Consider the following 55,327-nt stretch of genomic DNA (forward strand, 5'->3'; position numbering starts at 1 on the left):
TCATTCCCTCGCAAAAGGCGTTCACCGAGGCCTTGGCAGATCCGTAAAGGTAGTTTGAAGACCTGCCTCGGTCGCCCGCTACCGATGAAATCACGGCGATTGTCCCGGAACCTTGGGATTCCAGGCGATTGGCCAAAAGAGTCAGCAGGGCGATCACGCTGAGGCCGTTGGTTGAGAATTCCCGCAGCATAAGGCCCACGTCCCGTTGACAAGCCTGTTGATCCGGCAAAGTGCCGTGCGCCACGAGCACGACATCCACCTTGCCCATTATCGAAAAGCAGGCCTTAATCATGGCTTCATGATCGTCAAATGCATTTACATCCAAGACATGGTGATGAGTGGCGCTTGCACCTCTGACCAGAAGGTCGTCACCAATTTGCTGTAAATGGTCTTTGTTTCGTCCGACCAGAAAAAAACTCGCCTGACTTGCGGCCCAGCGGCGGGCGCTGGCCGTGGCTATGGCCGATGTGGCGCCAATGATCAAAATATTCATGTATGCATTACCTTTGCTTTGAGCTACCTGTCACACGTTGCCAGAACCGGGAGCACAGGGCGGGGTCTCGTAGCGTCTCGAGCTGTTCCCAGGCCGGGTAAGAGTTTTTGAAGTCAGCACTGCTCATGGCTGCGTCCTTGGCCGGGTAGAGGCGTCCGCCGGCTTGTCGGACAATGGCGTCCAGCCTCGGGAACAATGTGTCGTTGCGGTTGCCCGAGCGGGGGAAGTCCAGTGCAAGGGTAATCCCGGGCATGGGGAAGGAAAGTAGCCCAGGGGAGGGCACATCACCGCAACGCTTCAGAACCGCCAAAAAGGAACCGCTACCTGAGGCAGAGATGGCTTGAAGTATTTCGAGCAGCGCGTCTCGGGCCGAGGCATCGGGGATCACGCATTGATACTGCTGAAAGCCTTTGGGCCCATAGAGCCTGTTCCAGTTCAGGAGGCGGTCCAGGGGGTAGAAAAACGGTGCGTAGGGCACGACAAAAGTACGTCGGCCTGGTTTGCAGGCCCGATAGTAGACGGTGTTGAACAGGCGCAGGGAAATCGTGTTCACCGCGGAAAACGGCATTGTGCAGGGAACGCCAAGCTTGCGACCGGCATCCACATCCAAAACACCGTCCTGGGCATGGTTGCCGACCATGTAGATGCCCCGTCCGGCGCTCTGCCCTTGGGCCAAGCAGTCAATCCAGGCCACTGTGTATTCGTGCCTGCTGTCCAACTCCTGAGAGATAGCCAAAAATTCATCCAAAGCGCCGAAGCGTGTGTGGGTGGTCACGATTTTGCTGGACAGGATGGGCATGAGTTTCAACTCGATCCACGTCATGACTCCTGTCAAACCGAGGCCGCCAATTGTGGCGGAAAAAAGATCTGTGTTCTGTTCACGGGAGCAGACCACGGGAGACGCATCCGAGCGTACCAACTCAAAACAGCGCACATGGCAACCAAATGTTCCCCGGACATGGTGGTTTTTGCCGTGCACATCGTTGGCCACGGCTCCACCCAAGGTTACATAGCGGGTTCCGGGCGTGACCGGCAGGAACCAGCCGCGAGGAATAGCCAAAGAAAGCAATTCCTCAAGGGTCACACCCGCCTCGGCTCTGATTACGCCTTGCTCCCAGTCCGCTGCAATGAAGCGATCCAAGGGGCGCATGTACGCGACGTGATCACTGACGGCCAGGCAGCTGTCACCGTAGCTCAAGCCATTACCAAAGGCCAAAGTTTGCCCGTGGGCACGGGAAATATTGGTCAGGACCCTTGAAAGCGTATTTCGCTGATGAACACGATGAGGAATTTGTGGAAAACAGGGGAAAAGCCCCCAGGACTTAAGAGTGGTGGTGCTCATATGGCAAACCAGAATGTTGCGGCGATAAGCAGCCCAACAGCCCAACTGAGTGGGTCTTTGATCGTAAAAACAACAGGATCGTCATGCATTCGGCCCCGGTGGGCCACGAACCATATCCGGCTTATCCAGTAGAGGAGCAGCGGGCAGGCGGGCCAGATCATCGCTGGTTGAGTGTATAGCGCCAGAGTGGCGTCGTCTTGAATATACAAGGCAAGAACAAGCACGGCCAGGTATCCGCTAGCGGCTCCTAGGGAGGAAACCATTTCCAAGTCGTCAGGATAGTACCCGCGTCCTCTTGTCTTGCAAGTCAGCCCCTGGTCTCTGGCCAAGCGCAGCTCGGCATGGCGTTTGACCAGGGCAAGGCTGAGGAAGAGGAACATGGAAAAGGCCAACATCCAAAAGGTCAACGGTACGTTAAACACAAAGGAACCGGCAAAGAGACGCAGGGTGTACAACATGGCCAGAACAATCACGTCCACGGCCATGATCCGTTTAAGGCCAAGAGAATATCCCAAGGTCAGAACATAATAGGCACCCATGACCAAGGTGAATTCCAACGGCAGAAGCCGGAAGGAAAGAAAAAAAGCCAGAAGAAGCAAAACGGGGAAAGCAAACAGGGCGGACTGCAAGGAAAGCGTCCCGGATGCCAACGGGCGAAGGCGTTTTGTGGGATGGCGACGATCGTCTTGCAGATCCAGAAGATCGTTGAGAAGGTAGACACTGGACGCACACAGCCCGAAACAGAGAAATGCCAGTAAACCGAAGGCAAGCAGGCTCGGGTGGTCGATCTGGTGACTGGCCAGCAATGGAATGAAAATCAGCAGGTTTTTCACCCATTGGTGGAAGCGCAAAGCCTTTGGCCAAGTTTTTAAAGTAAAAGGTTTTGTACGCATGACGCGTTCGACATTGCCCAGGGCCCTGACCCGGGACTCGACACCAAGGCCTGGATTCACAAGCAATGCCTGCCTGGCAACCGCCCAAACCGGGATGTCGTCATGGGAGTTGCCCATGTAGTCGAAGCCGTTTTCTCCAAATATCCGGACCAACACGTCACGCTTGGTCCGGGCGGACAGGTTCAAAGCACCATCCGAAGCGAGGACACGCTCAAACAGACCCAGATGCGCGGCCACGGCATCGGCGTATGTTTTGTGGCCGGCCGTGGCTAAAATGATGTTTCGGCCTCTGGCCTGTTCTGCCTTCAAGAATTCGACGACGTCGGGGGCAAAGGGGAGAGACGCGATATCCAGAGGGGTTTCAAAGGCCAACTGTGCCTTCAGGTTGGCCTTGCCCCGCATAAGCCAGGCAATTGGGGCTAAAGCCCGTAAAGGGTGGGCACGGACGAAGGCGAAACCTGACTCCAGCAGAAGGTCAGTGCGCAGTAACGTACCGTCAAGGTCAACGACCAGAGGAATGTCTGTCGGGCTTTGGTTGGTGAATTCCATTGGGGGGGCTTAACAGGGGAAGAGTTGACCAATGAGTCGCGATATAACTATAGATTTTTTCCCGTGAACACAACAAACAGAAGAGAGGTTGGGTTGCTTGAGAACATTGACTCACAAGGGGCCCGAGGAAGGGATCATCAATCAGGAGGGGCAGGAAGGGGCGGTGAGAAGAAGAGGAGCGCAAGGGACGCGGGGAATGATTTTTGTCCTGCCGGAAAAGAGCGGCATGGCAAAAGGGTTCCGGTCTTGCCGCCGGTTTTCCCCCTTGTGGTTGCCTTGTGTTTTAGGTGGCCTTGAAATGAATCTGGAACGAGTTTGAGGAAAAGATTAGCATGCCTGCATTGAAATGGCTGGCCCAACACGGATGGTTATTTTTACTCATCGCCTGCTTTGCGGCACTTTCCCTGTTCCGGGAGTCCATTATTCCCCGGCAAGCGGACGAACTGGCCGGTCGGTCCTGGCTTCTGACCGGAGACGAGCCCACATATTTGTTGATGGCCTCGGCCATTGCCGCCGGGGAAGGCATGAACGTTCGCCCGGCCCATGACCGGGAAGACTATCTGAAATTCCAGACGCGCCCGGTGCTTGCCAGTGATCAATATACCTGGCCCCATTACTACAAGTCGTGGCTGACGCCGGTCAATGACGCTTCCCTGCGCTGGGGGGACGCCCAGAAACCGCCTTTTACCGCCTTGCTGCCGACGTTTGTCGCCCCGCTTGTCCGGTGGACCGATTATCCTCGCTGGTGGTGGAGCGTACTCCAGGGACTTTGGCTGTGCACTCTCGGGTGGCTGGTCGTTTCTTTGAGGCCTGCTCGCGAGTCTCCAGCGCTTATGCCCCTGGCCGGATGGTGCCTGCTGGTCACGGCCCTGCCCATCGGGTACTATTCCACGCAACTGTTTCCGGAGATTCTCGCCGGCTCGCTTCTGCTTCTTTTCCTGATGTCCTTGGAACGCAACAAGGGGGTCGGTCTGGCCCTGTTCGCGGCAACGCTCTCCCTATGGGCCACGCCAAGGACCGCGCCCGCGGTGCTCATTGTAACCTTGGGCGCGTTTTTCCTGAGTAAGGGGCCTGGGCATTGGCGTTATCCCGCCATTGCCGTGATCGGATGGACGGCGTTTCTTGCTTTCAATCTGTGGAACTGGAGTTCATGGTTCCCGCCCATGGGATCCAGCTTTCTCAGCCATTTTCTCGGGCCGATTGACACGGAATGGTTCGGGAGGTTGATGACCGGGACGGCGCGTGTCCTGATGGGGGCGGATGTGGGGTTGTTCATCCTGGGGCCTGTCTTTCTGGTGGGCCTCGTGGCTCTTTTTCATAACGTTGCTTACGGGCGTCGTTTGGTCGATTTCCTGGCAGCAACCATGTTTTTTTCATTAATTGGCGGAATCGCCATGTATGCCGATTTTCGCGCCGGCACATGTCCCGCGGGAAGATATCAGGTGATCCCGGCTATGATTCTGGCCTGGGCAGCCGTGCGCATGTGGTTCATTGCCGACGTGTCGTGGCGTGGGCGATGGATGACCGCGATGATTCTGACGGGAATTTTGAGCGTGGGCGTCGCCCTTTTTGTGGCGTTACATCCCAATTGGTGGTACCGGGCGTACCACCCGTTGTTCGGGTACATCCCGATTCAGAAATTTTACGGGTATCTGCCCATCTTCACCCCGGACGCCCCGTGGCTCAAGATTTTTGCCTGGAGCGTTCTGCTTCTGATCCCCTGGGGCGTTTATGATGCCTCAAGGTGGCTGCTGGAAAAGATAAAATCAAAACGGGTTGTTGCATGCTGAGTCTCCCTATCATGACCACGGCCCTGAGCCTGGCCGTTTGGCTTATGCTGGTCCTTGTACTCGGGGTCCTCGCACGCTCTGTTTTTTTGGCTAGCCGCCAAAGAATCGGCTGGGGCCGGACAAGCCAATACCTGCTGGGTGCGAGTGTCGTCGTCCTGGCCGTTCTGCTCCTCCGCCCCCATGAGCACACCTGGCAAGGTCTGGATTCCTCGGCCTATAGGCTGATGGCCAAGGCTCTCTCCGAGGGCCGGCCCCTGCACAGCGTGGATCATGCTTTGATGGAGCTACCCGAGGAGCTTCGCCGCTGGACACTGCTTTCGCCTCAAATGCTCGAGCGCATCACCAGGGATCGTTCCTTTGAGATCCCTGACGTTGGAACAGGCAACACGATGCCCTTTTTTCAGCCGTTATTGCCCCTGGCCATGGCAGGCCTTGACGCATGTTTTCCCGGAAAGCAAGGGGATTATTTCCTTCCGATTCTTGGTCTCTTGTTCATGATTTCTTGCCTGGTGGCCGCGTCTGGGGGGGGCGGAGTGCCGGGTATTTTGACCGGATGGGCCTTCCTTATGGGCTCGCCGTTGTTGATTTGGATGTTCCGCGGCGGGTTTGCCGAAGCCGCTGGCGGAGCTTTACTGGCCTTGGCTTGGCTTTCCCAAATCATGCGTCCCGGAGTGGGTGGAACCCCCTGGGCTGCCTATTTTGCTTTGGGTATGTCGGTTTCCTTTCATCCTGTGTTTCTTGTGCTGGCAATGCCGTCCGCCGGGATATTCTTTCTCATGGATGACTCGGATTCCGGGCTGAAAAGGTTTGCGGGGCTTTTGGCGTTTATTGCCGGAATGTTTCCCTTTTACTTTCTTACGCAATTTGTTGCCCAGCCTTACGGCCCGCTTTTTCAATGGAGCTCACTGGTTTTTAATTTTCAAGCCAGTGCTTCCCATCGGGTTGCGATGGTTTTCGCCGCGTTTGGCGGGGTATTTTTTCTTGTGCTCGGGGGTATGCGACACACTTTTGCAGACTTGTTGAAGCGACCAGCCTTTGACTGGCTGGAAAGAGTTTTTCCTCTGCTACTGGTTATATTGTGGTGCGTGCCAACGCTCATTACCATTACTCTTTGGTCTGAGAAAGCCCATGTGCTTCAGGGGTTGCGCGAACTCTGGCAAGGGCTGCAATGGCCCTTTGGCCTGTTTTTAGGCCTGGGTGTCTTTCTCACTCTTATAATCCGCAAAGCCACGATTTCCCGTTGGGCCTTGAGCGTTGCCTTTGTATGTCTGCCGGTATTTTTGTACCTCAAAGGCGCCGAGCAGATGGGGTTTTGGAGCCAGCGCCGTCTATTGCCTCCTCTTTTGTTGATAATCGTCGCGGTGTTCCCGGTGGTTGCCACCTGGGTACATGACCTTCTAAGCCGGAAAGGCTGGGGTAAACTGCCGGCATTGATTTTTCTTGCGTTGCTGCTTGCCGCGGGGTTGGCAAATCCCGTGCGCTGGCCGGCCCCCTACTTCGTACGATTTGAACAGGGGGCCAACCAATGGGTGGCCCAGGCCAGGGAAAGAATTGGGTCTCACCTTTTGTTTGTGGATTATCACCCCTGGAGCGTCCCCCTGGCTGTTGATAACAAAACCAGAGCCATCGGCCTGAGCGAATTCGGGGAGAGAGGTTTCCCTGCCCTGGTTATGTGGCTGGGGGAGAGGTCGAAACTGGAAGAAGTCTGGTGGATGACGGCCTATGACAATCCCGGTCTGGAACACGGGATCATCCTCGAGAGCATGGGGCGGGACGCGCAGACGTTTTCACGATTGCGCAGCAAACATGCGTTACCGGCGGTGCGTACGGAATATACCGTGGATGTGGATTGGGTCAGGGTTCGCCCTTTGTCGGCAGAGGGTGCTCTCCCCGCCATGCGCAAGGTTTTTGACAGAGGGCCAACCGGGATGAGGGGGCCCTGGGGTAGGAAAGACATACGCCTGACTGACGATCAGGGTCGCTCTCTTCCTGCTGTCTGGAGCAGGGAAGGCAGTGGAATCATTGGACCTGTGCCGGAGCCTGGTCACAGTGTACGCTTCGTGATTCAGGCGGCATCTCACCAGGGAGAGCAAGCGCCAGAACAATGCATCCTCGTCACCCCTCCCTGGACGGATGAAGCGATAGGTTGTCTTTCTGTAGGTCATGGATTTACCGAAGCGGAGGTACTGTTAACGAGACCTGCTGATGCAACAGAGAGCATGGAGAGGACCGGAGTATACCGCCTCAACTCCAAAAAACCATATGATCCTGCTATTCTTGGTGTTTACGGTTTTCACTCGGATTTGGGGGTGCTTATGCACTTCATTGGCATTGAGATAGTGGCTGACTGACGATGACTGCACTCGAGCTGTTTTGCCTTGTCACTTATATGGACATCAGGTAGCAACCATTTCGTGAGCACGACATCTATAAAGAACCACAACCCTAGTTCGGCAGATACTGCCCTGATCATTCCGGCCTACAACGAAGAGGAGGCCTTGGGCTTTCTTCTCGAAGAGGTCTGCCTCCATGTGCCGTACCTGGACGTGATCGTGGTCAGCGACGGCTCCATGGACAACACGGCCGGGGTGGCTCGACGCCATGGGGCCATTGTCCTTGACCTGCCTTGCAACCTGGGTGTGGGCGGGGCCGTGCAGGCCGGATTCCGGTATGCCTTTGAGAATGGGTATGCATACGTGGTGCGCATCGATGGGGACGGCCAGCACCCACCGGCTGAAATCCCCAGGTTGATCGCCGCCATGGAGCAAAGAGGAGCGGATTTGGTCATTGGTTCGCGTTTCCTCGGAGACCAGTTCTACACCAGCACTTGGTTCCGCTGTCTGGGCATCCGCATGCTGGCCCTGTTTCTCTCTCTGATCTGCCGCAACAAGGTCACGGACCCCACGTCCGGCTTCTGGATGGTCAATCGCAAACTGCTCTATTATTTCGCCCATCACTATCCAACAGAGTACCCTGAGCCCGAGGCCATCGCCCTGCTCAGTCGCCATGGTTTCAGCTTCCAGGAGGCGGGGGTGCTGTTTCGGCCCCGCCTGACCGGTTCTTCCTCCATCCGGACCTGGGGAACCATCTACTACATGATCAAGGTCGGCCTGGCCCTGGTTATCGACCGCATCAAACCCATCGAGTCCAGGTTCGTTAAAAGCAGGGTTCCGGACATCCCATGAGTCTCTCACATTTGGTGGATCAGGTCCTTTTTTTCATCTCCCAGTGGGCCGGTACAACCACGCCCAGGGTGGCGGCCGCGTTCATCGGCCTGTTGGGCTTGATGCTGCTGGTGACGGCGCTCTGGGATCGGAGAATTCGACCTGTTCTGGGTGTTTTCGCGCTCCTGGCCTGCATCGTGCTGATCGGCATGGCCCTGGACACCAGGGTGTTGCACGCCCTGGCAGCCACGGACTTTCTTGTCCGCGTCCGCATCCTGATGGGGCTGGTCAGCCTGGCGGTCCTGGTGGTCACGGTGGAATCCATCCGGCGCTCCCATCTTCAGGAGCGCTACGCCCTGCTCTGGGTGGCCACGGGGCTGCTGATCCTGGTCACGGCGTTTTTCCCCCAGATTCTTGATCTGCTGGGCTTCCTCTTCGGTACGCGGTACGCCACGTCGGTGGTGGGCATCCTGTTCGTCTTCCTGCTGCTTATCGCCTTTCACTTTTCCATCGCCCTCTCGACATACCAGCGGAAACAGACCCGAATCGCGCAGCGCTGCGCAATGCTCGAGGCTCGTGTGGCCGCGCTGGCCGGACAGGTGGCGCGGCTTGAGACAGGCGAGGCAAAACCACAGGCCCTGAAACAGCCGATCTTTGGGCCTGAACCGAAAAGCTGTGGGCCCCGGGAGACCGAGCCGGTACCGAGGCCTACCCGCCATTTCCGGGGAACCCAGGTGGCCGCGCCATTGATTATTTCATGCTCTGTTCTGGCTGTCCTTCTGGTGGGTTTGTTCACCTCCCAGGTTATGATAGGTGATGAAGTCACCCATTTTTTCATGCTGGTTACCCAGAGCAAGCTCCTTCCTGAGCCAAACTTTCATGCCTATATTTCAACAGGTTGGGGGGAGTATTCCCGCGTGTATCCGCACGCCTTTTGGTGGCATTATTTTGGAGCCGTTATTTATAAACTTTTCGGCGGCTCATTTGCCGCTGTGCAATGGTATCAGGCGGCATTCTGGGCGCAATTTCTGACGGCCGGTTACTTGCTGGCCAGGTCACGTGGCGGGGTGAAATCCCGTTCAGCAATTCTCTATCTACTTGTCCTTGCTTCCCTGCCTATGGGGCTGATTTTTTCCGTAGCCTTCTACCAGGACGTGCCCATGGCGGCCCAGGTGCTCACGGCATTCTTCCTGCTTTCGCGGGGCAGGTGGGTGTGGGCGTCGGCTTTCATGGCTCTGGCCGTTGGGCTCAAGGTGACCGCAGTGCTGTTCATCCCACCGTTTTTATTCCTGCTGTGGTATTGGCAGAAAGATAGCGGTTCGATCTTAAAAACGTTCGGGAAAATACTTTTATGTTCTTTGATGATCAGCTTGGCAGTATGGAATACATCTTGGGCTCTTGGGAAATACGCCAAGGCCGACTACTATCCAGTGACCCAGGTGCAACGCCTGGTAAAAAATGTTGGTAATTGGCTGAAGCCTCAAGAAATCAAGCAAACGCCTGCTCAGTCCATTGAATCACATCGGAAAGATGGCTCTTCACGACAAACCGTTCAAGATCCAGGTTTCACCAAAAAGAACAAGGAGGTTATTGCAAATCATCCTGGTGATTTACGCATTCCAAAGAACTTTGTGGTTTATGGAGGCGGGTTGATTTGGTTGACATTGGCCTTGGGTGCCGTTGGCTATGCCAGGCAACGCAAGGACTTTTCATCAGGTGGAAAGAATTCTCAATCCCCTTGGTGGCTGCTCGGGGTTGGGGTCTGGTATCTGGCACTCACTGCAGTGCTTCTGCGTACAGCCCCGGATGCCCGGTTTTTTTTACCAGGCATTCCTTTTGTATTATTGCCCTTTTGCGAGGGAGGGGTTCGTCTTCCCAGACCCAGGCTTCTCCTTTCCTTTCTTGCAGCCCTGGCCGTATTGCAGGGTGGGCTTGTGCTTTCCAAAACCTATGATTTGCGACGGCTTGCCCCTGAAATACAACAGGCTATTCAATACCTAGAGACACATCCTCCGGAACCTCGCCGAATTTTCATGTATCCGGAGGGCAACTATCGACTCTTTCCCGTTCAGCATGAATGGTATATGAATTATTGGCTGAGGGATTTCTGGCGGGGCGACAACGACGCCAGAATTGCCATGTTGCATCACTTTGGGGTCGGTGCGGTGGTGATCAAGAAGCACCTCATAGCGGACGTGGATGCAGCCATCACCGATCTTGGAGTTTATCCCACAGGATTTGTCCGTGATTTGAGAAAGGATGCTCGATTTGTGAAGGTTTTTGAAAATGATGGCGTTGTTGTCTTCAGTGTGCCTAAGCCGGAGACGGAATCGTCCGTGTCTCAATATCCTCCTTGAAAGTAGTTGTTATCTGGTATCTATTCAACACAGCCTGGGGGAGATCCTCATCCCGTGGCTGGGTTTTCACCTTCACGGGAATGACGCGTTTTTCAGCGGCGTCCCTGAGTCAGTCATGCCCGCGAAGGCGGGCGTGTTTCAGCTATCCCGGCCGCATCTACTCTGATGAGCTGAGTATTTACCACCAAACAAACCTCTCAATTAATCCCTCACGTTTTCTCCCGGCCTGCTCGCTTTTTATGCCAAGGCCATTGATTGCGAGGCTGTGGCAAGCGCTCGCTCGTATACCGAAACAGTCTGCCTTGCGCATTGCGACCACGTGAATTTCTCTACTCTTGCGTACCCTAATCTGGCATATCTGGACCAACTCTGCTGGTCTGCAAGCAACTGCAGACAAGCCTGGGCAAAGGCTTTGGGTTGTGATGGGTCGGCAAAAAGCGCTGCTGAGCCAAGGATTTCACGAAAAATCGGGATATCCGAGCAAACGACAGGGGTTCCGCTGCACATGGCCTCTAGGGGAGGAAAACCGAAGCTTTCGTATTTTGATGGGAACACCAAGACTTGTGCTCGTTGGAAATATTCGGGCAAGGTTGCATGGGGGACGGGCGGCTCGATGCTCACGAAGGAGGAAATCCCCAGCTTCTCGGCCAGTTCGGCAAAGTTTTTTTTCCTCTCGTCTTCGATGCCCAAAAGGCGCAAGTGCGGTGTAGTTGTGCCCAAGGATTGGAACAGATCGGCCATCATATGTAGAAGCAGGGGAACATTTTTATGGTAATACGGGCGCCCCACCCAAAGCAATTCGCCCTGTGGTCTCGGAATACCGATTCGTTCAGGTTCGATTAAATAACCTGGAGGATATCCATGATGGATTGCCGAGCAGCGTTCATGGGCAAGTCCCAGGAGCCGAGTCAGGATGTCTTTGTCGGTCTGTGACACAGTAATGACATGAGCATTCCTGAGCTTGAGCAATCGTTTTTGCAGAATAAATCTGTAAAGCCGTTCCGCCAGGCTAACAGATCGAGGCATGACGAAGTTGGTGGTGTCATGAAGGGTAACAACAAACGGCTTGCCGTACGCCCAGGAATAGCCTGAATAGGGAAAGTGAACCAAGTCCAGATTGATTTTTTTGAGGAGGCGAGGAAAGGCGTACTGCTCCCAAAGCAAGCGATGGTTGCGCTTGATGGGTTCGACGGGACAGCGGACGAGCTGGAAATTATCTTGCTTCAGGACCGGATCACATGGATGGCCAGCGAAGACGAACACATCGTGAGCGCTTAAGGCATTATGGAAATCCGGACATCCCAGAAGCTGGCGGATATAGGTTTCAGCTCCACCGGTCCGGTTTGGAGCAAGTGCTATAGCGTTGATGCCGATTCGTGCCATGATGTTGCGCGCCTAAGATCTCTTTGCTGGATGTTCTGAGGAGTCTTTGCTTCTTCCCATTGCCATCAGACCGTAGATGCCCACTATGCCCCATCTGACGCCTTGGTGGATTAAGGTTTGGGGAGCCAGAGGGCCAGCGTCCTGGGCCGCGGCCTGGAGTTCTTCCCGGAACTGGGTTTGGAAGTGAGACCCGCTGATGGAGCTTTGATGCCAGCGAAAGTCGGCCAAGGGTGCGCCGGGCACCCGGACCGCGCCGCCGTGCCGCCAGAGGCGCAGAGTCAGGTCGTAGTCAAAGGCGGCTTTCAGATCCTCCCTCAAGGGACCGGCTTGCTCCAGGGCTGAGCGGCGGAAAAACATTGCGGGCTGGGAGATGTAGTTGATGCACTGAATGGTGAAGCGACTGGAGAGAGGAAAGAACAATTCCTTGAACCGGGTGATGGGGCGGCGGATTTCCTGGTCTCGTTCGCCGATGATCCGGCAGGAGCCAAAGCACAAGGCCGCTTTTGGGTTTGTGTCCATGACCTCCAGGACGCGGGCGAGCGCGTTGGGGTGGTAGACGTCGTCGGCGTTGAGCCAGGCAATGATTTCGCCTCGGGCCATGCGCAGTCCCTTGTTGATGGCCGCGGCCGGACCGGTGTCGGGCTCGGAAATCACGACGTCGATTTGATCCTTGTAGCGATCGATGATCTCAAGGGATCGGTCCGTGCTGGCCCCGTCCAGAACGATGTATTCCAGGTTAATGCCCTGGAATCGTTGGTTCAAGACGCTCCGAACGGTCTGCTCCAGGAAGCGTTCCCCGTTTTTGTTCGGGGTGATGATGGTGATGGGGGGCATGGGCTAGGGGCTAGGGGCTAGGGGCTAGGGGCTAGGGGCGATAGGTAGATGGTGTTGGGTGATAGTTTTTCTAACCCCTCGCCCATAGCCTATCGCCTTCTTACGGTACCACCAACCCCGGATTGCGTTTCCCCGTGGCGGCGAAGAGGCGGGCCAGGGTGAGTTGGTAGTCGGCCATGGCGTCGGTCAGGTCGGCTTCGCCGCGGGTCAGGCGGGCCTGGGCATCCAGGACGTCCGTGTTGGTGCCCACCTGGGCCTGGAACCGGGCCTGGGCGATGCGGAAGCCTTCCCGGGCTTCTTCGAGGGCTTTCTGGGCCACGGCAATGCGGGCCGCGGCCTCTTCCAATTTGAGGTGCAGGGATTTGACGGCGAAGGAGACTTCCAGGCGCAGGTTGGCCGTTTCCTCGCGCAACCGGAGGACGTTTTGGCGGGCCTGCTCCGTGGCGTAGCGGGTTCGGCCCCACTCGAAGGCATTCCAGCGCATATTGACGCCCGCGGTCCACCAGGGATCGGGCCGTGCGTCGGTTCCGGAAACCGTGGGGTCGGTTCCCCGGCTGTAAAAGTCCAGGTCCGCCGAGACCTGAGGATAGAAATCGCTGGCCGTGATTTCGACGTCCTTGCTTGCGATTTCCTCGGCCTTGAGAGCCAGGATGATGTCCGGACGAAGCCGGAGCGCCGTCTCCAGGGATTCCTCGAGTCGAGGGGCGTAGGGCAGGTAGGTCAGTTCGCCGACGTAGTCCGTCTCGGAGGACAGGTTCAGATTGAGCAGGGTGTTCAGGCGGGCGATCTGGGTGGCCACTGTGTTTTGGGCGATGAGCAAAACCTGTTCGGCCTGAGCCAGGTCCACCTCGGCCTGGAGCACGTCGAGCTTGGGCCGCAAGCCGACGTCGAAAAAGGCCCGGGCGTTTTGCAACTGCGATTGCAGGCGGATGACCGAATCCTGAGCGCTGCGGACATTCTCCCGCGCCTTGAGCAGTTCCAGGAACTGCTCTTGAATGAACAGGATCAGGTTCAGCTCGATGTTTTCCAGTTCCGCCCGGACCTGGTCCGTGACCAACCGGGACCGTTGGTGCGTGTTCAGAAGGCGCCAGCCGGTGAACAGGGGTTGACTGAGGTTGACGTTCAGGGTCCAGGCCTCCCGGTCTCCTCCAGCCATTGGTTTGTCGTCGTAGGCAAAGCCGTAGTTGGCCGAAAGGGCGGGGTAAAAAGCGGACTTGGCCGACATTTCGCCGAACTCCGCTCCACGCAGGGCGGCGCGAATCGCGGCCATCCGCGGATTGGCCCGCAAGCCTTGCAGGACGGCCTGTTCCAGGGTGAACGCGGCGGGATCAAGGAAGTCCGAAGAAACGGCGTCCGGAGCGCTGGTTGGTTCCCTGGCCGGTTCCATGGCTTGGCCCGTGGTCGGGAAAGCGACGAAAAACACGGCGGACAAAAAAAACAAGAAAAAAGACGGAAAAAGCGATTGAATTTTCATGGACATGCTGTTTTGATTTTTTACCGGCTTGGGGTTACACATTCGCGTCCTTCGCGACTCCCATCCGACTATCCTAGTCCAGAGGCATCGGTCAATAATCGCCATCGACCAGCGACAGCGTCGTCAACCCGCAACCATACGAGCAACCAAGCGTCATGTTCCGAGCCTGGATACGGTCAAAACGGTCCGAATTCGTCCGAGACATTCTGCGTGACTTTTGTCTGAGTCAGCAGGTTCTGGAGAACCAATTCAGGATGTTTGACGCCGAGGAGCGTCTGGACTTCGAGGTTCTGCGGGAAGTGCTGGGCGTGGAGATGAACAAGGGGCTGCTCTGGCGACTGAAAGACACCGCGCATCATCTGTTCCGCACGGATCGGGACGCGGATGTCCACGGTCAGTTGCTGGGGTGGTGTCTGGGGTATATTTTTCATGAAACCATGAAGCTGAAGGAAGACGCCTACCAACGAGAGATCTACGGAGGACGGTTTCTGGAATTTCGCCAGATCGGGCTGCGTCCGGAAGAGCGAGGCATTGTCGGGGAGCTTTCCAAGGTGGTCGATCAAACCCGGGAAAGCATGCGCCGCGAAGTGGCCAGGATTCGGTTCATCATCGCGTCCAGCCGACAACTGTTCCTTCGCTACTTGCCGGAGCACCGGGACAACGCCTTGCTGGCCCGCTTGCTCTACGACCAAAACAGTTTGGTACGTATGGCTTTTGCCCAGGATTACCAAGCCCTGATCTCCGCCCTGTATGGCGATCGCCCTGGAAAAATGTACCACCTCGCCGCGCAAAGTCTGCTGCTGGGGGGCTGGGAGCGGGAAGCGGCCCGGGCCGAAGAAGAGGGGAAGATGGTGATGGGTGAGGTGTGAAAGCGGAAAGGTGAAGGCGGAAGGTTAGGGGAAGAGGAGCGTTTCGATTTTTTGGGAAGAATTCTCATCCTGTTAGTCCGCCCCTTCAGGCTCTGATGAATATTTTTGAATCCCAGGGCGTTGCCCTGGGGTGAAGATGGGACTTCTTCTCCCTGAAAGGGAGAGATCGTAGGGGTGGGGCATATAATTGGCTTGAGTCCTGAAAGGACGACATTTCATGCCGAAAAAGTCGAAAAAAATGTCGTCCTTTCAGGACTCATACCATGTAATATACTTCGACCGGTGGTTGAAACCACCGGCTCTACGATTGAATCCCTTCAGGATTGCAGAAACCCATCCTCGGAGCCCCCAACGGGGCGGGATACAATACCAGGGCAACGCCCTGGGACCTAATGTGAATAATTTTGGGGAGAGTTCGAGTAGGGGGAGCGATATATGCGTGAAGAGATTTTAGATGCCGGGCAGGGAAGCTCCTTGCGGCGGATCGGGGTGTGCTTAGCGGAGTACGTCGCCGAGGGCGGTGCGTTGCGAGAAGCCTTTTTCTCCGCGCATGGGGAAGAGGTGGCACGGTTGGCGCATGTCCTGGCCGGGGCCTTGACCCATGGTGGCAAGATTCTGCTTTGCGGCAACGGCGGCAGCGCCGCGGACGCTCAGCACCTGGCCGCGGAATTCGTGAACCGCTTTCTGATCGACCGTCGTCCGCTGCCGGCCCTGGCCCTGACCACGGACACGTCCATCCTGACCGCGGTGGGCAATGATTTCGGGTTTGACCTGGTCTTCGCCAAGCAGGTTCAGGCCCTGGGCCGGGAAGGCGACGTGCTGCTGGGGCTGTCCACCTCCGGCAACAGCCCGAACGTGGTCGCGGCCCTGGAAGCCGGTCGGGCCCTGGGGATGATCACCATTGGACTGACCGGCGAAGGCGGGGGCAAGATGCAAGCATTGTGCGATCACCTGCTGGCCGTGCCCTCGCGCCAAACCCCGCTTATTCAGGAGATTCATATCACGGTGGGGCATTTGCTGTGTTTGTTGGTGGATGAAATATTGTTTGGGGGGAACTACTCAGCAAAGCCAGAAGAAAGACCTGGATACCGGCTTCCGCCGGTATGACTTATGTGAAGAAGGCTTACTTCGATTCGTCATTCCGGCGAAAGCCGGAATCCAGTGCTGGTGAATGACCAAGTACCGAATGGGCTGAATAGTTACGTTTGGAGATCAATAAGCCGAACGAGACGAGGATGCCGAGGGAGAACACGGCGTCCATCAAGGAGAAAATATGCCGATTTATGAATATCTGTGCGATGATTGCGAGAAGGAGTTCGAGGAACTGGTCTTCGGGGATCCCAAGGTGATCTGCCCGTATTGCGGATCAGCCAGGACCGGCAAGTTGATGTCCCGGTGTCGGCATAAATCCGGCGGCGGGGGCGATACCGTCGGTACGGCGGCTCCGGTGAGTTCCGGAACCGGCTCATCCTGTTCCGGCTGCTCGGCGTCCAGTTGCGCCGGGTGCCATTGAGATGGAGATGACCATGTTGGAACGCATCACCATCGCGACCCGGGGCAGCAAGCTGGCTTTATGGCAAGCGGAGCACGTCAAAAGCAGGCTGCTGGAGCGCTATCCCGGGCTGGAAGTGGAACTGTTGCTGGTCAAGACCATGGGCGACAAGATTCAGGACGTGCCCTTGGCCAAGGTCGGCGGCAAGGGGCTGTTCGTGAAGGAAATCGAGGAGGCCCTGCTTGACGGACGGGCCGACCTGGCCGTGCACAGCATGAAGGACGTACCGGCCGAACTGCCGGAAGGCCTGGTCCTGGGGGTCATCCCGGAACGGGAAAACATGACCGACGCCTTGTTGTCAGTGAATTACGACGGGTTGGACGGGCTGCCCGAGGGCGCTCGGGTGGGCACCAGCAGCCTGCGCCGACGCTGTCAGCTCCTGGCTCTGCGTCCGGACCTGAGTATCCTTAACCTGCGCGGGAACCTGGATACCCGGGTCAACAAGCTGCTGGCCGGAGACTACGACGCGATCATCGTGGCCCAGGCCGGGATGAACCGCCTCGGGCTCAGCGTCCCCAAGTCCACGCCGTTGGGACCGCCGCTGTTCCTGCCCGCCGTGGGCCAGGGGGCGTTGGGGCTGGAATACGCCCAGGACCGCGAGGACCTGGTGGAACTGCTCGGCTTTCTGAATCATCCGGACACGCATTGCTGCGTCCGCGCGGAACGGGCCTTTCTGGCCACCCTGGAGGGCGGATGCCAAGTGCCCATTGCCGGTTACGCCCATGTCAGCGCTCCGAACAGGATCACCCTGCGCGGGCTCGTGGCCGACGTGGACGGCAGGACCCTGATCGTCGAGGAGGCCACGGACAAGCCCCGGGACGCCGAAGAATTGGGCCGCCGGGTGGCTCAGGCGATTCTGGATCGCGGGGGGCGGGAGATATTGGCCGAGGTGTATGGGGCGTGAAGGGCAGAATTCAGGATTCAGAATTCAGGAGGCTTAAGGCACTCTCGTTTCCGAATTCATTGGTTGCTGTTTTCATTGCTGAACGAGTTGATGGCTTGGTCGGTTTCCCCCTTGGGTGTCAGCAGAATCGGATGCAGGTGGTTGACCGGTCCGATGCCGCGGCCCAGGGGGTATGCGGTGCGGATGGCTTCGTGGATGTAGTCCACGGCTTGGCTCACCGTGGTTTCCAGGTCCAGGCCGCGGCCCAGGCCCGCGGCGATGGCCGCGGACAGGGTGCAGCCCGTGCCGTGGGTGTTCTGGTTGGACAGCCGGGAGTGTCGGAAGGCACGCGGTTGTTGGCCGGGCATGGCCAACCAGTCCGTGAGAATGTCGCCGGAGAAATGGCCGCCCTTGAGCAGCACGGCCTTGGGGCCCAGGGCCAGCAGCCGCTCCAGGGCCTCGGGGACGTCGGCCTCGTCGGCAATGGTCATCCGGGTCAGCAGTTCCGCTTCCGGGCGATTGGGGGTGATCAGGTCGGCCAGGGGCAGGAAGACCGTCTTCAGGGTTTCCACGGCCTCGGGCAGGAGCAGATTGTGCCCGCTTTTGCTCACGCAGACCGGGTCCACCACCAGAGGAAAGTTCTTGTTCTTCAGTTCACGGGCCAGGGCGCGGATCAGGTCCGCGGAAAAGAGCATCCCGGTCTTGGCCGCGGCAACGGGCAGGTCGTCCAGGACCGAGCGCAGCTGTTGGACCACGAAGGTTTCCGGCAAGGCGAGGATGTCCTGAACGCCCTGGGTGTTCTGGGCCGTGAGCGCGGTGAGCACCGAGGCCCCGTAGCCGCCCAGCACGGTGAAGGTTTTCAGGTCGGCCTGGATGCCGGCGCCGCCGCTGGAATCGGAACCGGCGATGGTCAGGAGGCAGGGCGGGGTGGGCATGGAATGAACTCCTTGCGTGGACGTGGTTGGGGCGACTGATGGGATTCGCGGTGCCGCGAGACGGCGTCGGGTATCTCGCGCCCGAGGGGTTTCTGCCGGAGCTGCTGCGGGAACTGGGGCCGGTTGAGCGTGTTTTGGGACGCTTGGCGCTCTGCTCCGCGCCGCCCGCTCAGCATATGGATGATCATCCGGCAACTGCTTTTCCGGCAACCGTATTTCCGGCCTGGGCGCAAAACATCTGGCACGATCTCCGGGTGATCCCCTTCACGTCCATAGCCCAGGCCGCCACGGCGCTCAAGGGGTTGGGCCCGCGCTGGGCCTTGTACGACGAACACCTGCCGCGCCGGGGGCGGGCTCGCTTGATCCAGCAACGGTTGCGCGGCCCCTCTTCCCGGCCCCTGGTCTTCGGCGACCCGTTGCCGAAACTCCCTCTTGGTTCCTGGACCCTGCTCGACGACTCCACCCTGCTGGCCTCACCCCGTTGCTCCAGCCCGTTCGTCCACGGGGAGGCGCTGTTCGCGGAGGACAAGACCGGCCCGCCCAGCCGGGCCTATCTGAAGCTGTGGGAAGTGTTCACCTTGCTGGACCAGCGTCCCGATCCGGGCCAACTCTGTCTGGATCTGGGCTCCAGCCCCGGCGGATGGACCTGGGTGCTGCACAAGCTCGGAGCGCTGGTGATCAGCGTGGACAAGGCCCCATTGGACCCACGGCTGGCCGGGCTGCCGGGGATCATCTTTCGGCCTGAAAGCGCCTTTGCCCAGGCCCCACAAGCTTTTGGCCCGGTGGACTGGCTGTTCTCGGACGTGGTCTGCTATCCCGAGCGCCTGCTGGCCCTGGTCCGCCGCTGGCTGGAGGCCGGGACGGTCCGAAACATGGTCTGCACCATCAAGTTCCAAGGGGAGACGGACTTCCAGGTCGTGGACCAGTTCCGCTCCATCCCCCACTCCCGCCTCCTGCACCTCGCGCACAACAAGCACGAATTGACGTGGATTTGGAGGAAGAATTCAGGAGACAGAATTCAGGATCTGTTCTCCTGACTCCTGACTCCTGACTCCTGACTTCTGGATACTATCATTCCCTGTTCATCACTTCCATGATCCGGTGCGCCAGGTTCGTGTAGCGTGTCCGGGCCGTGGCGTTCTTCAGGCCGATGGCCAGGGCTTTTTTGCCGCCCAGGATCACGGCCAGGCGACGGGCCCGGGTCAGGCCGGTGTAGATCAGGTTGCGCTGTAGGAGCAGGAAGTGCTGGGTAAGCAGGGGCATGACCACGGCCGGGTACTCGCTGCCCTGGGATTTGTGCACGCTTACGGCGTAGGCCAGGTTGAGCTCGTCCATTTCGGTCAGCTCATAGGTCACGTTCCGGCCGTCGAACTCCACCACGGCCTGGCCTTCTTCCAGGTCCACCGAAGCGATCCAGCCCAGGTCGCCGTTGAACACGTCCTTGTCGTAGTTGTTGCGTGTCTGGAGCACCCGATCCCCCACGCGCAGCTTGCGAAAGCCCACGGCGAACTCCCGGCCGCCAGGGTTGAGGCGTTGCTGGAGCAGGGCGTTCAGCTGCTGGGTGCCCACTTCGCCCTTGTGCATGGGCGTGAGCACCTGGATGTCCTGGCGCGGGTCCAGTCCGTAGCCCGCCGGGATGCGCTCGCAGACCATTCGCAGGATCATCTCCTGGACCCGGGTCGAGTCGTCCTGTTCAATCCAGAAAAAATCAGCCTCCGGCGCGGCCTTGGGCGAATGCAGGGGAAATTGGCCCTGGTTGATGCGGTGGGCGTTGACCACGATCATGCTTTCCTGGGCCTGGCGGTAGATGTGGGTCAGCTCGGTACTGGGCAGGGCGCCGCTTTGGAGCAGGTCGCCCAGGACGTTGCCCGGCCCCACTGACGGGAGCTGGTTCACGTCCCCCACCAGAACCAGGCGCGCGGTCATGGGCAGGGCCCGGAGCACGGCCAGGAAGAGGTGGCAGTCCAGCATGGACGCCTCGTCCACCACCAGCATGCCGGTCTTGAGCATTTTGGTGTCGTTGATGGCGAAGCCGCCGTCCGGCGCGTACTGCAGGAGGCGGTGCAGGGTGGAGGCCGGGGCGCGGGTGGCCTCGGAAAGGCGCTTGGCGGCCCGGCCCGTGGGCGCGGCCAGTTTGACCGTAATGCCCAGCTCGGCAATGGCCTCGACCACGAACCGGGTGATGGTGGTCTTGCCCGTGCCCGGGCCGCCGGTGAGGATGAAGACCTTGTTCAGGCAGGCGTCCTCCACGGCTTGGCGCTGTTGCGGCGAAAGGGTGATCCTGTGCCGGGTTTCCAACTGCTTGAGCACGACGCGTAGTTTTTTGGGGTCCAGACCCGTGGGGTGCTCGATCAGGGCCTGGAGGCGTTGGGCGGTTTCCTTTTCCCAGCGGTGAAAATGGCCCAGGTAGACCACCGTACCCAGTCCCTGGGCCGGGAGTTCCTCCAGAATGACCCGTTTGCGCTCCTTGAGAATCTCCAGGGCCCCGTGGAGGTTTTCCACCGGTGTACCGCCGAGCAGGGCCGAGGTTTTTTCCAGCAGCTCGTCCAGGGGCGCGAAAAGGTGCCCGGATTCGCTGAACTGGAACAGTACGAAGACCAGAGCCGCTTCCAGCCGCTCCCGGCAGTCCGGAGCGAATCCCAGTTTCAGGGCGATGGCGTCCGCGGTCTTGAAGCCGATGCCGTGGACTTCGTAGGCCAGGTCGTACGGGTTCTCGCGCACCTTGTGCAGGGCCTGGGGACCGTAGTGGCGATGGATGCGGGCGGCCAGGGCCGGGGAGACGTCGTGTTCCTGGAGGAAGAGGATCAGGGCCCGGACATGGTGCTGCTCTTCCCAGGACTGGACGATTTTTTTCAGCTTGGACGGACCGATGCCCTCCACCCGCAGAAGTAGGTCCGGATCCGTGTCGATGACGTCCAGGGTCTTGTCCTTGAACTGCTTGACCAGTCGCTCGGCCAGGGTCGGCCCCACGCCCTTGAGCTGCCCGGAGGCCAGGTAGCGACGGATGGCGTTGACCCCGGCCGGCAGCAGTGGTTCAAGGGTCTCGATCAGGAACTGCCGTCCGTATTTGGGGTGCTCCTTCCATTGTCCGGTCAGGTTGAGCATCTCCCCGGGCTTGACCTGGACCACATTGCCCACAGCGGTGACGATCCCCGGCTCGTCCCGGACCTTGATCCGAAGCACGGCGTAGCCGTTCTCCGGGTTGAAGAACGTCACGCCGTTGACTTCGGCGTTCAGAGTGACGGAAGAGGGTGGGACCGCGGATCGCGGACTATGGGTCGCGGAATCAGTCATGATCGGCTGCTTTGGACGCTGGGTTGACTTCGGATAGGTTCCCCATACACTCGGAGTAAGGGGGGGTGCTTATGCTGGAAGTTCATATCGAGGATCGGGATACACAGATTTTTCAATTGATGCAGGCCGCGTTGGCGGGGGAACATGTTCTGCTTTTCAGCTCCGGCAAACCCCTTGTCCGGCTGACCCCGCTTTCGGAATCCGCTCAGCGCACCACGGGCTACCATTCTCTGGACATTTCAGTCGATGAACTTGACGCGGCTTTCTCTCCGGAGGTGGATGCAGAGGTCGCGGCTCTGTTCAGTCTTCACGCTGGAAACGCTTCATGACGGCGAAGCTTTTGCTGGATACGCACATCGTCCTCTGGTGGCTTGCCGGACATCCTCGGTTGAGCGCTTCCGGGTGCGAGCAGATCAGGGAAGCGACATGCCTGGTCAGTGTTGCCTCCATTTGGGAGGTCGCGATTAAATTCAAGCTGGGTAAGCTCCATGTAGCGCCTCGTCTGTTGCTGGCATCTGTTCAAGAGGCTCGGATGATCGTATTACCCGTCTTGGCCGACCATGCAGCTTCAACCGTCGATTTGCCTCTTCTTCACAATGATCCGTTTGACCGCCTCTTGATCGCTCAAGCCCGTTACGAGGAGATCACCCTTTTGACGGCGGACGAGCATGTCGGCGCGTATGGCGATCCCGTCTTCATGCTCAGCTGACCATTCGTCCCTTCGATTCGTTCAATTCCCCGTCAACTTGTACTTTTTCAGCTTGTACTGCAGCAGGCTCTTGGAGATGCCGAGCATGTCCGCGGTTTTGACCTGCACGAAGTTGGTGTGGACCAGGGCGCGGCGGATCAGGGCGGCTTCGATTTTTTCCAGGGTGTCGGCCAGGTTCAGGCGGGCCGGGAGCAGGTCCACGGCGCTTTTGAACTGGGCCTCCTCGTCCTTGATTTCGGGGGGCAGGTCGTCCACCCGGATCATCTCGTCCCCGGCCATGACCACGCAGCGTTCCACCACGTTCTCTAGTTGCCGGACGTTGCCCGGCCATTCGTAGGCCGTGAGATAGTCGATGGCGTCCGCGGTGAATCCTTTGACGTGACCGGCGTTCTCCTCGGAGAATTTTTTCATGAAATGGGCCGCCAGCAGCGGGATGTCCTCCCGGCGTTCCCTTAGGGGCGGCAGGGGGACCTGGACCACGTTCAGACGGTAGAAGAGGTCCTCGCGAAACTGGCCGGACTGGATCGCGGCTTGTAAGTCTTTATTGGTGGCCGTGACGATCCGGATGTCCACGCTGATGAGTTCGGCTCCGCCCACCCGTTCGAAGCTGCGCTCCTGGAGCACGCGCAGGAGCTTGACTTGCAAATCCTGAGACAATTCGCCGATTTCGTCCAGAAACAGCGTGCCCCCATGGGCCAGTTCGAAGCGGCCGCGCTTGCGGGCCACGGCTCCGGTGAAGGAACCCTTCTCATGGCCGAACAGCTCGCTTTCCAGGACCCCGGGGTTCAGGGCCATGCAGTTCACGGAAATGAACGGCCCTTTTTTGCGGGGGGAGGCGAAGTGGATGGCCTTGGCGATGAGTTCCTTGCCGGTCCCGGATTCACCGGTGATCAGGACCGTGCTCTTGCTGGGCGCGGCCCGGTCGACCATGTCCAGAACCCGACGCATGGCCTTGCTCCGGCCGATGATCTGGTGCACGCCGTAGCGTTGCTCCAGGTTTTCGGAAAGCAGGCTGTAGCGGCGCTGGGCCAGGGCCAGTTGCGCGGCCTTGCGCACGGAGAGGGTTATTTCGTCGTTGGCAAAGGGCTTGGTGATGTAGTCGAAGGCTCCGTGGCGCATGGCCACTACCGCGGTGTCGATGGAGCCGTAGGCGGTCATGATCAGCACCGGGATGTGCGGGTAGTTTTTCTGAACGTGGGCCAGCACGTCCTGGCCGGACATCTTGGGCATCTTCATGTCCGTGATGATCACGTCCACTTCGGATTCCTCCAAAAAGGCCAGGGCCAGCTCCGGATCCTGGAGCGCGGTGACGGTGTAGCCCTCGTCGCCGAGCAGGGTTTCCAGCAGCAGCAGATAGTTTTGTTCGTCGTCGAGCACGAGGACGTGGTTGGACATGTCAGCTCTCCCCTTCTGGAAAAATCATCCTGACTTCCGCGCCGCCCTGGGGGTGGTTGGCCAGTTCGAGCAGGGCGCCGTGGCTGCGCAAAATGCTGTTAACGATGGACAGGCCGAGGCCCGTGCCTTTCTCCTTGGTCGTGAAGAAGGGATCCAGGATTTTGTCCGTGAGCTGCCCCGGGATGCCGGGGCCGGTGTCTCGGATAGTCAGCGTGACGCCCGTGGAGTCTTTTTGCGTGGAAATATGGATGGTTCCTGGTCCGTTCATGGCTTGCAGCGCATTGGCCAGGATGTTGTAGACGGCTCTGTAGAGCAGGTCCTTGTCGCCCATGACCGTCAGGTCGGCGGTGTCGGCACGGTGGACCTTCACGCCTTTTTCGGCCATCTCGTGTTCCCAGAAAGCCAAAACCTGGTCCAAGACTTGGGAAAGGTCGACGCTGGCCTTGTTCGGGGCCTTGGGCCGGGCATAGTCCAGGAAATCGTTTACCGTTTGGGAGAGCCGCAGCGACTCGTCGAAAATCGCCTTGAGCAGGCGGGTCTGCTGAAGGTCCGCGCCGTCGCCCTTGTTCTGGGACCGTTTCATGAGCAGTTCCGCCGTGCTGCGGATAATACCCAGGGGGTTGCGGATCTCGTGGGCGATGCTGGCCACGGTCCGGCCCATGCTGGCCAGCTTTTCATTCTGGTGCAGTTCCCGCTCCAATCGCTCCTTTTCATCGGCCCGTTTGGCAATGGTTCCGGCGGCCCGGCGGATGATCAGGTAAAGCACGGAAAAAAGCACCAGAGACGAGGCGAAGGAGGCGGCCAGGATCATGAGCTGAAACAGCAGCACGGCTTCGTAGTCGTCGGTGATGTCCTGGGTGAACTCCAGCGCGCCCATGATCGGTCCCGGTCCGGTCACCGGGTCGAATCCGCGCTCGGCCCGCAAAGGGTAGATGGTCCGCAGAACGAAGCTTTCCGGGGCCAGTTCCAGAGAGAAGATGGCCCACCAGGAAGAGACGCGGCTGACCAGCTCGAAACTGGAAACGCCCGGATCCAGGGCTTGCCGCACGGCCTTGCCCGCGGCCTCGGTTTTGCCCACCAATTCCTGGTTGGTGGAGTAGGCGACCTCGTGTTCAAAGTCGTAGATGCGGACTTCCAGGACGTGGAAACTGTGGATCGTGGACAGCACGATCTGGTCCAGCCGCTCGTACTGGGCCGGATTGCGCAGCTCGATCCGACCGAAACCGATCACCGTGGGCAGGGTGAAGCGCTGAAAAATCTGATGGTTCAGGTTTTCAGCCAAGAGAATGGCGAACTCCTGGTTCTTTTCCAGCATGGTCTGGCGGGCGGAGTTGGCGATGAACACGGACAACAGCAGGTTCACCGCCAGAATCAGGACCAGCGAACTCCATGACAGGAATTTGACGGGCTGAAACGGCCTGGGGCCGAAGGTGATCTTGGTTTTCAAGGGGGATTACGCGTCCAGCAGAGCGTTCTGGACCAAGTCCAGGGCCGTGATCAGGGTTTCATCATCCAGGGCGTAGGAAAAGCGCACGCAGCGGTCGTCACCAAAGGCGACGCCGGGAACCAGGGCCACGCCGGCCCGCTCCAGGATGTACGTACACAGAGCCGCGGAATCGTTTCGGTCCTTGGTGAACAGGGCGTCCAGCCGAGGGAACAGGTAAAAGGCCCCGTCCGGCTTGGGGCAGACCACACCGGGCCAGGAGGTTATCTTTTTCAGGGCCAGATCCCGGCGCCGCTGGAACGCGACGCGCATCTCCCGGAGGCTGTCCATGGGGCCGGTCAGGGCGGCCAGGGCGGCCTTCTGGGTGATGGAGCAGACGTTGGACGTGCTCTGGCCCTGGATGCGGACCATGGCCTTGATCAGGTCCGGATGGGCCAGGACGTACCCGATCCGCCAGCCGGTCATGGCCATGGACTTGGACAGGCCGTTGACCACGGCGATCTTGTCCGGAAATTTGACCCACCAGGAGACCGCGCTGCTGGGACGGGCCGGGGGGTAGACCAGTTGGTCGTAGATTTCATCGGAGATCACGAAAATGTCCCGCTCCAGGGCCCAGCCGATCAGGGCGTCCAGTTCATCCTGGGAATAGTGACACCCGGTGGGGTTGGAGGGGGAATTGAGCAGGAGCACCCTGGCGCCTTGGGCTCCTGGGGGTGCGTGGCGCTCCAGATCCTCCGGAGTGATCAGAAAGCGTCGCTCCGGGGTGGAGGGGATGACGGTCGGCTTTCCTTCGGCCAGCAGCACCATGGGTGGGTAACTGACCCAGTAGGGCGCGGGAATCAGCACCGGGTCGCCGGGCTCCAACAGGGCCTGGAACAGGTTGTACAGGGCATGCTTGCCGCCGTTGCAGATCATGGTTGCCTCGGCGGGCACCTCGCCCTGGCCGGCGATTCCGGCGAAGTAGTCGGCCACGGTCTTGCGCAGGGCCGGAATGCCGGGTACCGGGGTATAGCGGGTGAACCCCTGGTCCAGGGCATCCTTGGCTGCTTGGCGAACATGCTCGGGGGTGGGAAAGTCCGGTTCGCCGACGGCCAAGCTGATGATTTTTTTTCCTTGGGCCGTCAGTTCCTGAGCCTTGGCGTTCACGGCCAGGGTGGCCGACGGGGGAATGGAGCGAATTTTTTGGGCGATATGCATGGGTTCTCCTGAAAATGAAAATGACGGACGGCGATGGTCCGGTAGCGAGCCGTCAATCACGGTTTTCTAACTCCAAAGGTCGGCTCAGCACAAGGCCCGCCGAGCTGATTTTCAGCCTATGTATTGACCCGCGCGGGTGAACGCTTCAAGGTGGGCGTTTTGAGAGGAGTCAGGAGTCAGGAAGGCGGAAGGGGGATGAATGTGACGACGGGAGTGGATGCCCATGAGGGCGAGGGGCGTACGGCGGATTTGCCTGAACGGTATGCGCGAACCCGGCGGGAAGTCGCCGAACTCGCCGTCCGTCATGGCCGAAAGCCGGAGGAGGTCCGGATTGTCGCCGTGTCCAAGTATCAGCCCGCGGCGTCCGTGGCGACCTTGGCGGAAGCGGGGCAGCGCGATTTCGGCGAAAACTACGTCCAGGAGGCGCTGGCCAAGCAGCGGGAAATCCGTCGCCCGGACCTGCGATGGCATTTTTTGGGCAGATTGCAACGCAATAAGGCCAAGTACCTGCCCGGAAACTTTATCCTGTTTCATGGTCTCGACAACGCGGCGTTGGCTTTGGATTTGCATGGGAAATTCCAAGCCAAAAGCCAAGTGCTGGATGTCCTCATTCAGGTGAACCTTGGAGACGAGCCGCAAAAGGGCGGGGTAACTCCGGAAGAGCTTCCGGCTTTGGCGGAGCATGTCGGCGGATTGTCAGGGTTGGCCTTGCGCGGGTTGATGGCGCTGCCGCCCTTTGAATTGGATTTGGCTCGCAAGCAGCGTCTTTTCGGTGAGCTTCGGAGGTTGCGCGACGCCGTTCAGAGGCAAACCGGGTTGTGGTTGCCGGAGCTTTCCATGGGCACGACGGGTGATTTTCCCCAGGCCATTGCCGAAGGGGCGACCATGGTGCGGATCGGGACGCGGATTTTCGGCGAGCGTCCGGCGCGGGTTTCTCCGTGATCCGGCACGTGATAAGAAATGGAGTATCTACTCAGTACATCAGAGAAAAATCGGACTGGATACCCGCCTTCGCGGGTATGACGGACTCGGAGACGGCATTGAAAAACACGTCATTCCCGCGAAGGCGGGAATCCAGCGCCAGAATGAGGTTCCGACCTCGGTGTTCTGAATAGTTACGAACTGGAAACCAAAAAACGTGGACGCGGCCGGACCGTATAGCGCCGCGTGGGATACAAGGAATTGAGGGTCCCTTATGGATCTGGCGACGATCATCGGGGTAGTGCTTTCTTTTGGGCTGGTCATTTCCGCGATCATGATGGGCAGCAGCCTGTTTGTGTTCGTGTCCATACCTTCGGCCTTGATCGTACTCGGCGGGACCGTCGGGGCGACCCTGGTCCACTACCCGCTGGGACATATTCTCGGCGTGGCCGGTGTGGTCAGGAACTGTTTCTTCAACCAACTGCCCAAGCCCGGCGATACCATCGGCCAGTTTTTGGACTACGCCAACCGGGCGCGCAAGGAGGGGATTCTTTCCCTGGAGCCCTTGCTCAAGGAGATCGACGACGCGTATCTGCGCAAGGCCATGCAGCTCACGGTGGACGGTGTGGAACCCCAAATGATCCAGGATATTATGGAAACGGAAATCGCTTACCTGCAGGAGCGCCATGAGACCGGGGCGGATATTTTCGCGGCCATGGGCATGTACGCGCCGGCCCTGGGGATGATCGGCACGGTCATCGGGCTGGTTCAGATGCTGCAAAGCATGGACGATCCCTCAGCCATCGGGCCGGCCATGGCCGTGGCCTTGATCACCACGTTCTACGGCGCGGTTTTAGCCAACCTGGTCTTCAACCCTCTTTCCGGAAAATTAAAGACCCGCAGCAAAGAGGAAGTGCTGCTCCGGGAATTGGCCCTGGAGGGTATTTTGTCCATTTCTCGGGGAGAAAACCCCAGGATCATTGAAGAAAAGTTGAATGGCTTTCTGCCTCCCAAAATGCGCAGCCAGTCGGACTGATGCCGAGCTGGATCGGATACTCCCATGGGCAAGAAGCGGGAAAAAAAGCAGGCTGCTCCGCAAACTCCCGGTTGGCTGCTGACCTTCACGGGCTTGATGATTCTGATCATGGCGTTTTTCGTCTACCTGGTGACCAACGCCTCCTTGATGGATGAGCGCAGGATTCGGCTGGCTCTCGGTTCATTGTTGGGCACGTTCGGGATGACTCAGGCCAAGCCGGACGTTCTGGGCGTTCAGGAAAGCTTGGAGTCCGCCCATCCCGGGCCGATTCCACCGGATCGGGATCTGGCCGCGCTTAAGGAATTGCTCTGGGACGACATCGAGGAGGACTTGCAGTTCGTCAGCAACCGGTTTGTTCAGATTTTCAGCGTGAACACGGCGGTCTTGTTTCCCCCCGGAGAAACGGACCTGTCGCCCGAGGGCAGGGCATTTTTGCACCAGGTGGTGCCTGTGTTGCGCGTGGTTGAAGCTCCCGTGCAAGTGGCCGGGCATACCTCGGTGTTGCGGGATGAGTTCGAGGCGGCCTATCATACCTCGATGTGGGACGAGACCCCGGATTCATCCTGGGCCTTGTCCTTGTTCCGGGCGATGAGCGTATACCGCTTTCTTTTGGAGCAAGGCGTTCCCGTTGAGAACCTGCGTATGGAAGGCCTGGGGCGGTTCCAGCCACGGGAAAGTCCGCAAACTCCGCAAGGGCGCCGCGCCAACAGAAGAGTGGACTTTATTCTGGATCGACGCAACGAGACCTGGACGCCGCGTTTGGCCCGACCGGAGGCGAGCACCACGCCGGAGGAATATATTTACAGAGACTTTATTTTCCAGTTTCCCGAGGCGCCGGGCAATGATTCGTTTCGACCCTAGCTGAACGTACCTCGGACGGAGCGAACGTGGCCAAGAAAAAGAAAAAGGGAGGTGGGCTCAGCGTTGATCCCATGGGTTGGCTGATTACGTTTTCTGATCTGATCACCCTGCTTTTGACCTTTTTTGTCCTGCTGCTCAGCATGTCCTCCATGGATAGACAGGTGGTCATCGATGCCGCGACCTTTTTCAGAGGGGATATGGGCGTTGTTTCCAAACAGACGGCCGGGCGGATTCCCACCAGGGTGGAGGAGGTGATCAAGCTTTTGGAGCGTCCCTGGGAGTTCCGGGACAACGAACAGCGCATCCGCGACCTGCTTTTTCCGGATGATGTCCTGCCCCGGGAAATCCCAAGGTCCACGTTGGATGAAAATTTGAAACTTCTGGAACGACCCGAGGGAGTGGCCATTCTGTTAACGGACGAATTGCTTTTCCCCTTGGGTGGGCATGAATTGAACGATCCGGCCAGAAGACTTCTGGAAGTACTGGCCCCGTTGGTCCTGTACGTGCATAACGTCGTCAATGTTTCCGGGCACACGGACAGTTTACCGGGGAGAACCATGGACAACGATACCCTGTCCGCCCTGCGGGCCATGGCCGTGCTGGAAGTCCTGCTGCTCTCCGGAGTTCCGGACGCCAAACTCTCGGTTTCCGCTTACGCCGAGCGTATGCCGGTGGGCGATAACCGGGCCCCGGAAGGAAGGGCTTTGAATCGCCGGGTGGAAATTCTTTTCAAGAACGCATTGTAACAGCTCCGATGAGCGTGAAGACGGCTCCGCGGTCCACCATGTTCCGCGTAGCGTCTCGACGAGGTGACGCATGGCGAAAAAAGATGCTCTTCCGGTGGACGAGGAAAAGAAAAAGGGAGGGAAGGTGAAGTGGGTGGTTTTGCTGCTGGTCTTTCTGCTGCTGGCCGGTGGCGGGGGGGCCGCCTACTGGTTCTTGATGGGCCCCGGGGCCGTTTCCGAGGACGCCGTCCTGGAGCAGGAAGGGGATCAAGCCGGCCGTCAGGGTGCTCGGACGGATTTCGTTCCGGAAATCGTGACCCTGGACCCGTTCGTCGTCAACCTGGCTGATCCCCTGGGAAGGCGGTTTCTGCGCATGACCCTGGATGTGGAGGTGCTGAACAGAGCCGCCATCGCCGACGTGCAGCGCAATAACTCCCGGATTCGTGACGCGGTGATTCTCCTGTTGGCGGGCAAGTCCTTCGCCGACCTGGCCAGCATGGAGGGAAAGATCACCTTGAAAAATCAGATCGTGGAGCGATTGAATCAGATCGTCGGGGGCGGCAGGGTGACCAACGTGTATTTCACGGAGTTCGTGGTCCAGTGAACCGGGGCGAGGCCCAGGGATCTGAGAAACGTTTTCCGCACGGGTGATCGACATATGAACAAAATACTGTCCCAGGACGAAGTCGACTCTCTTTTGCGAGGGTTGACCGGCGGAGAGATCGAAACCGAATCCGTGGGGGCCGGCGATGATTCGGGGGTTATCTCCTTTGATCTGGCCAATCAGGACCGAATCATCCGCGGACGAATGCCGGTATTGGAGATCGTCAATGACCGCTTCGCCCGCTTGTCCTCCAATGCCCTGGCCAACACCATGCGCAAAAAGGTCGACGTCAACCCGGTATCCATCGACATGTCCAAGTTCGGGGACTTCATGCGCTCCCTGCCCGTTCCCACGAGCATCAACATTTTCAAGATCGAGCCCTTGCGCGGCAATGCCATTCTGGTCGTGGACACCAGACTGGTTTTCGCCCTGGTGGAGAATTTTTTCGGGGGCCAGGGCACCCAGCCCAAGATCGAAGGCCGAGACTTCACTCCCATCGAACAGTCGGTGATCGAGCGGGTCGTCAAGCTGTTTCTTAACGCCATGGAGCAGGCCTGGACCCCGGTACATGATGTCCGCGTCGAGCTTCAGCGTATGGAGATCAACCCTCAGTTCGCCAGCATCGTGCCACCCAGCGACGTGGTCGTCGTGATTTCCATGGAGGTGGAACTGGAGAACGCCATCGGTTCCCTGGTGTTTTGCCTGCCGTACTCGACCATCGAGCCGATCCGCTCCAAGCTCTATGCTTCTTTTCAGTCCGAACGACTGGAGGTGGATCATGCCTGGCTTTCCCGGTTTAAGGAACGAATGATGGAAATCCCGGTGGAACTGGTGGTTCCTCTGGGCCGAACCTCCATCACCGGGCGGCAGTTGCTGAATCTGGACATTGGCGACATTTTGCTGCTGGATACGGATACGGATCAGCATTTGGAAGTGAAAATTCACGGGGTGGACAAGTTCTATTGCCAGCCCGGCTTCGTCAAGGCGAACAGGGCGATCCAGGTGGTCAAGGAAGCGGAAGTTCGATACTGACGGTGCTTAACAGTCCGCTGAAAAACTCCCAATTGCCGCGTCGCCGCAAAAAGTTCAAACTCTCACGTATGGATAAATACGCTTCGAGCTTGATTCGATTGCCAGGAAGGCAAATCGAAAATGTGGCGAAGCCGCAGCCCGCAGGGACCGGACACAGGACGTGTCCTGGTAGCTTTTTTTGCTCCTTGCACTTGGGGTTTTTGAACGGACTGCCGGATATGGACTTTTTCAACACTCAGTTAAGTCGATAATCATCAACCATCGGCGAGCCGGAAGCGGTCGCTGAGACTGAAGCGAGGTCCCGCATGAGCGACGAGTCAATGGACCAGGATAAACTGGCTGAAGAGTGGGCCAAGGCCCTGGAAGAGATGGACGAGGGCGGAGAGCCGGAGGATCCGTTCGAGGCGGCCACCAAAGCCGCCGCCCAGACCGGCAATAAGAGCGAAAGCCAGGAGGATATGGCGGACGAATGGGCCAAGGCCCTGGCCATGGAAGAGGAGACGCAGCTCAAGAAGGAGAAACAGCAGAAGTCCTTCGCCGCCAAGACCGAGGATCCCAAGTTCAAGGATTTGACGTCGGACGCCAAGACCCCCAAGGAGAAGACCAAACGGGACCTGGATTTCATCCTGGACATCCCGCTGGATGTTTCCGCCGAGCTAGGGCGGACCAAGCTGTTGATCAACGAGCTGCTCCAGCTTGGGCAGGGTTCCGTGGTGGAGTTGAACAAGCTGGCCGGCGAACCTTTGGAAATTTTCGTCAACGGCAAGCTGGTGGCTCGGGGCGAAGCCGTGGTGATCAACGAAAAATTCGGGGTGCGGCTGACGGACATCATCAGCCCCATTGAAAGGGTGAAACAACTTGCCTGATCCAGTCGAACCCTCCATGGCGGCCCCGACCTGGGACTTCGGTTTCGCGGCGCTGAAAATGATCGGCGGCCTTTTCCTGGTTTTGGCCTTGCTGTTCGTGGTTCTCCATCTGCTTAAGCGGTACGGACACAAGGCCGGGTTGACCCGCCAGCTTCCCGCGGACCTCAAGCTGGTGGGCCAGATGGCCCTGGGGCCGCGCAAGAGCGTGGTGGTGGTCCGGTATTTGAATAAGGACATGGTGCTGGGAGTGACGGATTCCTCCATAACGCTGCTCACGGAGACGCACCATGACCATGAACACGCCGATTTTTCCAAACATTTGGAGCAATCCAGGGCCAAAGGCGGTTAGACTCGGCCTTGCCGCCCTGATCCTCCTGCCCCTGCTGTCCGGTCTCGCCGCCGCTCAGACCGGGGCTCCGGCCCTGAACCTGACCTTGAGCGGCGGAGCCAGCGAGCCGGACAACGTTTCCATCGCCCTGGAAATCCTTTTCCTGCTCACCGTCCTTTCCGTGGCCCCGGCCATCCTGCTCACGGCCACCTGCTTCACCCGCATCGTCATTGTTTTCTCCTTCATTCGTCAGGCCATGGGCACGCAGCAAATGCCGCCCAATCAGGTCCTGGCCAGTCTGGCCATTTTTTTGACGTTCGTGATCATGATGCCCGTGGGCAAGGAGATCAACGACACGGCGCTCCAGCCATATCTAGCCGAGGATATCGGCTTTCAAGAAGCCTTGACCCGGGCCGAGCAACCCATGCGAGCCTTTTTGTTCAAGCACACCCGGGAAAAAGACCTTTCACTGTTCTATTCCATTACCCAAATGGAACGCCCGACCAGCCGGGACGAGGTGCCGACCATCATCCTGGTTCCCGCCTTCGTGATCAGCGAATTGAAAACCGCCTTCCAGATGGGCTTTTTGATCTACATTCCGTTCCTGATCCTGGACATGGTCGTGGCCAGCATCCTGCTGTCCATGGGCATGATGATGCTGCCCCCGGTGATGATCTCCCTGCCGTTCAAGTTGCTGTTGTTCGTGATGGTGGATGGTTGGAATCTTTTGATATTTTCGCTGGTGAACGGCTTTGCGTGATTCAGGCAGGAGACAGGAGTCAGTATCCAGAAGTCGGAAGTCGGAAGTCAGGTGATAGTCGAAGAAAATTTGACTTTCAAATCGCTGTGTTCCCCTCTCAGCCCATAGCCCATAGCCCATAGCCCATAGCCCATAGCCCATAGCCCATAGCCCATAGCCTCAACCTTTTTTATCAACCTGATCCTCTTGCCTGGAGACCAGTATGACCCCTGAATTCGTGATCGGCTTTGCCCGTCAATCCATTGAACTGACCTTGATGATCGCCCTGCCCATGTTGGGCATTGGTTTGATTGTGGGCGTCCTGGTCAGCATTATCCAAGCCGCGACGCAGATCCAGGAAATGACCTTGACCTTCGTGCCCAAGATCATTTCCATCTTCCTGGCGTTGCTGTTTTCCTTTCCCTGGATCATGGACAAGCTGGTCACCTTTACCCGAGAGTTGTTCCTGAACTTGCCGAATTACGTGGGATAGCAGTCCGTTGAAAAACTCCCAATTGCTGCGTCGCCGCAAAAAGTTCAAACTCTCACGTATGAATAACTACGCTTCGACATTGATTTTTTCTCCTTGCTTTTAGGTTTTTTGAACGAACTGCAGGGTAAGGACTATTTCAACAGTTAATATAGGCGCAAAATTAAAACGCGTCGCCGATCCCCGGATCGTTCTTCGTGATTCTTCTTGCCCGGAACGGATGAATGTTTTAGTTTTCCCCGTGCCCCACATCCTGAACCCTTTCTCCTCCTCTTCGTGAATTCTTCCTGGCTGTTCTCCCTCCGGTCCTTCCGGCTGCTTCTGCCGTTGGCCTTTGGCCTGGCGGCGGCTTTCGTGCTTACGGGCCTGTGGAACAGACATGTTGAGACCACTCCGACGTTTTCCTCGCCAAGTCCGATGGCAACGACCAACGCCGCCACCGAGTCCTGGACGGCTGTGATCCTGGAAGCAAATATTCTGGGATTGGAATCTCCCGAACAAGAACACATCTCTCCGGAACCCGTCACCGGGGCTTCGTCCTTTGACTGGCGCCTGCTGGGCACGATCACCGGAGCCAGGCCCAAGGCCCTGGTGCGTCGCGACGAGGAGTTCGTGATCGCGGACCAGGGCGACATGCTTGACGGATGGGAACTGGTGGAAGTGCGGGCCCGGTCAGCGGTGTTTGCGTCCGGAGATCGGCGAGAAGAGGTTCTTTTTTGGGACGGTCAAGGCGAAGCCATGGAAACAGGCGCGGGATTTCGTCCACCCGAGATGCAGACTTGGGCGGCCCCCGGGGTCGGAACCCGGGTCAGTCTCTCCCGAAAAGATGTCCAACCGCTGCTTTCCGACCCGAACGCGCTGCTGCAAATGGCCAGCTTCAAGCCGTTCACGATTGATGGCCGGGTCAGCGGCTTCCAGGTACTCAGTATTCGTCCGGATTCCCTGCTGCACAAGGTAGGGTTGCGTAACGGGGACGTGCTGGCCAGAATAAACGGTCAAGCACTGACCGGGCCAACCCAGCTCCTTCAGGCCTATTCCGGGATGGACCGATCTTCCCTGGTCACCCTGGACGTCCAACGAGCCTCCCAGATGCAGACTTTTATCCTTGAACTGAATTAGCCCCTTGTATTTCCATGACCGTCGCCCGACGAAGCTGAGAGGAACGGTGTCCATGAAAAGATTAACGGCATGTTGCGGCGTGCAGTGTTTGATCGCCCTGGTTTTCGTGCTTTTGGTACTCATCCTTTCCTTGGGAGTGGTTTCAGCCCAGGAAGCGGAAGATCGAGAAGACCAACGAATGACCGCCAACCTGGAGGGGATTACCCTGCGTGATTTCATTGTGTTCGTCGGCCGGTTCACCGGCCGGAACATGGTTTTTCGCGAGGATCAGATCCCGCCGGTAAAGGTTTCCCTGCATTCTCAGGCACCTATGACCGAACCGGAGCTGCTGGCCGTGCTGGATCGGGTTTTGGCCAGCAACAACCTGGATCTGGTGGCCCAGGGCGACCTGTTCTACGTCTTGCAGTCCCCGCAGGCTTCGGAAATGGTTGATCCGCTCCGGCCCGGTCTGGAGCCCGGAGAGGACAGCGAGCTGCTGACCACGGTCATTCGCCTGCACCAGCGTTTGCCGCGGGAGCAGGTCAGCGAACTGCTGCAGCCCTTTGCCTCCCGGTTCGGGTTGATCATGGAGATTCCCCAGGCCCAGGCCTTGCTCCTCCGGGACACCCGTTCCAGAGTGCGCAAGATGCAGGAGGTGCTGGAGGCGGTGCTGTCCTTGGGCGCGCGTTGGGACGTGGAACTGCTGCCTCTGCATCAGGCCCAGGCCGCGGTCACGGCCCGGAAGGTGGGGCAGTTGTACGAGGAGCTGTTTTCCCGCGGCCATCTGGCCGAGACTCCGGTGATCCTGGCGGTGGAATGGTCCAATTCCCTGCTGGTGGCGGGCTCCGATGAGCAGCGTCAAGCCGTGCGCGGCTTGCTGGAGAACCTGGACCGGATCACGGACTCCAGCGCGGACATGAGCATGTACGCCCTGAAGAACGCCAAGGCCTCCTCCGCCGCGGACGTGCTGCGCACCCTGCTCCAGGGGGACCAAGTCGGAGGAGCGGAGGAGGGCACGAACGGTCGCGGTGTCCTGGTGGCCGCGGACGCGGAGACCAACTCCGTGTTGGTTCTGGCCGAGCCGCGGATTCAGCGCCAGGTGGAGTCTATCATCGCCCATTTGGATCGCCCCTTGGATCAGGTTTTCGTGGAGGCCCTGATCGTGGAGACATCCCTGGAGAACAGCCAGGACTTCGGCGTGGAGTGGGTCGTGGGCGGAGGCGGATCAGATGGAGTGGCCACGGGCGGTTTTCTGGGGTCACCTTCGAGCCTGACGCCCTTGCTGGCGACGGCGGCTCCGCCGTTGGCACCGGGAGGGTTTACCGTGGGAGCCCTGGGCAATGCCATTACCTACGCCGGGGAGACGTTTTCCACCCTCGGTGCCTTGATCAGCTTCATGAAAACCGCCCGGGACTTCAATATTCTCTCCACACCGCAGATCATGACCCTGGACAACGCCGAGGCGGAAATCTTCGTGGGCGAGAACCGCGCCTATCAGGTCAGCGAGAAATTCGACACCCAGAACAATCCCATCAAGACCTTCGAATACCGGGACGTCGGGATCAGGCTGAAGGTTACGCCGCACATCAATGCCGAGACCGGGGTGATCCGGATGCAGGTGGAGCAAGAGGTCAGCAACGTGATCGATTCGGCCGGTGAGGACGACCGGCCGCGAACCCGGAGCCGGAACACCAGAACCAATGTTCAGATTCCGGACGGGTTCACCATGGTCATCAGCGGGCTGATGCAGAACGAATTCGGCCAGGTCCGCAGGGCCGTACCGGGTCTGTCCAAAATTCCGGTCCTGGGCTGGTTGTTTCGCCGGGAGGCGGTCTCCGCGGAGAAAGCGACCCTGATGGTCTTTCTGTCGGCCAGAATCATCAACACCGTGGAGCAGGCCGAGGAATTAACCCGGCGGCGGATGGACAACCTGCGGGAAGGCCAGCGCACCAGCCGGGAACTGCTGCAAAGGGAGTTCTGGCAGGGCGGGGACCAGCACGGCTTTGATCTGGATCGGGAGATGGGCCGGGAACTGGGTCGCGAACGTGAACAAGAGTTGGATCGAGAGTCCGATCAATGATGCTTGATGCCGCGTTTCCCGCATCACCGGACCTAGCGCACTTGCCCCAGGAGATTGTGAGTCAGTACCTGGCCTTTCCCCGGCGCAACGAATTTTTACCCGTGGCCGCGGAAGACGGGACGCTCCGGGTCTGGCTCCTGGCTGTCAGGGCCAGGCCTTTGGCTGATTTTCTTGCCTGGAGGCTCGGTTTGGCGGTGCGTACGGAACTGGTTCGCAACGAGGCGTTTTTTCCGGCCCTGGAACAGGCCCTGGCTCTCTGGGAAGAAGACGCGCCGGGGGCGGAGGACGATGTGGAGGCCTTGGGTGGGGAAGCGGACGACTCCGGTCGGGAACTGCTGGGCTGGTCCCATGAGGACGCGCCCATCGTCCGCTTGGTGAATCGGTTGCTGCATCAGGCGGTGAGTCAGGGGGCCAGCGACATTCACTTCGAAGGCCGGGAAAACGGCTTTCAGGTCCGGTTTCGGGTGGACGGCGAATTGCGCACTGAACGCCGCCTGGAGCTGGCGGTCCAATCCACGGTGCTGGCCCGGATCAAGGTCATGGGCCAGATGGACGTGGCCGAAAGCCGCGCTCCGCAAGACGGGCGCTTTCAGGTCCGGGTGGGCCGCAAGGACGTGGACGTCCGGGTTTCCACCATGCCCACGCTCAACGGCGAAAAGGCCGTGCTGCGCATCCTGGACCGCTCCAAAAACATCCTGCCCCTGTCCGACCTCGGCCTGGAACCCGAGGCCGTGGCCGTGATTACCCGTATGATCGCCGCGCCCCACGGGATCATCCTGGTCACCGGTCCCACGGGCAGCGGCAAGACCACGACCCTCTACGCGGCCCTGCGCGAGCTGATCCGCGAATCCCGGAACATCATGACCGTGGAGGATCCGGTGGAGTACCACCTCCCCGGCGTGAATCAGGTCCAGGTCAACCGGGCCGCGGGCGTAACCTTTGCCACGGCCATCCGCGGCTTCCTGCGCCAGGATCCGGACATCATCCTGGTGGGCGAGATCCGGGATCAGGAAACCGCGAGCACTGCCGTACAGGCCTCGCTGACCGGACACCTGGTCCTGGCCACCCTGCACACCAACGACGCGCCCACAGCGGTCACCCGGATGCTGGAAATGGGCGTGGAACCTTTCCTGCTGGCCTCATCACTGCATCTGGTCATCGGCCAGCGCCTCGTCCGCCTGACCTGCCCGATGTGTTCCTCCTCCATCCATCCCACCCATCCTTCCCATAATTCCCATATCGGCTGCGAAGCCTGCCGCCACAGCGGCTACCGCGGCCGCCAGGGGATTTTCGAGCTGATGCCCGTGGATGAGGCCTTGCGCAGCCTGATCGTCCAGAAATCCTCCGTGGAACAGCTCCGCGCCCACCTCAAGACAACCGGCTTCCAAACCATGCACGACCACGGCCTGCGCCTCGTTGATCAGGGCAAAACCACCATGGAAGAGTTGTTGCGGGTCACCAGCCTTTGATTGGGTGGGGGCAGGGTGCAAGGCCTTGTTTCAAGCGGATGTTTATCCAGCCTGCTATGACTTCTCGCAGGTTTTCGCGGCATGCTTCCAGGGTCGTTCCGGTGGCCCAAACACCCGGCAAGCCGTAAACTTCACCGTAGTAAGGTTCATCATCGTCAATCATTTCGTAGTGCGCCCTGCTTAGCGCTTCCTGAATATATTCCAGGTGCATGCATCCTTCCTCGTTCAGATTCGAGGGACGCTGATTGATGGGCAAAAGTGGCAGCCTCTACGTTGCTACTTCCCCCACAAACTCCCCAGCCGCCCCGAGGCCGAAAAAGGCATATTGCCCAGGCCGGTCAGGGTGCCGGAGATGGAGTAGGTGGTGTTTTCCAGGCGGTTCCAGTCCAGGAAGCCCTCCGCGTCGGCGGTGACGCCCACCGGGCCGTCGGCTTGCAGGGGGGTCAAAAGGAGGTGGTTGCCTTCCAGGGTGGCCTGGCCGCGCAGGTTGATGGTCATGATGCCCGGGGCTACGACCAACAGGCCGGGGGCCTGGATGTCCAGCTCGCCTTGATGGGGGGGCTGGTCCCAGGTTCGCCAGCGGATGAATCCTTCGGTCTCCAGGGTGCCTTGGACCCGTTGTTCAGGCATGAGCCGTTGCAGGTCCACGCCGCCGGAAAGGCGCAGTTCCTTGTCCCAACTCAAGTCGGCCACCAGGGTCGGCCCGGTGATCGCGGTCATGGTCACCGGGCGGGTCGTGCCCAGTTGGATGGTCAGCTTTGGAACGAAGAACCGACTTTGGTTCACATGCAATTCAAAATGCTGGTAGGTGATGTGGGTTAGCCCCCGGTCCCCGACTGCCTGCCAACTCCAGGAGGCGTTGGGCAGGTGGCCGAGGGTGTGCCGCAGAACCTGGCTCCAGAGCAGTTCTCTGGAGAGGAAGAAGATCAGTCCGATCAGCAGGCCGATGAGGAAGATCGTGCCGACCGGGCCGAAGCGGCGGAGCAGACCCGGTTTGGCGGCGGTTTGGCCGACAGTTTGGCCTGAAGTTTGGTCGGTAGCGCGGGAGCTGGGATCACGAAGAGGGTTCTGAGCAGGATTGGGAGAGGTCATCGATAGAGTACCAGTTGGAGATCGGCCAGGGACGGATTGTCCAGACGCCGGTTGAAGGTCACGGTGGAGGTTTGCAGGCCGCCGTCCCGGCTCAGGGTTTCAAGCAGGGCCAGCAGGTCCGGCAGGGTCAGCCGCTCGTAGTAGAGCTGAACTCCGTCCCGTCCCGTGGCCTGCAAGGCCGGCCTGACTGAAATCAACTTGTCTTCCAGGCCGATGTCGCGGCTGATCTGGCGGGCCGCGACCAGGATCGGCAGGTTGGCCCGCTCCAGGTTTGGCACACGTTCCAGGCCCCGGATTTCCGCGACCAACGCCGATACTTGCTGGTGAAGTTCCATGGCCGCTTCCTCGCGAAGAACCGCGCGCTGGGTCGCGGCGTACAGCGAGAACCAGGCCGCCAAGGAGCCTGCCACCGTCAGGGTCAGGAGCAGGTACAGGGCTCCGCGTCGGCGGTGAGGGGGCCAATCTTGCCAAAAGGCCGGAGAGGACGGGAAAGAGATGCGCTGTGAGCTGTTCATGGGGCCAAATGCCTTGGTTGCCGGGCCTGTCTCAATAGCTCGCCCTTATGGTCGCCAGGACGGCGTCGTCCGCGCTTGAAGCCTGGTCCAGGTCGAAGCGGAGGCTGTCCTGGGCTTCCAGGGCCTTGAGCAGAGCTTCCAGTTGTTCGTAGTCGGCCAGTCTGGCCCGGATGATGCCGGAGTTCGGACCCAGGGAGAAGTTCTCCACATGAAATTCCGGCGGTGCCGATGCACTGAGCAGCCCTAATAGGGCCAGGGCGTCCGGCCCGGATCGGGGCGGCCCCTGGAGCTGGCTGTGCCGGAAGAGCAGTCGTCCAAAAGGGTCGTCTCCCAGGGGCGGGGCGAGCACTTCGGAATAGAGTCGATTGGTGGCTTGTTCCCAATGATCCACCTGGGCTTGCTGGTCGCTCAAGCGTAACGCCTGCCCGAGACAGACCAACCCACCCAGGAGCGCAGTAGCGATCCACAACCGAACCAATTGGCGCGAGCCGGGCCTCTCTCCGTCCGCAACGGGCAACGGCAGGCGCAGTTGGGACCAGCCGATGTCCGGAGCGGCCAGGAGCAGTTCGGGCAAACGCCATTCCTTGGGGGAGACGAAGGACTTGCCGACTGTGCCCGTTTCGGAGGGCTCGGTCAGTCGAGCCTTCAGTTCCACGTCGGTGCCGGGGAAGAAGGTGACCTTGCCGTGAACCATGGCCGCCGTGGTCCGGTCCTCCGGATTACTCCAGATCCAGCTTTCGATCCTGCGTCGATATCCCGCGTTCCAGGCCAGAAAAAACGGCGTGGTTACGGAGTTGGCCCGGGCCAGAACATCCTGGTGACGACGGCAGAACTCAGTTAATTCCGGGTGCGGAAAGCAGCCCAAAATGCGAGTACGACCGGCGTCGAGAACGATGTCCGGCCCGCTTCTCGACGCCTGGGCGGGAAAGGCCTGCTCCATCTCCAGTCGGGCCGCGGCTGTGCGCTGCCGGAGGCTGCCTGAATGGTGATCGCTCTCCGGCTGGTAGAAAAAGAACAGTCGATCCGGAATCAGCGCCAACACCGGCAGAGAACGCAAGGACTTCGAGGCCTGATCCGGATGAGGGACTGGATGCAGGGCCTGACCGTCAAAGCGTTCCCAAACCAGAGCGTCCTTGATGAACCGGACGACATGAAATTGATTGCGGGTGGAGGTGCGAGGCAAGGGGGGCTCGTGTTTAATTCAAGATGTCTTTTCTGGAAATCCCTGCTTGCCGGAGTATTTCGGACAACAGGGCTTCGGATATTTCATTGGATTTGTGGGGATTCGGAATGCGAACCTTGAGTGTTTCTTTGGCCATGAATTGGTGCTTGCCTCCGGAATAGGGACCATGGAAGCCAAGCAGGCGCATCTTTTGAATAAGCTGTCGACGTGAAAGAGGCATGGGCTTATCAGTCCGTTGAAAAACTCTCAATTGCTGCGTCGCCGCAAAAAATTCAAACTCTCACGTATCAATAAATACGCTTCGACCTTGATTTTTCTTTGCTCCTTGCACTTGGGGTTTTTGAACGGACTGCCGACAAAGGGCTTTTTCAACACTCAGTTATACGACGGCAACTTCTTTAACATGCAGGGACAAACCATTGAAACATGGGAGCGGGTCGCCGTCTTGAATTTTCATTACGAGCCATTCCTCCAAAACCGACCAGAGATCCTGCCGACAGGCTTCAATGCTTTCTCCGTTGGCCCAGACTCCTTGAAAACCAGGAATTTCAGCAAACCAAGTGCCGTCGTCAAGTTTCTTGTATTCGGCGCGAGCAATGGCATTTTGGCAATATTCTTGAATCATAAGCTTCTCTCATTCTTCGGATAATCAAGTCTTTCCATTGGTTCTCGTCGTTGCATCTCAAAGCGGCCTGGACTCGATAATGTCCCTGGCCAGTATTCTGGGTGGGGTGTCGGCGAGGATGGATGGCCGTTCCACGATGATTCGGTGAAGTTCATACCATGCGGGTTGCCGGACCTCAACAGAGATTTCCAGGGTGTCCGCTTCCAGGGCCAAGTGAGGCAGGACGCGCTGGTAGACGTCCATGGGCATCCGGATGCGGGCGATGAGTTCGTCCAGGCGCTGGAAGCCGTGTTCCGTGCGGTGCCGCTGGATGGCCGGCCAGTAGGCCTCCAGTTCCGGAGCCACGGCCAGGAGCAGTTCCCTGTCGGCCAGATTCAGATTGATCCGTCCGTCCGTTCCCCACACCGTGAAATGTTGGCGCACCCAGGCCGGATCGAGGTCAGTGAAGCCGGTGACCAGGAGCAGTTCTTCCGGTCGCTGCATGGGGCCTTTCCTGGGGCGATAGGACGGCCGGATTCCGGTGTAGGGTGCGTCGGCGGCGCGGGCCGAACCAGGCAGGTCCGGGTCGTAACCTTCACCCAGCCAGAGCATGATGTCTCGCGTATCGCCTTGGAAACTCGTCCTGGAACCCTCGTGAGAGGCCTTTTGGGTATCCGCTTGCTGGAACAGGCGGGTCAGGCCTTCCCGCAACCTGGTCATGACCTGGGGATGCAGGGAGGGCGGGTGCAGGGCGTTGAGATTCAGCTTGGCGTTGGTGGGAGTGATGGTGATCCGGATGCCGTCCTCGTTCCATTCCAGGGGGCTCGGAGACTGGTCCGTCGTACCGAGATTCTCGGTGGACCGGGCGACCAGTTCCAGGGCCTTGTGCGTCGCGGCTTCGGCCTGGAACCCGGCCTGAATGGTCTGGAGCAGCAGAACATGTTCTTCCTCGGTCAGGGCGGCATGCTGGACGACCCGCAACACCACGGTGCTGAACAGGAGCAGGGTGACCAGCACCAGGACGAGGACGGCACCATGGGAGCGGGGTAGACGGTCAAAGCGGCGCATCATGCTCCAGGGGCAGGCGATGGACGATATCCCATGTGGTTTGTACGCCGGTAGGGCGCAGTTCCAGCCGCAGGCCCGCGGGGGCTGGGCGCTGCGTGCCGTGCAGCCACGAGCGCAGTTCCACCCAGCGGCCCTCGGTCAGGTCGTGGAAGGCCAGGCTCCAGGCTCGCAGATCCGAGATCACCAGCAGTTCCTGGACATAGTCCAGGTCCGGCTGCTCTTCGGTGCGGCGGACCTGGCGCTGGGAAAAGTCCCAGGTCACGGTCATGGGCAGGGGGCCGGGAACAAGGTGGTTGGCGACCGTCTCCAGCGTGAATCCGTGCTCCGTGATGGTCAGTTCCGTTTCCGGCAACATGCCCCGCAGGTCCATGCTCAGCAACCGGTGCAGGACGACCCGGGAGCGCTGGTTTTCCACGGTTTCCTCCAGGGCGGACGAGGCCACGACCCCGCGCCCGAGGATTGCCGCGAGCAGGGCGATGAGCATCCCGGCCACCACCAGGGCCACCAGGATTTCCACCAGGGTGAAGCCGGGAAGGGAGGGCGTGGAGCAGCTGTCGTGATGAGTGGAAGCGTTCCGTGGCGTCATTTTTTCGTACTTCGTATCCCTCACGGAGAGGCCGCGGGCCAGGACCACGCCATCTCCCGTCCCTCAAGGCGCGTGGTCAGGGTCACCCATGGGGAGGGGCGTTCCGGGGTCGGCGGGTTGGTGGTGATCCGGGCGGCCAAGGGGTCGCGGCTATCGGGCAACATTCCGCCGGGCGCCGTTAAATGAGAATCCCCGCGCCCGATATCTCGGCCCATGAGCGCTTCCTGGGCCGTGTTCAGGTGCAGCCAGAGCACGTCCGCCCGGCTGGCTTGATTCAGGCCGTGACGTTGTGCGGCGAGCAGGCCGGAGGCCAGGATGGCGGCGATGACCAGGGCCACCAGGACTTCGACCAGAGTAAAGCCTTGGGAGAGACTCGCGTCACCGTGCTGATGCCGGAGATTGGCGGAAGGGCGTCCAAACGTCATGGCCGGAACTCGTTGATCAGGCGGACGTCCAGGTCCGCGGTGGTCCAGCGCTCTCCGCTGGAAAAATCCAACCGGAGCCGATCCATGTGCCCCTGGGGATAGACGCGGAAGTGGGCCGCGGGATGAGGGCACGGGGAGTCGTTCAGGACGCAGCGGCCGGGTGGGGTCGGTAAGCGGTGGGTGGCCTCGTTCCAGGACAGGACCCCGGATGTAGGATCCAGGCGAATGGCCTGAAACCGTCCGGTTTCAATCGCCGTGCTTCGAACCTGGGCCAGAAAGACGTTCACTTCATGTAGCGGCGCGTTGCTTCCGGAGGGCCGGGTCGGGTCCAGCCGGGGAAGCAGAGTGAACCAGCCCAGGCCGACGATGAAGAGCACGATCAGCAGCTCGACAAGGGTCAGGCCCGCGTTGCTCTGGGGAGATGCGTCGGAGCGTTTCAATCGTCCAGCTCCCAACTGTTGATGTCCTGGGCGAAGCCGGTCCCGCCCTCCTTGCCGTCCGCGCCCAGGCTGGTGATTTCATAGTCCCGGCCCTGTTGGCCAGGAGAGCGGTAGCGGTAGGCGTTGCCCCAGGGATCCCTCGGCACGGAGGATGCTTCCAGGTATCCGCCGTCGCGATAGTTGCGGGGGATGGGGGTGATGTCCGGTTTGCGGAACAGAGCGGCGAGCCCTTGCTCGGTGGTGGGATAGACCCCGTTGTCCAGCCGGTACAGGCGCAGGGCGGATTCCAGGGTGCGGATGTCCACCTTGGCCTTGGTCACCCGGGCCTCGTCCGGGCGATCCATGATTCGGGGCACGAGCAGGGTGGCCAGCAGGCCGAGGATGACCACGACGATCATCAGTTCGATCAGGCTGAAGCCGGATTGATGTCTCATTGCATATCTCCAACGGGTTGGCGGTGGTCGGAAAGGGAAATCCAGGACGGCGGAGAATCCTGGATTAGGCTGTTTCGTATGGGCAGGAGGTCGGTTTTGTCGGGCAAGATCCAACTGTCCATGGAGACGCGTACTTCCTCCACGGGCATCCACCACAGGAAAAAACGATGTTCCGGAACATGCCGGGCCATCAGCACGTATCCGTCCCTGGTTTGGACCGGATCGGCAAGGGCGTAGGTCCGCCCGTTCCAGGACACCGTCCCGTCCGGGGCGACGGCAAGGGGCGTCAGGCGCGTTGGTCCATGGTCGGGAGCGTCCGCGGGCCTTCCGGTTGCCGTTTGGTACCAGCGCTGCGTCTGGTCCGGCTCGGTCACCCGCAACAGGCCGTCGTCGTCCGCGGCATGCACGCTGAGCCGGGGAGTCCCGAAATGGAGCTTGCGCAGCCAGTGCTTCTGGGCCGTGCGAAAGGTCAGCAGGCCGGCGTCCAGGTTGAACCGCTCGAAAAAATGGAGCAGAGCCCAGGGAGCGCCTTGGTTCGTGGAGGACGCGTTTTGGGACGTCAAAATTTCTTCGGCGGCAACGGCGCGGGAATTCGGAATATCCCAGATCACCGGTTCGGGACGGGACTCATCGTGCGAGGTGGGGGAGACGTCCTGATCAATACCCGCTGGGCCCAGGATGAGATGGCCGCCGTGGAACAGTGCCGCCCCAAAGGGGCCGCCGGGAATCCGAACCTGCTCCAGCAGGGTCAGATCCGGCAGGGTCCAGAGCAGCAGCCATCCCGCTTGGTCCACGCTCTGAAGCAGGCCCTCCCGAGGGCTGAATGCCAGGGCCAGGGGCGGGAAGCGCAGGGTGCCGACGTGGCGCCTGGGGTCTTGTTCCAATACCGGAGAGGCGTTGGACGGGTTGGCAAAGAGTTCGCCGAGCGGCCCCACGAACAGACGTTGACCGGTATCCGTCACGGCGACCCAGGTCGATGAAGAAGACAGCGCCGCGTGACGTAGCGGATGCTGTCCGGGAACCGTGCCCACGCGGGCGCAGTGGCGCAGATCAAAGGCATGCAGCTCGCCGCTGCGGGCATTGCCCGCGCCGAGAAACGGCCCGACGCCGTCCCAGGTCAGCAGAGTGACCGGGGCTGCCGTGGGCAGGGTCAGGGAGGCGCACGGCCAGGAACTCCAGACGTGGATGTCTCCGTTGGCGTGGCCCACGGCCAACCCGGCTTCGGGTATGTCGTCCGTTTGTCCCCTGGCTTGCGCTTCTCCGCTGGAAGAGGCTGACGGCCCGAGCACGTATGCGGTGACGTCGGACGCCAAATGCAGGGTGACGGACTCCCGGCTCAATTCCATGAAGTAGTCGCCGGACCGTTGCGGGAGGGCGGAAGAGGAATGGGCCATTTGATCAGGTACGGGGAAGTCAATGTTTGGAGGCCGATACTGGGTGCGCAGGCTTTGATCGAGCATTTCGGCCAGCGTCATGCTTGGCCCGAAGGGGGTCTGTTCGGTGAGCAAAGGAGCGGGCTTGGGAGGTTGCGTCACGCGCGGGGCGCAGGCGGCGGACAGCAAAAGAGCCAAGCCAATGAACAGGGCCATGCCGAGTAGGCGCTGAGGGGGCTGTTGGCCTTTGCCGGAAAAACTTGTACTGCGGGTATCGGTCACGACCATGGAGTCCTTGGACTCTTTGGGTGACATTTGCGTAGAAACTTTCCAATCTCCGGCATCTCCATCATGCATCACGCCACTTCTTCCTCTTCCCCCGTGTCGCCGGGATATACCGGCCCCTCTTCGATGCGCCTGCCCGCGCTGGACATGTTTCGCGGCGGGGCCGTGCTGTTGATGCTTGTCTATCATTTCTGTTTTGATCTCAACTACTTTGGGGTCGTCTCCATCCGCTTCCAAACCGATCCGTTCTGGCTGGGCCTGCGGTCGGTGATCGTGGGGGGCTTCGTGCTGGCCGTGGGCGCGAGCTTGGCCCTGTCCAACCACAATGGGTTGAAGCCGTGGCGATTCCTGCGGCGTCAGGCCATCTTGGGCGTTGCCGCGGGCTTGGTTTCCGTGGGCACGTTCCTGGTTTTTCCCCTGACCTGGGTGGTCTTCGGCGTCCTGCATTTCATCTTCACGGCCCGAATTCTGGCTCTGCTCTTTTTGCGGCTGCACAATCTGAACCTGGCCTTCGGCGTACTGTGCATCTTCGTGGGCCTGTTCGTTCAGCACCCGGTTTTCAACCATCCCTGGCTGCACTGGCTGGGCATGATGACCCACAAGCCCTTCACCGAGGACTACGTGCCGATCCTGCCCTGGTTCGGCGTCCTGCTCCTGGGGCTGTACATCGGCCAGTCAATTCACCGCCGTCGCCCGTCCATCCTCCTCGCCCCACCGTCTCTCCCCGGTTTCGGGATGCTGTCCTGGCTGGGACGCCACAGCCTGCTGATCTATCTGCTCCACCAGCCGCTGTTCATGGGCGTGCTGTATCTGTTGCCGCGGTAGGTGTGAAGGATCAGCCGACCCGTGACGTCAGATCAAAGATCGGCCCCATTACGGCCAGAACCAGAAATCCTACCAGCAGCCCCAGACCCAGGATCAGGGCCGGTTCGACCAGGGCGGCGAAGCGTTTCAGGGATGCGTCGGTTTCGCGTTCCAGGAGTTTGCCCAGGCGTTCCATGAACGGGCCCAGTTTTCCGGCGGCCCGGCCGGCGCTGATGGCGGTCAGGAAGACGTCCGGGTAGACGTCCTGTTTCCAGAGCACACCGTCCAGAGGCTGGCCGGCGGAGACTTCCCGGGCGGCCTGGAGCATTTTTTCTCGGAAAAAGAGCGATCCCACGCCCTGGGCCGAACTCTGCAAGGCCTGGACCAGGGGGATCCCAGCTTGGATCTGAAAGGAAACCAGCCCGGAAAAGCGGGCCAGGACGCCTTTCTGGACCACCGGAAGCCGCCAGAGCAGGCGGTCCAGGCGGATGCGCCAGTTCGGGCGGCGCTTGTAGGTCGTCACGCCGAGGAAGACCATCCCGGTCAGACCCAGGAGCAGCAAGCCGCCCCAGGACTCCATCCAGGAACCGACATTCAAGAGCAGACGGGTGTCCCAGGACAATTCCCCGGCCGAGGCGGTGACGATGTCCGCGATCCGGGGCAGGACACGGGAGAGGAGAAAGAAGACCGCGCCCAGGCCGATGATCAGGATGGTCAGCGGATAGCCAAGGGATGTGAGCAGCTTTTCCCGAAAGTCCCGGCGGCCTTCCTCATACCGGGCGATGCGCTCCAGAACCTCGCCCAACCGGCCTACCTGCTCGGCCACATGGATCATGGCCGCGTACACTGGGGAGACGACGCCCGGATGATCCTGCAAGGCCTGGGAAAAGGCCTGGCCGCCTTCCACCGCGTCGCGAATCTGGACCCAGAACCGGGCCGACGCGCCGGTGGACATCCGGGCCAGCAGGTCCAGACTCTGGGCCAGGGATCCGCCCCCCTGGATCATCATGCCCAGGGAATAGAAGGATTCGTCCAGGCGAATGCGCCGGTGCCAGGAGACGGGGGAAAGCAGGCCGCGCAGGGTGCGGCCTTGCGCATGCCCGGCGTTGCCGAGCCGGATCGGCAGCATCCCCTGCTCCTGGAGTCGGGCATACGCCGCGGCCCGGCTCTCGGCCTCGCACAACCCCTTGCGCTGCTCGCCCCGGCGATCCAGGGCCACGTAGTGAAATGTCGGCACGGTGCTCCTTGTTCAAAAAAAACGACCTCGTAATTTTGCCCGCTTGGGCTGCGGATGTCCAATCTGAGACGTGCTTCGAGATCAAAGAAAGTTGGTCCAACAAGATCGTTTGTTTACAACTGATTATTCACTCTATACGATGATAGGCTATACATTCATGTTCTTGCCCTGTCCGGATGTTCGAGGAGATTGGAAATGATCGCCACCGCGAAGGTCACGTCCAAAGGGCGGACAACCATTCCTCAAGCTGTTCGAAAAGCCATGCTGGTTGGACCTGGAGATGTCATCGTCTGGGAAATCAAGCAGGAAGGCGTGGTTAACGTACGGCGACTGTCGGACCTTGAGGTTGACAATCTTCATTGCCTGGAGAGCACGTTGAGCGAGTGGGGGGGAACCTTGGACAACGATGCGTATCGTGACTTTTGAATGGTTTCGAATGGAGAAGACGATGAACACAATCCTGATCGGCAAGGGCCGGGAGCAGGTGTTTCTGCATGGCCGGTACGCCAACCGGCATGGGATGATCGCCGGGGCCACGGGAACGGGGAAGAGCGTTTCCCTGATGGTCCTGGCCGAAGGCTTTTCCCGGCTCGGGGTGCCGGTGTTCCTGGCTGACGTCAAGGGCGACCTGGCCGGGTTGGCCATGCCCGGGGCCATGAACGACCGGATTCGATCGCGGTTGGAGAGCATCGGAATCGAGGGCTACGCCAACGAACCGAACCCGGTTCTGTTTTGGGATATTTACGGAGAACTGGGGCATCCGCTACGTACCACGGTCTCCCAGATGGGGCCGACCTTGCTGGCCAGGTTGATGGAACTCAACGACATCCAGGCCGGGGTGTTGGAGATCGTCTTCCGCTTGGCGGACGAAGAAGGGCTGCTCCTGCTGGACCTTAAGGATCTGCGCTCCCTGCTGATCTTTACCTCGGAGAACGTGAAGAGCGTGTCGGCCCGGTTCGGACTGGTGCATTCCTCTTCCCTGGCCGCGATCCAACGGGCCCTGCTCCGGCTGGACGGAGACGGAGGCGATCTGTTTTTCGGCGAACCGGCTCTGGAATTGGCGGACTTCATGCGTCAGGATATGTCCGGGCGGGGAATCGTCAACGTCCTGGCCGCCGAGAAGCTGTATCTGCGGCCCAGGATGTATTCCAGCTTTTTGCTCTGGATGCTTTCGGAACTGTTCGAGACCCTGCCCGAGGTCGGCGACCGGGACCTGCCGAAGATGGTCTTCTTTTTCGACGAGGCGCATCTGCTTTTCGCCGACGTGCCTTCGGCCTTGCGGCAGAGGGTGGAGCAGGTGGTCCGACTGATCCGTTCCAAGGGCGTGGGCGTGTATTTTTGCAGCCAGTATCCGGACGACGTGCCCCAGGAAATTCTGGGGCAATTGGGCAACCGCATCCAGCACGCGTTACGGGCTTACACGCCGCGGGACCAAAAGGCCGTGCGCGTCGCGGCCCAGACCTTTCCGCCCAACCCCGCCGTGGACGTGCTCCAGTCCCTGACCTCCATGGCCGTGGGCGAGGCCCTGGTGACCACCTTGCAGGACAAGGGCGTCCCGCTGCCCGTGGAGCGGGCCTTGGTCGTCCCGCCCCGATGTCGGATCGGGGTGATCACGCCGGAAGAACGGCACCTTGTGCGAGGACGCAGCCCCTTGGGCGGAAAATACGATACGCCCGTTGACCGCGAGTCCGCCTATGAGATCCTCCAGGCCCGGGCCGAGGAGGCCGTGGCCGCGAAATCAATTGAGAGCGCCGCTTCGGGAGGGAAATCTTCCCGAAGCAAGGAAACCGCCGACGGTGCGGCCGGTGGTGCCCCTGGTGGTGTTTCCGGGGCCATGCGGGACTTCCTGCTGGGTTCCAAGCGCCGTCAGGGCGCTCTGGAGGCCATGGGCAAGTCCGCCATGCGCACCGTGGGCAACCAGATAGGCCGCCAGGTGCTGCGCGGCGTCCTGGGTGGGCTGCTGGGCGGCAAGAAGTAAGAATTACTCAACCCTTCAACAAACCAATCCTTATGACACAAAAGACTATCAATCCGGCGATTCGCAACATCGCCATCATCGCCCACGTCGATCACGGCAAGACCACCCTGGTGGACGGACTGTTCAGGCAAAGCGGGCTGTTTCGGGACAATCAAGAAGTGGCCGAACGGGTCATGGACTCCATGGATCTGGAGCGGGAGCGCGGGATCACCATCGCGGCCAAGAATTGTGCCGTGTCCTGGAAGGGCGTGAAGATCAACATTATCGACACCCCGGGGCACGCGGACTTCGGCGGGGAGGTGGAACGTTCCCTGTCCATGGCCGACGGCGCGGTGCTGTTGGTGGACGCCTCGGAAGGGCCACTGCCTCAGACCCGTTTCGTGCTTAAGAAGACCCTGGAAGCCAAGCTGAAGGTCATCGTGGTGATCAACAAGATTGATCGCCAGGATGCCCGGGTGGCCGAGGTGCTGGACGAGGTCTATGATCTGTTCATCGACCTGGATGCTTCCGAGGAACAGCTCGATTTTCCGGTTTTGTACGCCGTTGCCCGGGACGGAATTGCCAAACGCTCCCTGGACGAGCCCGGGGAAAATTTACACCCGCTGTTTGACGCGATTCTGCAAACGGTCCCCGGGCCCGCTTATGATCCGGACAAGCCGTTTCAGATGCTGGTGGCGGACCTGGGCTATTCAGACTACCTGGGACGGCTGGCCATCGGTCGAGTGGTCAACGGTCGGGCTAGGCAGAACGAGCAATTGGTCTGCATCAATGATGCGGCGGAACATCTTCCGCTGCGAGTCACCAAGTTGCAGACCTACGCGGGGCTGTCACTGCAAGAGGTGAGCGAGGTGGAGCCCGGGGATATCGCGGTGCTGGCCGGGATCGAGAATGTGCATATTGGGGATACCATCTGCACCAAGGCCGAACCTTCGGGCTTGAAACGGATCGCCGTGGACGAGCCCACCGTGGCCATGAAGTTCACCATCAACACCTCGCCTTTGGCCGGACGGGAGGGCAAGTTCGTTCAGTCCCGCAAAATCTGGGAGCGTCTGGTCAAGGAATCCCTGAGCAACGTGGCCATCCGGGTGGAAGAGACCGAGGAGCGGGACAGCTTCCTGGTCAAGGGGCGGGGCGAGTTCCAGATGGCCATCCTGATCGAAACCATGCGCCGGGAAGGGTATGAGTTGAGCGTGGGGCGGCCCGAGGTGATCTATAGAGATGTGGGCGGGAAGCGCCACGAACCCATGGAACACCTGTTCGTGGACTGCGAGGAGATTTTTCTGGGCGTGGTCACGGAAAAGTTGTCCATCCGCAAAGGGCGGATGTCCAATTTGGTGAACAAGGGTACCGGTCGGGTACGGGTGGAATTCACCATCCCTTCCCGGGGGCTGATCGGCTACCGGGATGAGTTTTTGACCGACACCAAGGGCACCGGGGTGATGAACTCCTACTTTTCCGGGTATGAGGAATACCGGGGAGATTTTCCGACCCGGTTCATGGGCTCCATTGTTGCGGACCGGTCCGGGACCGCGGTACCTTACGCCTTGTTCAACCTGGAGCCACGGGGCAGGCTGTTCGTTTCACCGGGTGAGCCGGTCTACGAAGGCATGATCGTCGGCGAGCACAACCGGGAAAGCGACCTGAACGTCAATCCCTGCAAGGAAAAGAAGCTGACCAATATGCGCGCCTCGGGCAAGGACGAGGCGGTCATCCTGACCCCGGTCCTGCCGCTGACCCTGGAGTGGGCCCTGCATTTCATTCGGGAGGATGAGTTGCTGGAGGTCACGCCGCATTCAATCCGGCTGCGCAAGACGGTTCTATCAGCCTCCAAGCGGCATGTTCTGGGGGGGAAATAGAAACGGAGCGGGGGAAGTTTCCGGAACGACGTTAAGAAAGTCAAAGGACGCAAGACGACCCTGGAAGATGTTCCGGGGGCTCGCGGATCGTAAAAAAAAAACGAAAAAGGGGGCCGGGCCGAGGCGGAGCTTTGGGCAGCCGCCCCCTTGCCTACGGGGTTGCCTATTTTTCCCGAAAAACGATCCGTCCCTTGGTCAGGTCGTAGGGAGACAGCTGAACGCGGACTTTGTCTCCGGGCAGGATGCGGATGCGAAACTTGCGCATTTTTCCGCACAGATGCCCCAAAATGGTATGTCCGGTCTCCAGCTCCACGGAAAACAGGGTGCTCGGCAAGGCTTCCTGAACAATGCCGCTCATTTCAATACATTCTTCCTTGGCCATTTGGCCTCCTTGAGTTGTCTTGTTTTTGCCGTCGCTCCAAGTGTTTCGCAAACATATTGGAGTGTTGAATCTTTTCGATACGGATTGTAAAGCCCGCGCGGAAGCAAAAAAGCCCCGCCCTCACGAAGATAGAGGACGGGGCTTCGCAAGGGCCTTATTGAATCAATGCAGTCGGGTAGCCGTTACCAGCGCTTGGACTGACGGTTCCTGTCCCCATAACCGCCGCCACCACCACTGGGACGGGGGGCACGTTCCTGAGCTTCGTTGATGCGCAGGCTACGTCCCTGGAAATCCTTGCCGTCCAACGCCTCCTGGGCGGAACGGGCTCCGGCTTCGTTCATTTCTACGAAGGCGAAACCACGCGGACGACCTGTTTCACGATCACTGATCAAGGCCACGGAAAGAACTTCGCCATAGGTGGCGAACAGATCGCGAACATCGTCTTCCTGGGCGGTAAAAGGCAAATTCCCAACATACAACTTACTTGACATGCGAATAACTCCAAAAAAGGTTGAGGCGGACATTCTGTTTGCTTGAAGCCGGGCACACCCCGGTGTTCAGGAAGAACGGGACTCCGCCGTTGCAAATCGAATTCAAGGTAACTACTCGGATCGTGTTTGGCTGTCAACAAAAATTTTTTACCGGAAATTCTGTGGGCAGTACGTGATCGGTGTGCTTGGCAAGATAAAAGAACACGAGATGAGATTGAAAGTTCAACTTGCAATTTGCATGAATTTGTGTAGCCTCTTTTCATGCAAGAAAGAACAATAGAACAGGCTTTCCATGCCCTTGCCGCCAAATATCCGGTGGTCACGGTCACAGGCCCCCGTCAAAGCGGCAAGACCACCCTTTGCAGGATGACCTGCCCTGATAAAAAATATGTCAACCTTGAAGCACCGGATATCCGACAGTTCGCCGCGGACGATCCCCGAGGTTTTCTGGCCGAGTGCCGGGCAGGGGCCATCCTGGACGAGATTCAGCGCGCCCCTGAACTGCTGTCCTACCTGCAACCTCTGGTTGACGAGGATCCGACACCGGGGCGATTTATTCTCACGGGCAGCCAGCAGTTCAATGTCCGTGAGGCCCTGAGCCAGTCCCTGGCCGGAAGGACCGGTCTGCTGACCCTGCTGCCCTTTGATTGGCTTGAGATCCAGTCTTTCCTGGATGTTTCCGATGTGGACAAGCTTATTCTGCATGGTTTTTATCCCCGTCTGCACCAAATGCGCATCCATCCGACGCAGGCCATGGGCGACTATTATGAAACCTACGTGCAGCGCGATGTCCGGCAGCTCATTCAGATCCGCAATGTCGGCGCGTTTGAGAGGTTCGTACGCCTTTGCGCGGGCAGGATTGGCCAGCTCTTGAATCTGAACAGCCTGGGCAACGATGCCGGGGTGACCCATACCACGGCCAGGGAGTGGATTTCCATCCTGGAGGCCAGCTATATCATTTTTCAATTGCCTCCCTGGCATGCCAACATCTCCAAGCGTCTGGTCAAGACCCCGAAAATTTATTTCTGGGATGTCGGACTGGCCTCTTATCTCCTTGGACTGCAGGAAGAGAAGCAAGTGACCAGGGATCCGCTGCGGGGCAGCCTTTTCGAAAACATGGTCGTGGCTGAGCTCTTCAAACAGCATTATCATCAAGGGGTCCGCCCCAGACTTTCCTTTTATCGCGACAGTGCGGGCAACGAGGTGGATGTGGTCATTGAGAGCGGACATGATCTTGTCCTGGTCGAAATCAAGGCCGGACAGACCGTGAGCAGAGACTATTTCAAGGGGCTGGATCGATTTGCCGGAGTGGCGGGGGGGCGCATCAAGGGGGGGATGGTGGTTTTCAGCGGCCAAAAGGCGCAACGAAGATCGTCCTGGGAGGTCTGGCCGGTCAGCGATATTGGCGTGTTGCGAAACAGAGCAGTTTATTTTTTTGCAAATTGAAGATGTAGATTGCAATTTGCATATGTGTCGCGGATTTTAGATTCTCCTTTGGGCCGTGATCTTTGAGCTTTGCGGTAATGAAATGGCCTCCTTCAGGGGGTGGGAATCCTTGAGGTTTAGCTCTATTAGATGGACGGGCCTTCCCGTTTCACTTTGAGCCATCAGCTTCGAACCATCGCCACGAACTATCGTTGATGGTCAAGACAGTGACGGATGCTGGTCTGGTTGGTAATCTCAAACGCCAAACACCTGCCTGCCCCTCGCCTACAAGCTTCAATAATTTCGGCCTGAAATTTGCGAAGCCTTGCAAAAACCATTAAAC

The 55,327-nt window shown here is 59.4% G+C and carries 56 protein-coding genes (1 of these 56 running past the window's edge); 29 read left to right on the forward strand and 27 right to left on the reverse strand.

Features of this window, described 5'->3' with window-relative positions:
- The 3 genes in view from GY33_RS0107375 to GY33_RS0107385 are tightly spaced (at most 7 nt apart) and all read right to left on the reverse strand, a layout consistent with a single transcriptional unit that may run on beyond the window.
- Window positions 1-493: the 5' portion of an SDR family oxidoreductase gene (locus tag GY33_RS0107375; RefSeq protein WP_031386723.1), read on the reverse strand. Its footprint begins 245 nt before the window's first position; 493 of the gene's 738 nt are visible here — the first part of the coding sequence; the start codon lies at window positions 491-493; its stop codon lies beyond the left edge, outside the window.
- Window positions 494-500: 7 nt separating this feature from the next.
- Complete coding sequence (locus GY33_RS0107380) at window positions 501-1,835, reverse strand: FAD-binding oxidoreductase (protein WP_031386724.1); 1,335 nt, start codon at window positions 1,833-1,835, stop codon at window positions 501-503.
- On the reverse strand, window positions 1,832-3,277 hold the full coding sequence (locus GY33_RS0107385) for a UbiA family prenyltransferase (RefSeq protein ID WP_031386725.1): 1,446 nt from the start codon (window positions 3,275-3,277) through the stop codon (window positions 1,832-1,834). The genes GY33_RS0107380 and GY33_RS0107385 overlap by 4 nt, the downstream gene beginning before the upstream one ends.
- Window positions 3,278-3,609: 332 nt before the next feature.
- On the opposite strand from GY33_RS0107385, the gene GY33_RS0107390 reads away from it, so the two are divergent.
- From GY33_RS0107390 to GY33_RS0107405, 4 genes are all read left to right on the forward strand, one after another.
- On the forward strand, window positions 3,610-5,067 hold the full coding sequence (locus tag GY33_RS0107390; protein WP_031386726.1) for a hypothetical protein: 1,458 nt from the start codon (window positions 3,610-3,612) through the stop codon (window positions 5,065-5,067).
- Window positions 5,022-7,418 (forward strand): hypothetical protein, encoded by a 2,397-nt coding sequence (locus tag GY33_RS0107395; RefSeq protein ID WP_152555127.1) that lies wholly within the window; start codon window positions 5,022-5,024, stop codon window positions 7,416-7,418. The genes GY33_RS0107390 and GY33_RS0107395 overlap by 46 nt, the downstream gene beginning before the upstream one ends.
- A gap of 63 nt (window positions 7,419-7,481) precedes the next feature.
- Window positions 7,482-8,252, forward strand: a complete 771-nt coding sequence (locus tag GY33_RS0107400) for a glycosyltransferase family 2 protein (RefSeq protein WP_161788453.1) — start codon at window positions 7,482-7,484, stop codon at window positions 8,250-8,252.
- Window positions 8,249-10,588: a DUF2304 family protein gene (locus tag GY33_RS0107405; RefSeq protein WP_031386729.1), complete on the forward strand. Its 2,340-nt coding sequence runs from the start codon at window positions 8,249-8,251 to the stop codon at window positions 10,586-10,588. The genes GY33_RS0107400 and GY33_RS0107405 overlap by 4 nt, the downstream gene beginning before the upstream one ends.
- Window positions 10,589-10,825: 237 nt before the next feature.
- Here the strand turns inward: GY33_RS0107405 and GY33_RS0107410 are convergent, their stop codons facing one another.
- The 3 genes from GY33_RS0107410 to GY33_RS0107425 all read right to left on the reverse strand — a co-directional run bounded on the left by GY33_RS0107410 (window position 10,826) and on the right by GY33_RS0107425 (window position 14,279).
- Window positions 10,826-11,971, reverse strand: a complete 1,146-nt coding sequence (locus GY33_RS0107410) for a glycosyltransferase family 4 protein (RefSeq protein ID WP_084184924.1) — start codon at window positions 11,969-11,971, stop codon at window positions 10,826-10,828.
- Between the two features lie 12 nt (window positions 11,972-11,983).
- Window positions 11,984-12,805, reverse strand: a complete 822-nt coding sequence (locus GY33_RS0107420) for a glycosyltransferase family 2 protein (RefSeq protein WP_051822397.1) — start codon at window positions 12,803-12,805, stop codon at window positions 11,984-11,986.
- Window positions 12,806-12,905: 100 nt separating this feature from the next.
- On the reverse strand, window positions 12,906-14,279 hold the full coding sequence (locus GY33_RS0107425) for a TolC family protein (RefSeq protein WP_035271543.1): 1,374 nt from the start codon (window positions 14,277-14,279) through the stop codon (window positions 12,906-12,908).
- Between the two features lie 155 nt (window positions 14,280-14,434).
- Here GY33_RS0107425 and GY33_RS0107430 point away from each other — a divergent pair, with 155 nt between their 5' ends.
- The 4 genes from GY33_RS0107430 (at window position 14,435) to hemC (ending at window position 17,604) form a co-directional block, all read left to right on the forward strand.
- Window positions 14,435-15,148, forward strand: a complete 714-nt coding sequence (locus tag GY33_RS0107430) for a hypothetical protein (RefSeq protein ID WP_051822399.1) — start codon at window positions 14,435-14,437, stop codon at window positions 15,146-15,148.
- 435 nt (window positions 15,149-15,583) lie between these two features.
- Complete coding sequence (locus GY33_RS0107435) at window positions 15,584-16,255, forward strand: D-sedoheptulose 7-phosphate isomerase (RefSeq protein ID WP_051822400.1); 672 nt, start codon at window positions 15,584-15,586, stop codon at window positions 16,253-16,255.
- 166 nt (window positions 16,256-16,421) lie between these two features.
- Window positions 16,422-16,661, forward strand: coding sequence for an FmdB family zinc ribbon protein (locus tag GY33_RS0107440; RefSeq protein WP_031386735.1), 240 nt, complete (start codon window positions 16,422-16,424; stop codon window positions 16,659-16,661).
- A gap of 13 nt (window positions 16,662-16,674) precedes the next feature.
- Window positions 16,675-17,604, forward strand: a complete 930-nt coding sequence (gene hemC, locus GY33_RS0107445; protein ID WP_031386736.1) for a hydroxymethylbilane synthase — start codon at window positions 16,675-16,677, stop codon at window positions 17,602-17,604.
- Between the two features lie 56 nt (window positions 17,605-17,660).
- Here the strand turns inward: hemC and thiD are convergent, their stop codons facing one another.
- Window positions 17,661-18,518, reverse strand: coding sequence for a bifunctional hydroxymethylpyrimidine kinase/phosphomethylpyrimidine kinase (gene thiD, locus GY33_RS0107450; protein ID WP_051822401.1), 858 nt, complete (start codon window positions 18,516-18,518; stop codon window positions 17,661-17,663).
- 38 nt (window positions 18,519-18,556) lie between these two features.
- Between thiD and GY33_RS0107455 the strand changes: the two genes are divergently transcribed.
- Complete coding sequence (locus tag GY33_RS0107455; protein WP_031386738.1) at window positions 18,557-19,555, forward strand: SAM-dependent methyltransferase; 999 nt, start codon at window positions 18,557-18,559, stop codon at window positions 19,553-19,555.
- A gap of 34 nt (window positions 19,556-19,589) precedes the next feature.
- Here the strand turns inward: GY33_RS0107455 and recD2 are convergent, their stop codons facing one another.
- A complete protein-coding gene (recD2, locus tag GY33_RS0107460) occupies window positions 19,590-21,812 on the reverse strand; it encodes an SF1B family DNA helicase RecD2 (protein WP_051822402.1) in 2,223 nt (740 codons plus the stop codon).
- 71 nt (window positions 21,813-21,883) lie between these two features.
- On the opposite strand from recD2, the gene GY33_RS0107465 reads away from it, so the two are divergent.
- Both GY33_RS0107465 and GY33_RS0107470 read left to right on the forward strand, forming a co-directional pair.
- A complete protein-coding gene (locus GY33_RS0107465; protein WP_031386740.1) occupies window positions 21,884-22,141 on the forward strand; it encodes a hypothetical protein in 258 nt (85 codons plus the stop codon).
- Entirely contained in the window at window positions 22,138-22,521 is a 384-nt protein-coding gene (locus GY33_RS0107470; protein ID WP_031386741.1) for a type II toxin-antitoxin system VapC family toxin, read from the forward strand. The genes GY33_RS0107465 and GY33_RS0107470 overlap by 4 nt, the downstream gene beginning before the upstream one ends.
- A 21-nt stretch (window positions 22,522-22,542) precedes the next feature.
- Here the strand turns inward: GY33_RS0107470 and GY33_RS0107475 are convergent, their stop codons facing one another.
- The 3 genes from GY33_RS0107475 to GY33_RS0107485 are packed head-to-tail and all read right to left on the reverse strand — an operon-like array spanning window position 22,543 to window position 26,557.
- On the reverse strand, window positions 22,543-23,916 hold the full coding sequence (locus GY33_RS0107475) for a sigma-54-dependent transcriptional regulator (protein WP_031386742.1): 1,374 nt from the start codon (window positions 23,914-23,916) through the stop codon (window positions 22,543-22,545).
- 1 nt (window position 23,917) lies between these two features.
- Entirely contained in the window at window positions 23,918-25,363 is a 1,446-nt protein-coding gene (locus GY33_RS0107480) for a sensor histidine kinase (RefSeq protein WP_051822403.1), read from the reverse strand.
- Between the two features lie 6 nt (window positions 25,364-25,369).
- On the reverse strand, window positions 25,370-26,557 hold the full coding sequence (locus tag GY33_RS0107485) for a pyridoxal phosphate-dependent aminotransferase (protein ID WP_031386744.1): 1,188 nt from the start codon (window positions 26,555-26,557) through the stop codon (window positions 25,370-25,372).
- A gap of 195 nt (window positions 26,558-26,752) precedes the next feature.
- Between GY33_RS0107485 and GY33_RS0107490 the strand changes: the two genes are divergently transcribed.
- The 10 genes from GY33_RS0107490 to fliQ all read left to right on the forward strand — a co-directional run bounded on the left by GY33_RS0107490 (window position 26,753) and on the right by fliQ (window position 34,162).
- Window positions 26,753-27,499, forward strand: a complete 747-nt coding sequence (locus tag GY33_RS0107490; RefSeq protein ID WP_051822404.1) for a YggS family pyridoxal phosphate-dependent enzyme — start codon at window positions 26,753-26,755, stop codon at window positions 27,497-27,499.
- A gap of 253 nt (window positions 27,500-27,752) precedes the next feature.
- A complete protein-coding gene (locus GY33_RS0107495; protein ID WP_031386746.1) occupies window positions 27,753-28,514 on the forward strand; it encodes a motility protein A in 762 nt (253 codons plus the stop codon).
- Between the two features lie 24 nt (window positions 28,515-28,538).
- Window positions 28,539-29,375: an OmpA/MotB family protein gene (locus GY33_RS0107500; protein ID WP_035271534.1), complete on the forward strand. Its 837-nt coding sequence runs from the start codon at window positions 28,539-28,541 to the stop codon at window positions 29,373-29,375.
- Window positions 29,376-29,401: 26 nt separating this feature from the next.
- Window positions 29,402-30,121 carry an OmpA/MotB family protein gene (locus GY33_RS0107505; protein WP_031386748.1) on the forward strand — a complete coding sequence of 240 codons (720 nt, stop codon included), beginning with the start codon at window positions 29,402-29,404 and terminating at the stop codon, window positions 30,119-30,121.
- A gap of 70 nt (window positions 30,122-30,191) precedes the next feature.
- Window positions 30,192-30,704: a flagellar basal body-associated FliL family protein gene (locus GY33_RS0107510; RefSeq protein ID WP_031386749.1), complete on the forward strand. Its 513-nt coding sequence runs from the start codon at window positions 30,192-30,194 to the stop codon at window positions 30,702-30,704.
- Between the two features lie 54 nt (window positions 30,705-30,758).
- A complete protein-coding gene (gene fliM, locus GY33_RS0107515; RefSeq protein WP_031386750.1) occupies window positions 30,759-31,736 on the forward strand; it encodes a flagellar motor switch protein FliM in 978 nt (325 codons plus the stop codon).
- A gap of 305 nt (window positions 31,737-32,041) precedes the next feature.
- On the forward strand, window positions 32,042-32,602 hold the full coding sequence (gene fliN / locus GY33_RS0107520; protein ID WP_031386751.1) for a flagellar motor switch protein FliN: 561 nt from the start codon (window positions 32,042-32,044) through the stop codon (window positions 32,600-32,602).
- The gene (gene fliO / locus GY33_RS0107525) at window positions 32,595-32,951 is read left to right on the forward strand and encodes a flagellar biosynthetic protein FliO (RefSeq protein WP_235185489.1); all 357 of its coding nucleotides are present in this window, start codon (window positions 32,595-32,597) and stop codon (window positions 32,949-32,951) included. The genes fliN and fliO overlap by 8 nt, the downstream gene beginning before the upstream one ends.
- Entirely contained in the window at window positions 32,890-33,690 is an 801-nt protein-coding gene (fliP, locus tag GY33_RS0107530; RefSeq protein ID WP_031386753.1) for a flagellar type III secretion system pore protein FliP, read from the forward strand. The genes fliO and fliP overlap by 62 nt, the downstream gene beginning before the upstream one ends.
- Window positions 33,691-33,892: 202 nt before the next feature.
- A complete protein-coding gene (gene fliQ, locus GY33_RS0107535) occupies window positions 33,893-34,162 on the forward strand; it encodes a flagellar biosynthesis protein FliQ (RefSeq protein ID WP_028572266.1) in 270 nt (89 codons plus the stop codon).
- A 99-nt stretch (window positions 34,163-34,261) separates the two neighbouring features.
- Here fliQ and GY33_RS20970 read toward each other — a convergent pair whose 3' ends face one another.
- A complete protein-coding gene (locus GY33_RS20970; protein ID WP_152555128.1) occupies window positions 34,262-34,540 on the reverse strand; it encodes a hypothetical protein in 279 nt (92 codons plus the stop codon).
- 36 nt (window positions 34,541-34,576) lie between these two features.
- Here GY33_RS20970 and GY33_RS0107540 point away from each other — a divergent pair, with 36 nt between their 5' ends.
- From GY33_RS0107540 to GY33_RS19050, 3 genes are read left to right on the forward strand one after another with little or no spacing between them, the layout of a single operon-like run.
- Entirely contained in the window at window positions 34,577-35,278 is a 702-nt protein-coding gene (locus tag GY33_RS0107540) for a PDZ domain-containing protein (RefSeq protein ID WP_152555129.1), read from the forward strand.
- 52 nt (window positions 35,279-35,330) lie between these two features.
- Entirely contained in the window at window positions 35,331-37,337 is a 2,007-nt protein-coding gene (gspD, locus tag GY33_RS0107545; RefSeq protein ID WP_084184928.1) for a type II secretion system secretin GspD, read from the forward strand.
- A complete protein-coding gene (locus GY33_RS19050) occupies window positions 37,334-38,806 on the forward strand; it encodes a GspE/PulE family protein (RefSeq protein ID WP_235185490.1) in 1,473 nt (490 codons plus the stop codon). Before gspD ends, GY33_RS19050 begins: the two co-directional genes overlap by 4 nt.
- Here GY33_RS19050 and GY33_RS0107555 read toward each other — a convergent pair.
- From GY33_RS0107555 to GY33_RS0107610, 12 genes are all read right to left on the reverse strand, one after another.
- Window positions 38,793-39,017 carry a type II toxin-antitoxin system HicB family antitoxin gene (locus tag GY33_RS0107555; RefSeq protein ID WP_031386757.1) on the reverse strand — a complete coding sequence of 75 codons (225 nt, stop codon included), beginning with the start codon at window positions 39,015-39,017 and terminating at the stop codon, window positions 38,793-38,795. The genes GY33_RS19050 and GY33_RS0107555 overlap by 14 nt on opposite strands.
- Before the next feature lie 65 nt (window positions 39,018-39,082).
- Window positions 39,083-39,898: a hypothetical protein gene (locus tag GY33_RS0107560; protein ID WP_031386758.1), complete on the reverse strand. Its 816-nt coding sequence runs from the start codon at window positions 39,896-39,898 to the stop codon at window positions 39,083-39,085.
- Window positions 39,895-40,413 carry a hypothetical protein gene (locus GY33_RS19715; protein WP_051822405.1) on the reverse strand — a complete coding sequence of 173 codons (519 nt, stop codon included), beginning with the start codon at window positions 40,411-40,413 and terminating at the stop codon, window positions 39,895-39,897. Before GY33_RS19715 ends, GY33_RS0107560 begins: the two co-directional genes overlap by 4 nt.
- A 31-nt stretch (window positions 40,414-40,444) precedes the next feature.
- Entirely contained in the window at window positions 40,445-41,596 is a 1,152-nt protein-coding gene (locus GY33_RS0107570; RefSeq protein WP_031386760.1) for a hypothetical protein, read from the reverse strand.
- Between the two features lie 13 nt (window positions 41,597-41,609).
- Window positions 41,610-41,816: a type II toxin-antitoxin system HicA family toxin gene (locus GY33_RS0107575; protein ID WP_031386761.1), complete on the reverse strand. Its 207-nt coding sequence runs from the start codon at window positions 41,814-41,816 to the stop codon at window positions 41,610-41,612.
- A gap of 159 nt (window positions 41,817-41,975) precedes the next feature.
- Window positions 41,976-42,221: a type II toxin-antitoxin system HicB family antitoxin gene (locus GY33_RS20405; RefSeq protein WP_084184930.1), complete on the reverse strand. Its 246-nt coding sequence runs from the start codon at window positions 42,219-42,221 to the stop codon at window positions 41,976-41,978.
- Window positions 42,222-42,278: 57 nt separating this feature from the next.
- The gene (locus GY33_RS0107585) at window positions 42,279-43,271 is read right to left on the reverse strand and encodes a type II secretion system minor pseudopilin (RefSeq protein ID WP_084184932.1); all 993 of its coding nucleotides are present in this window, start codon (window positions 43,269-43,271) and stop codon (window positions 42,279-42,281) included.
- Window positions 43,255-43,854: a PulJ/GspJ family protein gene (locus GY33_RS0107590; protein ID WP_152555130.1), complete on the reverse strand. Its 600-nt coding sequence runs from the start codon at window positions 43,852-43,854 to the stop codon at window positions 43,255-43,257. Before GY33_RS0107590 ends, GY33_RS0107585 begins: the two co-directional genes overlap by 17 nt.
- A gap of 20 nt (window positions 43,855-43,874) precedes the next feature.
- Window positions 43,875-44,279 carry a prepilin-type N-terminal cleavage/methylation domain-containing protein gene (locus GY33_RS0107595; protein ID WP_031386765.1) on the reverse strand — a complete coding sequence of 135 codons (405 nt, stop codon included), beginning with the start codon at window positions 44,277-44,279 and terminating at the stop codon, window positions 43,875-43,877.
- The gene (locus tag GY33_RS0107600; protein ID WP_031386766.1) at window positions 44,276-44,719 is read right to left on the reverse strand and encodes a pilus assembly FimT family protein; all 444 of its coding nucleotides are present in this window, start codon (window positions 44,717-44,719) and stop codon (window positions 44,276-44,278) included. The genes GY33_RS0107595 and GY33_RS0107600 overlap by 4 nt, the downstream gene beginning before the upstream one ends.
- Window positions 44,716-45,153, reverse strand: coding sequence for a type II secretion system major pseudopilin GspG (gene gspG, locus GY33_RS0107605; RefSeq protein WP_031386767.1), 438 nt, complete (start codon window positions 45,151-45,153; stop codon window positions 44,716-44,718). The genes GY33_RS0107600 and gspG overlap by 4 nt, the downstream gene beginning before the upstream one ends.
- Entirely contained in the window at window positions 45,150-46,841 is a 1,692-nt protein-coding gene (locus GY33_RS0107610; RefSeq protein ID WP_031386768.1) for a hypothetical protein, read from the reverse strand. Before GY33_RS0107610 ends, gspG begins: the two co-directional genes overlap by 4 nt.
- 36 nt (window positions 46,842-46,877) lie before the next feature.
- On the opposite strand from GY33_RS0107610, the gene GY33_RS0107615 reads away from it, so the two are divergent.
- The gene (locus tag GY33_RS0107615; RefSeq protein WP_051822409.1) at window positions 46,878-47,636 is read left to right on the forward strand and encodes a heparan-alpha-glucosaminide N-acetyltransferase; all 759 of its coding nucleotides are present in this window, start codon (window positions 46,878-46,880) and stop codon (window positions 47,634-47,636) included.
- 10 nt (window positions 47,637-47,646) lie between these two features.
- Here the strand turns inward: GY33_RS0107615 and GY33_RS0107620 are convergent, their stop codons facing one another.
- Entirely contained in the window at window positions 47,647-48,852 is a 1,206-nt protein-coding gene (locus GY33_RS0107620) for a type II secretion system F family protein (RefSeq protein WP_031386770.1), read from the reverse strand.
- Window positions 48,853-49,047: 195 nt separating this feature from the next.
- Here GY33_RS0107620 and GY33_RS0107625 point away from each other — a divergent pair, with 195 nt between their 5' ends.
- The 3 genes from GY33_RS0107625 to typA are packed head-to-tail and all read left to right on the forward strand — an operon-like array spanning window position 49,048 to window position 52,686.
- Window positions 49,048-49,278: an AbrB/MazE/SpoVT family DNA-binding domain-containing protein gene (locus GY33_RS0107625; protein WP_031386771.1), complete on the forward strand. Its 231-nt coding sequence runs from the start codon at window positions 49,048-49,050 to the stop codon at window positions 49,276-49,278.
- A gap of 22 nt (window positions 49,279-49,300) precedes the next feature.
- Complete coding sequence (locus GY33_RS0107630) at window positions 49,301-50,830, forward strand: helicase HerA-like domain-containing protein (protein ID WP_031386772.1); 1,530 nt, start codon at window positions 49,301-49,303, stop codon at window positions 50,828-50,830.
- A 32-nt stretch (window positions 50,831-50,862) separates the two neighbouring features.
- Entirely contained in the window at window positions 50,863-52,686 is a 1,824-nt protein-coding gene (gene typA / locus GY33_RS0107635) for a translational GTPase TypA (protein ID WP_031386773.1), read from the forward strand.
- Between the two features lie 163 nt (window positions 52,687-52,849).
- Here the strand turns inward: typA and infA are convergent, their stop codons facing one another.
- Both infA and GY33_RS0107645 read right to left on the reverse strand, forming a co-directional pair.
- A complete protein-coding gene (gene infA, locus GY33_RS0107640; protein WP_028572251.1) occupies window positions 52,850-53,068 on the reverse strand; it encodes a translation initiation factor IF-1 in 219 nt (72 codons plus the stop codon).
- 182 nt (window positions 53,069-53,250) lie between these two features.
- Window positions 53,251-53,559 carry an RNA recognition motif domain-containing protein gene (locus tag GY33_RS0107645; RefSeq protein ID WP_031386774.1) on the reverse strand — a complete coding sequence of 103 codons (309 nt, stop codon included), beginning with the start codon at window positions 53,557-53,559 and terminating at the stop codon, window positions 53,251-53,253.
- Window positions 53,560-53,820: 261 nt separating this feature from the next.
- On the opposite strand from GY33_RS0107645, the gene GY33_RS0107650 reads away from it, so the two are divergent.
- Entirely contained in the window at window positions 53,821-55,005 is a 1,185-nt protein-coding gene (locus tag GY33_RS0107650; protein WP_031386775.1) for an ATP-binding protein, read from the forward strand.
- The last annotated feature ends 322 nt before the right edge of the window (window positions 55,006-55,327 follow it).

It is taken from the genome of Desulfonatronum thiodismutans, assembly GCF_000717475.1.
GTDB classification, from domain to species: domain Bacteria; phylum Desulfobacterota; class Desulfovibrionia; order Desulfovibrionales; family Desulfonatronaceae; genus Desulfonatronum; species Desulfonatronum thiodismutans.

Coding starts and splice junctions, on each gene's coding strand:
- GY33_RS0107380 (WP_031386724.1), bottom strand. CDS start 1,835: ATGAGCACCACCACTCTTAAGTCCTGGGGGCTTTTCCCCTGTTTTCCA.
- GY33_RS0107385 (WP_031386725.1), bottom strand. CDS start 3,277: ATGGAATTCACCAACCAAAGCCCGACAGACATTCCTCTGGTCGTTGAC.
- GY33_RS0107390 (WP_031386726.1), top strand. CDS start 3,610: ATGCCTGCATTGAAATGGCTGGCCCAACACGGATGGTTATTTTTACTC.
- GY33_RS0107405 (WP_031386729.1), top strand. CDS start 8,249: ATGAGTCTCTCACATTTGGTGGATCAGGTCCTTTTTTTCATCTCCCAG.
- GY33_RS0107410 (WP_084184924.1), bottom strand. CDS start 11,971: ATGGCACGAATCGGCATCAACGCTATAGCACTTGCTCCAAACCGGACC.
- GY33_RS0107420 (WP_051822397.1), bottom strand. CDS start 12,805: ATGCCCCCCATCACCATCATCACCCCGAACAAAAACGGGGAACGCTTC.
- GY33_RS0107425 (WP_035271543.1), bottom strand. CDS start 14,279: ATGAAAATTCAATCGCTTTTTCCGTCTTTTTTCTTGTTTTTTTTGTCC.
- GY33_RS0107430 (WP_051822399.1), top strand. CDS start 14,435: ATGTTCCGAGCCTGGATACGGTCAAAACGGTCCGAATTCGTCCGAGAC.
- GY33_RS0107435 (WP_051822400.1), top strand. CDS start 15,584: ATGCGTGAAGAGATTTTAGATGCCGGGCAGGGAAGCTCCTTGCGGCGG.
- GY33_RS0107440 (WP_031386735.1), top strand. CDS start 16,422: ATGCCGATTTATGAATATCTGTGCGATGATTGCGAGAAGGAGTTCGAG.
- hemC (WP_031386736.1), top strand. CDS start 16,675: ATGTTGGAACGCATCACCATCGCGACCCGGGGCAGCAAGCTGGCTTTA.
- thiD (WP_051822401.1), bottom strand. CDS start 18,518: ATGCCCACCCCGCCCTGCCTCCTGACCATCGCCGGTTCCGATTCCAGC.
- GY33_RS0107455 (WP_031386738.1), top strand. CDS start 18,557: ATGGGATTCGCGGTGCCGCGAGACGGCGTCGGGTATCTCGCGCCCGAG.
- recD2 (WP_051822402.1), bottom strand. CDS start 21,812: ATGACTGATTCCGCGACCCATAGTCCGCGATCCGCGGTCCCACCCTCT.
- GY33_RS0107465 (WP_031386740.1), top strand. CDS start 21,884: ATGCTGGAAGTTCATATCGAGGATCGGGATACACAGATTTTTCAATTG.
- GY33_RS0107470 (WP_031386741.1), top strand. CDS start 22,138: ATGACGGCGAAGCTTTTGCTGGATACGCACATCGTCCTCTGGTGGCTT.
- GY33_RS0107475 (WP_031386742.1), bottom strand. CDS start 23,916: ATGTCCAACCACGTCCTCGTGCTCGACGACGAACAAAACTATCTGCTG.
- GY33_RS0107485 (WP_031386744.1), bottom strand. CDS start 26,557: ATGCATATCGCCCAAAAAATTCGCTCCATTCCCCCGTCGGCCACCCTG.
- GY33_RS0107490 (WP_051822404.1), top strand. CDS start 26,753: ATGAATGTGACGACGGGAGTGGATGCCCATGAGGGCGAGGGGCGTACG.
- GY33_RS0107495 (WP_031386746.1), top strand. CDS start 27,753: ATGGATCTGGCGACGATCATCGGGGTAGTGCTTTCTTTTGGGCTGGTC.
- GY33_RS0107500 (WP_035271534.1), top strand. CDS start 28,539: ATGGGCAAGAAGCGGGAAAAAAAGCAGGCTGCTCCGCAAACTCCCGGT.
- GY33_RS0107510 (WP_031386749.1), top strand. CDS start 30,192: ATGGCGAAAAAAGATGCTCTTCCGGTGGACGAGGAAAAGAAAAAGGGA.
- fliM (WP_031386750.1), top strand. CDS start 30,759: ATGAACAAAATACTGTCCCAGGACGAAGTCGACTCTCTTTTGCGAGGG.
- fliN (WP_031386751.1), top strand. CDS start 32,042: ATGAGCGACGAGTCAATGGACCAGGATAAACTGGCTGAAGAGTGGGCC.
- fliP (WP_031386753.1), top strand. CDS start 32,890: ATGACCATGAACACGCCGATTTTTCCAAACATTTGGAGCAATCCAGGG.
- fliQ (WP_028572266.1), top strand. CDS start 33,893: ATGACCCCTGAATTCGTGATCGGCTTTGCCCGTCAATCCATTGAACTG.
- GY33_RS20970 (WP_152555128.1), bottom strand. CDS start 34,540: ATGTCTGTTCCACAGGCCCGTAAGCACGAAAGCCGCCGCCAGGCCAAA.
- GY33_RS0107540 (WP_152555129.1), top strand. CDS start 34,577: ATGGCAACGACCAACGCCGCCACCGAGTCCTGGACGGCTGTGATCCTG.
- gspD (WP_084184928.1), top strand. CDS start 35,331: ATGAAAAGATTAACGGCATGTTGCGGCGTGCAGTGTTTGATCGCCCTG.
- GY33_RS19050 (WP_235185490.1), top strand. CDS start 37,334: ATGATGCTTGATGCCGCGTTTCCCGCATCACCGGACCTAGCGCACTTG.
- GY33_RS0107555 (WP_031386757.1), bottom strand. CDS start 39,017: ATGCACCTGGAATATATTCAGGAAGCGCTAAGCAGGGCGCACTACGAA.
- GY33_RS0107560 (WP_031386758.1), bottom strand. CDS start 39,898: ATGACCTCTCCCAATCCTGCTCAGAACCCTCTTCGTGATCCCAGCTCC.
- GY33_RS19715 (WP_051822405.1), bottom strand. CDS start 40,413: ATGAACAGCTCACAGCGCATCTCTTTCCCGTCCTCTCCGGCCTTTTGG.
- GY33_RS0107575 (WP_031386761.1), bottom strand. CDS start 41,816: ATGCCTCTTTCACGTCGACAGCTTATTCAAAAGATGCGCCTGCTTGGC.
- GY33_RS20405 (WP_084184930.1), bottom strand. CDS start 42,221: ATGATTCAAGAATATTGCCAAAATGCCATTGCTCGCGCCGAATACAAG.
- GY33_RS0107585 (WP_084184932.1), bottom strand. CDS start 43,271: ATGATGCGCCGCTTTGACCGTCTACCCCGCTCCCATGGTGCCGTCCTC.
- GY33_RS0107590 (WP_152555130.1), bottom strand. CDS start 43,854: ATGACGCCACGGAACGCTTCCACTCATCACGACAGCTGCTCCACGCCC.
- GY33_RS0107595 (WP_031386765.1), bottom strand. CDS start 44,279: ATGACGTTTGGACGCCCTTCCGCCAATCTCCGGCATCAGCACGGTGAC.
- gspG (WP_031386767.1), bottom strand. CDS start 45,153: ATGAGACATCAATCCGGCTTCAGCCTGATCGAACTGATGATCGTCGTG.
- GY33_RS0107610 (WP_031386768.1), bottom strand. CDS start 46,841: ATGTCACCCAAAGAGTCCAAGGACTCCATGGTCGTGACCGATACCCGC.
- GY33_RS0107615 (WP_051822409.1), top strand. CDS start 46,878: ATGCATCACGCCACTTCTTCCTCTTCCCCCGTGTCGCCGGGATATACC.
- GY33_RS0107625 (WP_031386771.1), top strand. CDS start 49,048: ATGATCGCCACCGCGAAGGTCACGTCCAAAGGGCGGACAACCATTCCT.
- GY33_RS0107630 (WP_031386772.1), top strand. CDS start 49,301: ATGAACACAATCCTGATCGGCAAGGGCCGGGAGCAGGTGTTTCTGCAT.
- typA (WP_031386773.1), top strand. CDS start 50,863: ATGACACAAAAGACTATCAATCCGGCGATTCGCAACATCGCCATCATC.
- infA (WP_028572251.1), bottom strand. CDS start 53,068: ATGGCCAAGGAAGAATGTATTGAAATGAGCGGCATTGTTCAGGAAGCC.
- GY33_RS0107645 (WP_031386774.1), bottom strand. CDS start 53,559: ATGTCAAGTAAGTTGTATGTTGGGAATTTGCCTTTTACCGCCCAGGAA.
- GY33_RS0107650 (WP_031386775.1), top strand. CDS start 53,821: ATGCAAGAAAGAACAATAGAACAGGCTTTCCATGCCCTTGCCGCCAAA.